At 67.7% G+C, this 56023-nt stretch carries 54 protein-coding genes (1 of these 54 cut by a window edge); 20 read left to right on the forward strand and 34 right to left on the reverse strand.

The window, feature by feature from the left end; all coding sequences use genetic code 11:
- Positions 1-433: 433 nt before the first annotated feature.
- The 3 genes from ACIA49_RS26370 to ACIA49_RS26380 all read right to left on the reverse strand — a co-directional run bounded on the left by ACIA49_RS26370 (position 434) and on the right by ACIA49_RS26380 (position 2460).
- Positions 434-1753, reverse strand: a complete 1320-nt coding sequence (locus ACIA49_RS26370) for a serine hydrolase domain-containing protein (protein WP_396380005.1) — start codon at positions 1751-1753, stop codon at positions 434-436.
- A gap of 49 nt (positions 1754-1802) precedes the next feature.
- Positions 1803-2030 carry a hypothetical protein gene (locus ACIA49_RS26375; protein WP_396380006.1) on the reverse strand — a complete coding sequence of 76 codons (228 nt, stop codon included), beginning with the start codon at positions 2028-2030 and terminating at the stop codon, positions 1803-1805.
- Positions 2031-2106: 76 nt separating this feature from the next.
- Positions 2107-2460 (reverse strand): XRE family transcriptional regulator, encoded by a 354-nt coding sequence (locus ACIA49_RS26380; protein ID WP_396380007.1) that lies wholly within the window; start codon positions 2458-2460, stop codon positions 2107-2109.
- Between the two features lie 141 nt (positions 2461-2601).
- On the opposite strand from ACIA49_RS26380, the gene ACIA49_RS26385 reads away from it, so the two are divergent.
- Entirely contained in the window at positions 2602-2898 is a 297-nt protein-coding gene (locus tag ACIA49_RS26385; RefSeq protein WP_391546342.1) for a hypothetical protein, read from the forward strand.
- 56 nt (positions 2899-2954) lie between these two features.
- On the opposite strand, the gene ACIA49_RS26390 is transcribed toward ACIA49_RS26385, so the two are convergent.
- The 6 genes from ACIA49_RS26390 to ACIA49_RS26415 all read right to left on the reverse strand — a co-directional run bounded on the left by ACIA49_RS26390 (position 2955) and on the right by ACIA49_RS26415 (position 9477).
- Entirely contained in the window at positions 2955-3941 is a 987-nt protein-coding gene (locus ACIA49_RS26390; protein WP_396380008.1) for a hypothetical protein, read from the reverse strand.
- Positions 3942-4217: 276 nt separating this feature from the next.
- A complete protein-coding gene (locus tag ACIA49_RS26395) occupies positions 4218-5159 on the reverse strand; it encodes a hypothetical protein (RefSeq protein ID WP_396380009.1) in 942 nt (313 codons plus the stop codon).
- The gene (locus ACIA49_RS26400) at positions 5156-7183 is read right to left on the reverse strand and encodes a hypothetical protein (RefSeq protein WP_396380010.1); all 2028 of its coding nucleotides are present in this window, start codon (positions 7181-7183) and stop codon (positions 5156-5158) included. The genes ACIA49_RS26395 and ACIA49_RS26400 overlap by 4 nt, the downstream gene beginning before the upstream one ends.
- Complete coding sequence (locus ACIA49_RS26405; RefSeq protein ID WP_396380011.1) at positions 7180-8013, reverse strand: hypothetical protein; 834 nt, start codon at positions 8011-8013, stop codon at positions 7180-7182. The genes ACIA49_RS26400 and ACIA49_RS26405 overlap by 4 nt, the downstream gene beginning before the upstream one ends.
- A 95-nt stretch (positions 8014-8108) precedes the next feature.
- Positions 8109-8771, reverse strand: coding sequence for a Crp/Fnr family transcriptional regulator (locus ACIA49_RS26410; protein WP_396380012.1), 663 nt, complete (start codon positions 8769-8771; stop codon positions 8109-8111).
- A 76-nt stretch (positions 8772-8847) separates the two neighbouring features.
- Positions 8848-9477: a hypothetical protein gene (locus tag ACIA49_RS26415; protein WP_132406442.1), complete on the reverse strand. Its 630-nt coding sequence runs from the start codon at positions 9475-9477 to the stop codon at positions 8848-8850.
- Between the two features lie 199 nt (positions 9478-9676).
- On the opposite strand from ACIA49_RS26415, the gene ACIA49_RS26420 reads away from it, so the two are divergent.
- Both ACIA49_RS26420 and ACIA49_RS26425 read left to right on the forward strand, forming a co-directional pair.
- The gene (locus ACIA49_RS26420; protein ID WP_396380013.1) at positions 9677-10501 is read left to right on the forward strand and encodes an aldo/keto reductase; all 825 of its coding nucleotides are present in this window, start codon (positions 9677-9679) and stop codon (positions 10499-10501) included.
- A gap of 73 nt (positions 10502-10574) precedes the next feature.
- Complete coding sequence (locus tag ACIA49_RS26425; RefSeq protein WP_396380014.1) at positions 10575-10997, forward strand: hypothetical protein; 423 nt, start codon at positions 10575-10577, stop codon at positions 10995-10997.
- Here the strand turns inward: ACIA49_RS26425 and ACIA49_RS26430 are convergent.
- On the reverse strand, positions 10987-11769 hold the full coding sequence (locus tag ACIA49_RS26430; protein WP_396380015.1) for an amidohydrolase family protein: 783 nt from the start codon (positions 11767-11769) through the stop codon (positions 10987-10989). The genes ACIA49_RS26425 and ACIA49_RS26430 overlap by 11 nt on opposite strands.
- A 91-nt stretch (positions 11770-11860) precedes the next feature.
- Here ACIA49_RS26430 and ACIA49_RS26435 point away from each other — a divergent pair, with 91 nt between their 5' ends.
- Positions 11861-12211 carry a MerR family transcriptional regulator gene (locus tag ACIA49_RS26435; RefSeq protein WP_396380016.1) on the forward strand — a complete coding sequence of 117 codons (351 nt, stop codon included), beginning with the start codon at positions 11861-11863 and terminating at the stop codon, positions 12209-12211.
- Positions 12212-12274: 63 nt separating this feature from the next.
- On the opposite strand, the gene ACIA49_RS26440 is transcribed toward ACIA49_RS26435, so the two are convergent.
- Positions 12275-15187: a vitamin B12-dependent ribonucleotide reductase gene (locus ACIA49_RS26440; RefSeq protein WP_396380017.1), complete on the reverse strand. Its 2913-nt coding sequence runs from the start codon at positions 15185-15187 to the stop codon at positions 12275-12277.
- A gap of 113 nt (positions 15188-15300) precedes the next feature.
- Entirely contained in the window at positions 15301-15795 is a 495-nt protein-coding gene (gene nrdR / locus ACIA49_RS26445) for a transcriptional regulator NrdR (protein ID WP_396380018.1), read from the reverse strand.
- Between the two features lie 350 nt (positions 15796-16145).
- Here nrdR and ACIA49_RS26450 point away from each other — a divergent pair, with 350 nt between their 5' ends.
- Positions 16146-17099, forward strand: a complete 954-nt coding sequence (locus ACIA49_RS26450; RefSeq protein WP_396380019.1) for a nucleoside hydrolase — start codon at positions 16146-16148, stop codon at positions 17097-17099.
- On the opposite strand, the gene ACIA49_RS26455 is transcribed toward ACIA49_RS26450, so the two are convergent.
- On the reverse strand, positions 17041-17661 hold the full coding sequence (locus ACIA49_RS26455; RefSeq protein ID WP_396380020.1) for a TetR family transcriptional regulator: 621 nt from the start codon (positions 17659-17661) through the stop codon (positions 17041-17043). The two genes, ACIA49_RS26450 and ACIA49_RS26455, sit on opposite strands and share 59 nt — an antisense overlap.
- Before the next feature lie 77 nt (positions 17662-17738).
- Between ACIA49_RS26455 and ACIA49_RS26460 the strand changes: the two genes are divergently transcribed.
- Positions 17739-18332: a GNAT family N-acetyltransferase gene (locus ACIA49_RS26460; protein ID WP_396380021.1), complete on the forward strand. Its 594-nt coding sequence runs from the start codon at positions 17739-17741 to the stop codon at positions 18330-18332.
- Here ACIA49_RS26460 and ACIA49_RS26465 read toward each other — a convergent pair.
- Positions 18292-18837 (reverse strand): LysM peptidoglycan-binding domain-containing protein, encoded by a 546-nt coding sequence (locus tag ACIA49_RS26465; RefSeq protein ID WP_396380022.1) that lies wholly within the window; start codon positions 18835-18837, stop codon positions 18292-18294. The two genes, ACIA49_RS26460 and ACIA49_RS26465, sit on opposite strands and share 41 nt — an antisense overlap.
- 362 nt (positions 18838-19199) lie before the next feature.
- Here ACIA49_RS26465 and lexA point away from each other — a divergent pair, with 362 nt between their 5' ends.
- The 3 genes from lexA to ACIA49_RS26480 all read left to right on the forward strand — a co-directional run bounded on the left by lexA (position 19200) and on the right by ACIA49_RS26480 (position 21703).
- Positions 19200-19979, forward strand: a complete 780-nt coding sequence (gene lexA, locus ACIA49_RS26470; protein WP_396380023.1) for a transcriptional repressor LexA — start codon at positions 19200-19202, stop codon at positions 19977-19979.
- Between the two features lie 49 nt (positions 19980-20028).
- Positions 20029-20538: a glutathione peroxidase gene (locus ACIA49_RS26475; protein WP_396380024.1), complete on the forward strand. Its 510-nt coding sequence runs from the start codon at positions 20029-20031 to the stop codon at positions 20536-20538.
- 214 nt (positions 20539-20752) lie between these two features.
- Positions 20753-21703 (forward strand): hypothetical protein, encoded by a 951-nt coding sequence (locus ACIA49_RS26480; protein WP_396380025.1) that lies wholly within the window; start codon positions 20753-20755, stop codon positions 21701-21703.
- Here ACIA49_RS26480 and ligD read toward each other — a convergent pair.
- The 4 genes from ligD to secD form a co-directional block, all read right to left on the reverse strand.
- A complete protein-coding gene (gene ligD, locus ACIA49_RS26485) occupies positions 21689-22666 on the reverse strand; it encodes a non-homologous end-joining DNA ligase (RefSeq protein ID WP_396380026.1) in 978 nt (325 codons plus the stop codon). The two genes, ACIA49_RS26480 and ligD, sit on opposite strands and share 15 nt — an antisense overlap.
- Positions 22663-24660, reverse strand: coding sequence for an ATP-dependent DNA helicase (locus ACIA49_RS26490; RefSeq protein ID WP_396380027.1), 1998 nt, complete (start codon positions 24658-24660; stop codon positions 22663-22665). The genes ligD and ACIA49_RS26490 overlap by 4 nt, the downstream gene beginning before the upstream one ends.
- 557 nt (positions 24661-25217) lie before the next feature.
- The gene (locus ACIA49_RS26495; protein ID WP_396380028.1) at positions 25218-26000 is read right to left on the reverse strand and encodes an EamA family transporter; all 783 of its coding nucleotides are present in this window, start codon (positions 25998-26000) and stop codon (positions 25218-25220) included.
- Positions 26001-26046: 46 nt separating this feature from the next.
- Positions 26047-28344 carry a protein translocase subunit SecD gene (secD, locus tag ACIA49_RS26500; RefSeq protein WP_396380029.1) on the reverse strand — a complete coding sequence of 766 codons (2298 nt, stop codon included), beginning with the start codon at positions 28342-28344 and terminating at the stop codon, positions 26047-26049.
- A 341-nt stretch (positions 28345-28685) separates the two neighbouring features.
- Here secD and ACIA49_RS26505 point away from each other — a divergent pair, with 341 nt between their 5' ends.
- Positions 28686-29861, forward strand: coding sequence for a S8 family peptidase (locus tag ACIA49_RS26505; RefSeq protein WP_396380030.1), 1176 nt, complete (start codon positions 28686-28688; stop codon positions 29859-29861).
- A gap of 24 nt (positions 29862-29885) precedes the next feature.
- Here the strand turns inward: ACIA49_RS26505 and ACIA49_RS26510 are convergent, their stop codons facing one another.
- Both ACIA49_RS26510 and macS read right to left on the reverse strand, forming a co-directional pair.
- Positions 29886-30521: a response regulator gene (locus tag ACIA49_RS26510; protein WP_391546362.1), complete on the reverse strand. Its 636-nt coding sequence runs from the start codon at positions 30519-30521 to the stop codon at positions 29886-29888.
- Positions 30518-31642 carry a MacS family sensor histidine kinase gene (gene macS / locus ACIA49_RS26515; RefSeq protein WP_396380031.1) on the reverse strand — a complete coding sequence of 375 codons (1125 nt, stop codon included), beginning with the start codon at positions 31640-31642 and terminating at the stop codon, positions 30518-30520. The genes ACIA49_RS26510 and macS overlap by 4 nt, the downstream gene beginning before the upstream one ends.
- Positions 31643-31868: 226 nt before the next feature.
- On the opposite strand from macS, the gene ACIA49_RS26520 reads away from it, so the two are divergent.
- Entirely contained in the window at positions 31869-34241 is a 2373-nt protein-coding gene (locus ACIA49_RS26520) for an immune inhibitor A domain-containing protein (RefSeq protein ID WP_396380032.1), read from the forward strand.
- Positions 34242-34301: 60 nt separating this feature from the next.
- Here ACIA49_RS26520 and hflX read toward each other — a convergent pair whose 3' ends face one another.
- Positions 34302-35795 carry a GTPase HflX gene (gene hflX / locus ACIA49_RS26525; protein ID WP_396380033.1) on the reverse strand — a complete coding sequence of 498 codons (1494 nt, stop codon included), beginning with the start codon at positions 35793-35795 and terminating at the stop codon, positions 34302-34304.
- Positions 35796-35855: 60 nt separating this feature from the next.
- Positions 35856-36719, reverse strand: a complete 864-nt coding sequence (gene dapF / locus ACIA49_RS26530) for a diaminopimelate epimerase (RefSeq protein ID WP_396380034.1) — start codon at positions 36717-36719, stop codon at positions 35856-35858.
- Between the two features lie 24 nt (positions 36720-36743).
- Between dapF and ACIA49_RS26535 the strand changes: the two genes are divergently transcribed.
- Positions 36744-37010, forward strand: coding sequence for a hypothetical protein (locus ACIA49_RS26535; protein WP_396380035.1), 267 nt, complete (start codon positions 36744-36746; stop codon positions 37008-37010).
- Here ACIA49_RS26535 and ACIA49_RS26540 read toward each other — a convergent pair.
- From ACIA49_RS26540 to ACIA49_RS26555, 4 genes are read right to left on the reverse strand one after another with little or no spacing between them, the layout of a single operon-like run.
- Entirely contained in the window at positions 36997-38547 is a 1551-nt protein-coding gene (locus tag ACIA49_RS26540; RefSeq protein ID WP_396380036.1) for an amidohydrolase family protein, read from the reverse strand. The genes ACIA49_RS26535 and ACIA49_RS26540 overlap by 14 nt on opposite strands.
- The gene (gene menC, locus ACIA49_RS26545) at positions 38544-39653 is read right to left on the reverse strand and encodes an o-succinylbenzoate synthase (protein ID WP_396380037.1); all 1110 of its coding nucleotides are present in this window, start codon (positions 39651-39653) and stop codon (positions 38544-38546) included. The genes ACIA49_RS26540 and menC overlap by 4 nt, the downstream gene beginning before the upstream one ends.
- Before the next feature lie 12 nt (positions 39654-39665).
- Positions 39666-40307 carry a MurR/RpiR family transcriptional regulator gene (locus ACIA49_RS26550; RefSeq protein WP_396380038.1) on the reverse strand — a complete coding sequence of 214 codons (642 nt, stop codon included), beginning with the start codon at positions 40305-40307 and terminating at the stop codon, positions 39666-39668.
- Entirely contained in the window at positions 40304-40972 is a 669-nt protein-coding gene (locus tag ACIA49_RS26555; protein ID WP_396380039.1) for a hypothetical protein, read from the reverse strand. The genes ACIA49_RS26550 and ACIA49_RS26555 overlap by 4 nt, the downstream gene beginning before the upstream one ends.
- 108 nt (positions 40973-41080) lie before the next feature.
- Here ACIA49_RS26555 and ACIA49_RS26560 point away from each other — a divergent pair, with 108 nt between their 5' ends.
- Positions 41081-42187: a M20/M25/M40 family metallo-hydrolase gene (locus ACIA49_RS26560; protein ID WP_396380040.1), complete on the forward strand. Its 1107-nt coding sequence runs from the start codon at positions 41081-41083 to the stop codon at positions 42185-42187.
- A 78-nt stretch (positions 42188-42265) separates the two neighbouring features.
- Here ACIA49_RS26560 and ggt read toward each other — a convergent pair whose 3' ends face one another.
- The 4 genes from ggt to miaA all read right to left on the reverse strand — a co-directional run bounded on the left by ggt (position 42266) and on the right by miaA (position 46431).
- A complete protein-coding gene (ggt, locus tag ACIA49_RS26565) occupies positions 42266-44125 on the reverse strand; it encodes a gamma-glutamyltransferase (protein WP_396380041.1) in 1860 nt (619 codons plus the stop codon).
- A gap of 91 nt (positions 44126-44216) precedes the next feature.
- A complete protein-coding gene (locus tag ACIA49_RS26570; RefSeq protein ID WP_396380042.1) occupies positions 44217-44903 on the reverse strand; it encodes a hypothetical protein in 687 nt (228 codons plus the stop codon).
- A 39-nt stretch (positions 44904-44942) separates the two neighbouring features.
- Entirely contained in the window at positions 44943-45461 is a 519-nt protein-coding gene (locus tag ACIA49_RS26575; RefSeq protein WP_396380043.1) for a sigma-70 family RNA polymerase sigma factor, read from the reverse strand.
- Positions 45448-46431, reverse strand: coding sequence for a tRNA (adenosine(37)-N6)-dimethylallyltransferase MiaA (miaA, locus tag ACIA49_RS26580; protein WP_396380044.1), 984 nt, complete (start codon positions 46429-46431; stop codon positions 45448-45450). Before miaA ends, ACIA49_RS26575 begins: the two co-directional genes overlap by 14 nt.
- Positions 46432-46601: 170 nt before the next feature.
- Here miaA and ACIA49_RS26585 point away from each other — a divergent pair, with 170 nt between their 5' ends.
- Together ACIA49_RS26585 and ACIA49_RS26590 are read left to right on the forward strand one after the other, a co-directional pair.
- The gene (locus ACIA49_RS26585) at positions 46602-46829 is read left to right on the forward strand and encodes a hypothetical protein (RefSeq protein WP_391546382.1); all 228 of its coding nucleotides are present in this window, start codon (positions 46602-46604) and stop codon (positions 46827-46829) included.
- A gap of 106 nt (positions 46830-46935) precedes the next feature.
- Positions 46936-47193: an antitoxin gene (locus tag ACIA49_RS26590; protein WP_391546383.1), complete on the forward strand. Its 258-nt coding sequence runs from the start codon at positions 46936-46938 to the stop codon at positions 47191-47193.
- Between the two features lie 27 nt (positions 47194-47220).
- On the opposite strand, the gene ACIA49_RS26595 is transcribed toward ACIA49_RS26590, so the two are convergent.
- Positions 47221-47697 (reverse strand): NUDIX hydrolase, encoded by a 477-nt coding sequence (locus ACIA49_RS26595; protein ID WP_396380045.1) that lies wholly within the window; start codon positions 47695-47697, stop codon positions 47221-47223.
- Between the two features lie 22 nt (positions 47698-47719).
- Positions 47720-48133, reverse strand: a complete 414-nt coding sequence (locus tag ACIA49_RS26600; RefSeq protein ID WP_396380046.1) for a DUF6069 family protein — start codon at positions 48131-48133, stop codon at positions 47720-47722.
- Positions 48134-48255: 122 nt separating this feature from the next.
- On the opposite strand from ACIA49_RS26600, the gene ACIA49_RS26605 reads away from it, so the two are divergent.
- Positions 48256-48705 (forward strand): NUDIX domain-containing protein, encoded by a 450-nt coding sequence (locus ACIA49_RS26605; protein ID WP_396380047.1) that lies wholly within the window; start codon positions 48256-48258, stop codon positions 48703-48705.
- A gap of 105 nt (positions 48706-48810) precedes the next feature.
- On the forward strand, positions 48811-50619 hold the full coding sequence (locus ACIA49_RS26610; protein WP_396380048.1) for a LamG-like jellyroll fold domain-containing protein: 1809 nt from the start codon (positions 48811-48813) through the stop codon (positions 50617-50619).
- Positions 50620-50730: 111 nt separating this feature from the next.
- Here ACIA49_RS26610 and ACIA49_RS26615 read toward each other — a convergent pair whose 3' ends face one another.
- Both ACIA49_RS26615 and miaB read right to left on the reverse strand, forming a co-directional pair.
- Complete coding sequence (locus ACIA49_RS26615; protein WP_396380049.1) at positions 50731-51429, reverse strand: phosphotransferase; 699 nt, start codon at positions 51427-51429, stop codon at positions 50731-50733.
- Positions 51426-52901 carry a tRNA (N6-isopentenyl adenosine(37)-C2)-methylthiotransferase MiaB gene (miaB, locus tag ACIA49_RS26620; RefSeq protein WP_396380050.1) on the reverse strand — a complete coding sequence of 492 codons (1476 nt, stop codon included), beginning with the start codon at positions 52899-52901 and terminating at the stop codon, positions 51426-51428. Before miaB ends, ACIA49_RS26615 begins: the two co-directional genes overlap by 4 nt.
- Positions 52902-53002: 101 nt before the next feature.
- Between miaB and ACIA49_RS26625 the strand changes: the two genes are divergently transcribed.
- From ACIA49_RS26625 to ACIA49_RS26635, 3 genes are all read left to right on the forward strand, one after another.
- Positions 53003-54538 (forward strand): amidohydrolase family protein, encoded by a 1536-nt coding sequence (locus tag ACIA49_RS26625; protein ID WP_396380051.1) that lies wholly within the window; start codon positions 53003-53005, stop codon positions 54536-54538.
- Between the two features lie 166 nt (positions 54539-54704).
- Complete coding sequence (locus ACIA49_RS26630) at positions 54705-55433, forward strand: amino acid ABC transporter ATP-binding protein (protein WP_396380302.1); 729 nt, start codon at positions 54705-54707, stop codon at positions 55431-55433.
- A gap of 52 nt (positions 55434-55485) precedes the next feature.
- Positions 55486-56023 carry the 5' portion of a glutamate ABC transporter substrate-binding protein gene (locus ACIA49_RS26635; RefSeq protein WP_396380052.1) on the forward strand. The gene runs 293 nt beyond the window's last position, so 538 of the gene's 831 nt are visible here — the first part of the coding sequence; its start codon is at positions 55486-55488; its stop codon lies beyond the right edge, outside the window.

A 56023-nucleotide genomic window follows, 5' to 3' on the forward strand; every position in this document is an offset into this window, starting at 1 on the left:
TCGGCACGCTGTTGAGTTCTCAAGAATCGGACGCACACCGCGCTTCAAACTCTCATTCGAAGCTCCGGGGCAACCCGCCAAACATTACTGTTTCGTTCGCAGCCGGTCAAATCGGCTACTTTCGTCCCAGTCTCCTCGTGTTTCAGCGGCCGACCCGAGTCCGAAGACCACGATCCGGCTGCGAAAGCCTTAGAGGAGGGTCAGGAGGTCCGGCCGCTTCCGCGTCCTGCACTCGCTCCCAACAAGAAGAACAATACTGATGTTCACCGTCCAGATGCAAATCGGGGTCTTGCGGCTTGCCGGACCCCTTACAGCGAGCTTACTGAGCCGCCCGGCAGACGCCTCTCGGCGAGTGGCCGCTCGTAGCGGCGATGGTTGAGGCCCGGGGGTCTTGTACCGGGCGGCATCAGGTGTAACCGGGCCGGTCTGCCGGCTATTCCCGCACGCAGTCGAGCTCCAAACCAGCCTGCTCGAAGACCAGCCGGCCGTCCCGCAGCTCGAGCTGGGCCTGGGTACTCGAGGCCATGAGGCGCGTCGGTGAGAGCGCAATGAAGCGCAGCGGCGGCTGCCCCGCGAACGTCACCAACAGGCCACTCCCCCACGGCTGCACCGCGAGACGAATCCGGTCCCCCAGCCGATAGTCACCGGCGAGCTCCGCCAGCACCTCTGCGGACGGGAGCTCGAACAGCTCATCCGTGGGTCGATAGTTCTCCCACCCGTACGCCGATGCCGCGGTGGCGAACGCTCGCAGGGAGAGCCGGTTGCCGGCATCGGAGTTCGTCATCACCGCGGCGCCGTACCCGCTCATCCGATCGACGAGCAGGTTGCAGCGGAAGCCCAGGTTCCCGCCGCTGTGCCCGAACAACTGACCGGATGCACTGAGGAACGGGCCGATGCCGACGTGAGTCAGCCCAGCAATCGGTGGATCTATCTGGATCACCGGCGTCAGCATCTGCCGCGCGAGCTCCGGTGACAGGAGCGCACCGTGGGCGCCGGCGTACGACTGCTGAACTCCAATACCGAACCTGGCCAGATCAGTCGGTGTGGTCCACAACCCTGCCGCGGCCAACTCTGGGTACAGGTGCCAACCGCCGTCGACCGGGTCGCCCTTCTCCCCGTGGCCGGTAGCCGCTCTTCCCGCAAGTTCCGACGGGAGTGGTTGAGCGTAGGCACTGTCGGACATCCCCAAAGGATCGAGAACCAACTCACGCATCAGATCAGGGAACGGCGTATCGGTGACGTCTTCGAGCAGTTGCTGCATGACCGTCGTACCGCCGCCTGAGTACGCGAACTGCACACCCGGGATCCGCTCGACGCGTGGTCCAGCCGTGTTGCTCGGCTCGGTGCCGTTCAGGATCTCGACAGTTGTCGGCAGCGGCGCATCCCGGTGGTAGCCCGGGAACCCCGGAGTTGTGAGACCAGCGCTGTGGCTCGCCAACTGCCGCAACGTCACGACAGGCTTCCAACCTCGGGTCGACGGCACCTGCCACGACTTGAGCCGCCCGTTCACGTCTTCGTCCAGCTCGAGCAACCCGCGATCCACGAGCCGTAGCATCGCGAACGCCGCAACCGGTTTGCTGATCGAAGCGGCCTGAAACAGGCTGCCCGGCTCGACCGCCGCCGACTTGCCTGTTTCGAGGACGCCGACGGTGCCGGTGGAGGTGATCTCCCCGTTCTCGATCACCGCCCAGCTGACACCGGGAACCCCCAGTCCCTCACGATCCGCTTCGATCCCGTCCCGCAGTACGTCCACGTTCCCCCTCCTCGGCGCCTCACCGAAGACGCTACGTCGGATCGGGGGCCTACTTCGACGGCTGCGGCGCGGTGCAGTCGATCTTCGGGTTGGCACCGATGTAGTTCAGCGGGCCGGCGACGACGGTCAGGAGCGTCGTCCCGACCTTCGCGCAGGTCGCGTCGGAGCCGGAGAAGTAGCTCCGCTGCGCTGCGGCGGCCAGGCCGATCAGCAACCACACGACCACGATGATGGCGACCGTCCGTGAACCTGTCCTCGATGCGCTGCGAGTACGCATGTCCCCTCCTGGGTTTGGGCGAACCCCCGTACCGAATGCCTTTCCAGTGCCCGCTCGCATGCGCCTGAAAACGTTGTCAGTGCGACGGCGACTGCTGTGGGTCGGCCGGCTGCAGGCGGGCCAGGACGCGGGCGAGGTCGCCGATGGCGGTGTTGAGCTGCGTCAGCGCCGCCGGGTCGATCGGGAGCGGCTGCTGATCGAGGCCGAGGTTGGCGGTGAACCTCAGTCTCGCGTCGGGCGCCGCGTCCCGCAGCGAGGTGTCGAGCGCCTCCTGGAGTTGCGGGCTCGGCACCATGTCCGGTCTCTCGCGCCATTTCGTGACCGTGCGTGGTGCGATGCCGAGGTGCTCGGCGAAGGCCTCGTTGGTCAGCCGCAACGCCGCGCGCAAGGCATTCGCATGCCGGCCGGTCCATTCGTCGATGACTGTCATCGGTCTCACTCTCCTGGGGCGTTGATCACTCCTTGCAATCAGACTACGGCGATCGGGTGACCGTCGGAGTGCCTAATTTGTGCCCTGTGGATACCGGTTGAGTTCCTGGTGAGGTCAACGCCCGGAGCGTTGACTTGGGGCATGGACGAGATCAGCGGTAGGACCGCGACGCTGCCGCGGAGATCTTCGCGGCGGCGTCATCTGAAGGTGGCCAGCCAGGCAGGACCGCGCTGTTTCCAGCTCGTGCGCCACGTCGATGTGTCCGGTATCAGCGGGACGGGCGTCGTCGCCGAGGGAGTCGAGTGGACCGACGGCTCGGTGGCTCTGCACTGGGGCGGCCGCTTCCCGACCACCACGGTCTGGGCGGACGGCATCGACGCGCTCCTGACGATCCACGGCCACAACGGCTCCACCACGATCCGCTGGCTGGACGAATGAGCCACCACCGACCCCGGTGCGGCGGGTTCCCCTGGCAGACGGCCCGCCGCGCCGGCCTACTCCGAGTAGAACTCCTCGCGATACTCGTCGCGAGGCTCTTCGGAAGGCTTCGTTCCATTGCGGCTGGCCCGCCCCTCGACCGCTCGAGGTGCCGTCCCGTTCACTCTTGCCGGCCGCCCGGCAGCGTCTGCGTCGGGTGCGAGCAGGTCGTCGACGGCCGCGGTGAACTCCAGTTCGGCGCGGGTCGGTTTCGGCTGTTTGATCGCCTCGACCGAGGTCCGGCGTACCGGCAGGTCGTTGGCTGCCGCGGACAGATCGGCGAGGGTGTCGAGCAGGCCGAGCGCGTTCTCGACGTCGCCGGGGTGATTGGCGAGCCACCAGACCGCGGCCGAGCCAGGCGTCGCGAAGACGTCGTCCTTGAGGTAGGCGCGCTTGTCCTGCTCCATCCGGCGCTCGATCAAGGTCGTCTGCTCGAGGCGATGCAGCGCCGCCAGGTGTTGAAGATGCTTGTGATCCGCATCAGGCAGCCGCAACCGCACCTCGGTCGCCCAGCAACGCACCTGTCCCTTGTCATCCAGCGCCGGCTCACCAAGGATCGCCGCGAGGTGCTGCTGGTTCAGCGCCTCTTCCGTCACCTGCAATCCAACGGCCAGCGCCCGAGCCCGCTTCAGCAACGCATCTACAGCCACCGCCCCGAGGTCCGCGTGCCGCGACCCCGACAGCACAGTCGACCACTGCACGATCGCCGAGAAGCTGAACTGGAAATCAGCCGAAGCAGACGGCATCCGCACATCGACAACGGTCCGCGTCGGCGGCCCGGTAAACACCGGATCCGGCAGTACGACGGGCGCCGGTGCCGCCTGTTTCACCTGTACGACGGCCTTGGGCGGCTCGGGTTGCTTCCACACCACGGCAAGCAACACCAGCAGCACCACGCTGAGCACAACACCCGCCCACGTCGGCAAGCCCACGATCAGCGAGACGACGTACAGCACCACAACAATCGCGGCGGCCGTCAGAAGAGAGTTCCGATGGAGCTTCATGGTGGCGTTCCTTCACCGCGTCGGGCGGAAGACAGCAGGCCGACCAATACGCACCGAACGGCTCCCCGTCGTCACGCCGCCCGGGCCACCGGCAACCCAGACCACGGGCCCCGTCTCACGACCAGCCCTCCAAAAGTCTCACACGCATCACCGACCGTAGCCGCCCGCAGCGTGTCGCCCACCCCCTCCGTACCCCGACCGAACTCAAGGCTTGAACCCGTCGGCCGGGGTCCTTCGCTCGGAGCAGCCGGAGGCGAGTCCGGCTGCTCCGAGGCACTATCCGGCGGAGCGACTCGATCTGGGGCCAGGCTCCGCCTCGGCGACGGAAACCGACGTGGCGTCGACGATCGGTCGCAGAGTCGGCAGGTTGTATTTCTCCCGGAGCGCCTGGGCAAAGCCGGGTACGTCGGCCTGTTCGAAGGCGTCGGCAAGGTCGTGGGCCGCCGGTCTGCGAGCGGACGGTTCGAGCGCCTCGAGCGCGTCGATCAGCTGCCGGCTCCCGCCCGATCCATCCAGGTCGCTTGCACCGTTCGCGAGCTGGGACAACTTGGTCAGGACGTCCGCGAGTTCGACCGCCCGTTCGACCGAGCCTTCGTGATGCGCGAGCCACCAGACGACCGCCGAAGCCGGAGTGCGCAGGGCATCGTCGCGGAGGTACGTGCGAATCCGGTCCTTGTTGGCGGCACTCACCTCCCACAACAGGCCGTCGCGATGCGCCTCGTCCATCTTGGCGAGATGCTGCTCGACCGCCTCGGGAAGCTCCAGCCGCAGATCGGTGGCCCAGACCTCCAGCTCGCCGGTCTCCACGGCCGCGGGGCGGCCGACACGGGCGGCGAGCTCGTGTTGCGCCAGCGAATGCTGCGCCGGACGCCATCTCGCGGTCACCTCCCGAGCCTGCTGGAGGATGAACTCGCGCGCCAAGTCAGCGTGGTAGCTCGCGGCCTTTGCCGCCTGCCAATGCACCGTCGCGGACACGGCGAGGAAGACGGTCTCATCCGCGGTCGGCAGACCCGTCGTCGACAACGTCGAGGACGAAGCCGCCGAACTGTCGGCGAACCACAGTCCGCCTGTCTTCCAGTAGCCGGCGAGGCACCCGACCACCAGTACCGCGGACAAAACGACTCCGAGCCAGCCCAGTTCGGCGATCAGCCAGACAAGCGCTACTGCCAACGGCACCAGGAGTACTGCGCTGTGGAGGGATTTGCGATGGATGGTCATGGCCTGGCCTCCGACAGAATGGTTCCGCCTGCTCGCCGGCCACGCCGGACGAGCTGTTTGATGGTCTGTGCGGTCTGTAGCCGAAGCGGGTCCTCGTTGCGCGCCGCGAGCCAATCGAGCATCGAGTTGACCAGGCCGTCGAGCAGTTGACGGTGGTGTGCACAGACCATCGCGAGCAACTGCTGCACCCCCTGCGCATCGTCGGCCCGGCCCTCCCCCAGGGCCTCTGCGTATGCATTGAGCCAACGCCGAAACAGTTCGTCGCGCCACGTCGGATCGGTCTCCAGGAACGCGCGTCGCCATCCGGCGACGAGCCGTTCGAGAGCTCCGGTTCCCAGGAACATGGGCAGTCCGGCCGGCTCAGCGACCGCGGCGAAGTTGGCAGGATCGAACCGCCATCGCTCCAGAACGAGGTCGATCACCTCGAGCCGGCGATCCGGTTCCTGTACCAGCTCTCCCAGCCCATCACGCGCGGCTCGACGTACGCCGTACCCCGCGTGCTCGGCGAGCCAGGACAACCGCACCACAGCTTGGTCGAGGTGGCGATCGGCCAGAATGTTGACGCAGGCCGCCACCACCATGGCAACCCTGCCGTCCGGAAGGTGGGTGTCGCGCGTCCAGCTGTACAGCTTCTGCCGAGCCGCCGACGCCGTCCCGTCGTCATCGAGGAGTTCCTCGAGCAGTGTGTACGCCGCTGAGCGCTGCGACTGGTACCGGTCGCCGGACCACTCCTCCACCAGACGCAGTGCCAGCTCGGTGTCTCGCGTCCGGCGGCATTGCGCCCCGAAGCGGCGAGCCAGAGTGGCCATGTCGAATCGGTCCAGCGAGCTGGTGCCCGTTCCCACCAGTTCCGCGACCCAGTCGGTCAATCGGGACCGTAGCCACGGCATGTCGTCCCAGAAGCGCCGGAGTACCTCAGCAGCCATCTCCTGGTCCGCGAAATGCAGTCGTTGTCCGGGCTCAGGAGTGACCGACAGGTCCAGACCCAGCGACGCCAGCGCCTCCTCGACCCCGGCCACTTCAAGGACATGTTCGGCGTCCTCGTCCGGCACCCGGAGCAACTCGAGCAGCCGCTCCTGCGCACGAAAGACGGTGTGGGTCGACAATCCATGCAGCAGCGCCGCAGCAATCAGCAGCGCCCGGGGCCGCGCTCCACCGGCCGATCCCACGACCTTGGCGACCTTCTGCTCGCGTTTGTCGGCGGAGTTCAGAATCTCGGCAAGCAAGGCATCGACCGCAGCATCTGGACGCTCCAGCCAGGCTTCACGCACCTGATAGACCACCCGGACCAGGCCATCCATGCTCGACGCCGCAAAGCTCTCGCGGTACGCGGACAGGTCCGTGGCTGGGAGACCCTCGGCAGCAAGTCGGCGCTGCAGGACCTGGAAGCTGTCCGGACGACGAATCTCGACCATGAACGACAGCAGATCGACCTTCAGCCGCTCACCATGCAGATGCGGCAGGATCGCGACCATTTTGGCCTGGCGCTCCCGCAGGGCGGGCTGCAGCGCATGCAGGTAGTCCTGGAGCTCACCGAACGCGTCCCCATCGGCCTCGGACAGATCGAGGACCAGACGATCGTTCTCGCGAACGTCCGCACCCTCGAAGATTCGTCGCTCGGCCTCAACGGCCGACTTCTCCAGATCAGGCGCAACGAACCGAACCACCGTGTCCGGTGCGATGTCAGCGAGCAGCAGCATGAGCCCCGCCGTACTGCGGCCGGTGCCGACCGCGCCGCTCAGGATCACCAGTCCCTCCGGCGCAGCCAGAACACGGGCAGCGCGTTCAAATCCCGCCGGTAGTACGAAGCTTCGCCAGAGCTCCCGAAGCCTATCCTGAGTGATGTCTCTGGTCCGTGGTTTGCGGGGCCGGTCGAGGTAGTAGCGGATGTCGTTGAGTTGATCACCGGTGCCGGTGTGCACCGGTCCGCTGCTGTCGTTGACCTCCGTCCGGGGTGGCTCCGACGAGGCGGGATCTAGCGGGGGTACGGCCTCAGGTTGAGCAACCTCGATCGCCGCCGTCATCGTTCGCGTCCTTGATGAAGAGTGTTGTTCTGCGTACCGCTGCCGGTGTATACGGGCCCGCTGGCGCCATTGATCTGGACGCCGAAGCCGGCCGACGGCTGACTCGGCGGTGGCGGGGTCGCCCCCTTGGCCGCCGGGCCTGGTTCGAGACCGCTCTCAAGCTTCAGGAATCCCTCGCTCAGCAACCGCCCGGACGGTTTGGGGACGCGGAGATACGCCTGGCCCTGGTAGGTCTTCACCTCGGCACCGGCAGCGACGTACAGAGTCTGTGGGTCGTCGGCGAAGCGAGCTACTACCGCGTCCTCATAGACGCGGCGCGAGACGATGGCCGCGACCTGAGTGACCTCGGGGTCGGAGCCGGCGAGCAGGTGGCGAACCGGTCCGCTGTCGAGCAGACGGTGCAGGACCACACGTTCAGCGCCGCTGCCGTCGCCCAACTGGTTGTCGCCGGAGTCGGAGATCGGGCCGACGTTGACACTGACCCGGAAGCGGATCGGACCGTTCCAGGTGTGCGGGCGATGGCGGTTCCGCTGTTCGAGCTCTTCCTGTAGGGCGGTCAGGTAGGGGTTCAGCAGGTGCGGGAGCAGCTCGGGCGGCAGGACGATGGCGTAGCCGTCGCCGGTTCCATTGTGGGCGGTCTTGCGATCCCAGATCCATCCCAGGGCGACGCGCTCGAAGGCCGCTTGCATGATCTCGGGGATCAGTTTGGTCAGCTCGGTCTGGTAGCGGCCGGCGTTGCCGCTGTAGTCCTTCATGTCGACGACCAGCAGGGCGCGGTACGGCGGGAGCTCGGAAACGCCGGTGTAGCGCGGGTCCATCGGTGTACTCATCGTGGCCTCCTCGGGGACGGGTCGGTCCACTGAGAGTCGGCGAGATCGCCCACGGGCTTTGTCCGGAATCGGACAGCCGGAAGGTGATCCGGAACTCAGACCCGAAAGGCCGCGGCCAGCTTCTCCAGATCGGCGACGACCAGATGCGGGCCGCGGGTCAGCGCGCCCGAGGCCCGAAGGGTCGTCAGTTGGTCGGCGACCGTGCTGCGGGCCAGACCGAGCGATCCAGCCAGCTCCTCCTGGGTGAACGGCACCCGCTGTGGATTGGCGGCAGTGGTCGGTGCGAGGACGACTGTGTCGTGCAGCAGGCGCGCGATCCGGCGGAGTGCGGATCGGTGCGCAAGATCGACCTGTCGGGAGACGGCTTGATCGAACTTCCCGGTGACATAGCGGTGGAACTCTTGCGTGAGACCGTGTTTGGCGAGGAACCGCTCGAACCGCGCGATCGACAGGTAGTGCGCCGTACAGCGGTCCAGCGCTTCGACAGTCGCCGTCCGGTGGCCTTCAGCACCGGCGAGTTCGCCGAGCAGCTGGCCGGCGCCGCGGACGGTGAGCAGGAGTTGAGCTCCGTCCTCGGCGGTGGCCAGGAGTTTGACCCGGCCGTGGTCGAGCGCAAACAGGAAACCACCAGGATCGGCCTGGCGCAGGATCGTCTGGCCGGGGCGGTAGCTGCGCAAAGTTCCTTCGGCCAGCAGGAGTTGCCAGGCGGACGGACCGATCAGGTCCTGGAACGTCTGCAGTACCACCAAACCGATCACGCTCCGTGCCTCGTCACCAAGGGACACGGCAAGTTTCACACTGGCTACGCGTGGTGGCGATCGCGCTGCGTGTCGGTCAGCCGGTGAGGGAGCGGAGGGCTCGGCGGGAGGGGGTGAGGAGGACGGGTTTGTAGGGACAGCGGGCGTCGGTGAGGGTTTCGTAGGCGCTGATGGCGCGGTTGGCGGCGTCCCAGCCTTGTTCGGCGGGGGTGCGGCCGAGGCCGCGGTTGCGGACGAGGGCGCCGTAGAAGGCGGAGCAGAAGACGGTGGCTTCGTACCAGCCGACGACGGTGCTGGTGCCGATGTAGGTGATGTCGTCCTGGAGGCAGTCGCGGATGGCGCGCTGCCATTTGCCGATGCCGGTCTTGCAGCCGTCGGCGATGACGACTCCGCTGGAGATGCCCCATTGGCGGTCGAGGAACCAGTCGGCCAGGGAGCGCAGGGAGACCTGGGTGCGGCCGTCGGTGGACAGGAAGGACGGCTCCTCGCTGTGGTCACCGTGTGCCATCACGTGCAGGACCGTGGAGGGGGTGGTGAGGGCGGAGAAGGCGGTCTCGTGGTCGCGGGTGCGGACGAAGTTCACATCGATGACGGGCTCGTCCCAGCCGGCGTTGATGTTGCCGGTGATGCCCTGGACGAAGGTCATCGAGGCGTCGAACGAGCTGTCGAGTCCGAGGTCCACCAGAGTGATCAGCCGATTGCGCATTCGCCCACCCTCCAACGCGTTTCGTTCCCCACGGATGCCCATCATGCACCTCGGCTCCGACAATTCGCGCCCCGGATACGGGTGCTGAGACACCGGCCCGGCCGTACGGCGTACGGCCGGATCCGGGCGGGGTGCGGCGGTGGGAGCGGAGGGTGTTCGGCGTACCGTGGCCGGAGACTCGCTGCCGAGGAGGAGATCGATGACGAACGTCCCGACGGTCACATTGAGTAACGGAACGGCGATGCCGCGGATCGGGCTCGGCACCTCGCCGATGAACGACGCGGACGCCGAACAAGCAGTGAATCAGGCGCTTGAACTCGGCTACCGGCTGATCGACACGGCCGAGAACTACCGCAACGAGACCGGTGTCGGCCGGGCCCTGCGGCAGGCATCGCGCGACGAACTGTTCGTGACGTCGAAGTTCAACAAGGCCTGGCACAGTGTCGACGGAGTGCGGACGGCGTTCGAGGCGAGCGCGGAGAAGCTCGGCGTCGACTACCTCGACCTGTTCCTGATCCACTGGCCGAATCCGGACCAGGATCAGTACGTCGACGCGTGGCGGGGACTGATCGCGCTGCGTGAGGCCGGGCTCGTCAAAGCCATCGGTACGTCGAACTTCAAGCCGACGCATCTGCAACGGCTGATCGACGAAACCGGTGTCGCCCCCGAGGTCAACCAGATCCAGCTGAGCCCGGTCTGGGCGAAGGAGGCCGAGCGCGAGTTCCACGCCCAGCACGGCATCGTTACCGAGGCGTGGAGCCCGCTGGGCAAAGGCACTGACCTCCTGGACAACCCGGTCCTCCAGGACATCGCGAAGGCACACGGCCGCACCCCGGGCCAGGTCGTCCTCCGGTGGGAGTCACAACAGGACGTCGTACCGATCCCGAAGTCAGCAGATCCCGGCCGGCTCGCAGAGAACCTGGCGATCTTCGACTTCGAGCTGACCGCCGATCAGCTCGCTGCCCTGAGCGCGCTGGACGGAACGGCGAAGGCAGCGGCGGACTCGGATCGGTTCGGCCACTAGAGCTGTCGGGAGCGCTCCCGGTCGGACGTCCTATGATCTGCGTTCCGATCTCACGACGACTGGGAGCCGCCCCATGTCCTTCTCCGTCAGACGCGCCGCCGCCGGCCTTGCCGCCGGGCTGCTGGCCACCACAGTGCTTACGGGCATACCGGCGTACGCGAACACTCCGGCGAACTGCTATCACAATCCGTCGAAGGAGCTGACCAACTCCCGACTCAGCGCTGCCCTTTACTGCACCGATGGTGAATGGCTGGGAGTCCACGACGACCAGGCCGACGGGTACAGCGCCCGGGCCGCCATCCAGCTCTACCAGAGCCAGGTCGGCTTCTGGTACGACGCGCACGAGTGCTTCGACGACACCACTGTCGCCGACTACCAGGGCTGGTCCTTCTGCAACTTCTCGGTGACCGACGGCACGCTGGTCCGCATTCGCCTGTGGTCGTCGCGCGATGGGGTCGAGTCGGCCTCGGTCGTGACCGGCTCCTTCACAACCTGAGGAGTTGGGCGAGATTCTCGCCCAGGATGTGGTCGCGGAGCTGCCCCGATTCAGTGACGCGTTCGATGGTGGCGCGCGCCAGGCAGGGATCGCCGTACGGCGCGTCCGAGCCGAACAGCACGCGGTCGGGGAGTTCGGCGACGGCCAGGCGGATGGCGAAGATGATGTTGGCCGTGGACGTCTCCAGGTAGAGGTTGGGGACGTCGCGGGCGAGCTCGATCGCCGGTAGCCAATTGAGGCCACCAAGCTGGCTGATGACGAGCGGTACGGACGGATGGCGGCGGGCCAGCGCCGCCAGCGTCTCGAGGTCGGCGACGGTTGGACCGTGGCCGTGGACCAGCACGGGCAGACCGCCGTGGTCCGCGGCCGCGGCGAGTGCCGGCTCGACGCGGGCTGCCTGGCCTGGTGGTGGGGTCAGCTCGCCGATGCCGCGGTACCCGCGCCGTACGAACTCTGTCTCGACCACCGTGGCGATCTGCTCGGGTGGGAGCTCGAGGTCGACCTTGCCGAAGCCGATGAAGCGGTCCGGGAAGGCCGCGATCGCAGCATCCACCTCGTCCCACGCAAGCCGGTACGACGCCGCACCTGTCGACCGGCCGCTCACGGTGTCAGCCAGCACACTCAGCTCACGCCGGAGGCTCGCAACGTCAGTGGCCCGCTCGGGATGCGGACGCGTACCGAACACGATCGTGCGATCCACACCGGCCTCGTCGAGGAGAGCGACGTGGCTGTCGACGGGATCGTGGACATGACTGTGGGCATCGAGAATCACAACAACACTCCTGGTTCGCAGCGGAATGGACCGGTACCGAACCAGGGTTGAACGTTGGCATGGTGTCAGGGTCAAGCCGAGCGGAGCAGACATGTTGATCGGCCAGCTGGCCAGACGCACCGAGACGAGCGAGCGGCTGCTCCGGTACTACGAGCGAGTCGGCCTGCTCACGTCAGAACGGCAGGCCAACGGCTACCGCGAGTACGACGACTCCGCCGTACAGACTGTTCGTCAGATTCGTGCCCTGCTCGCCTCTGGTCTGCCGACCGCGCTGATCAAGCAGGTGCTCCCCTGTGCTGCGAACGACGGTTCGCTGCGCCCGTGCCCCGGCGTACTGGAGAAGCTGCGCAGCAGGCTGCAGCAGTTGGACGAGAGAGCGAGCGAGCTCGCCCTGGCCCGCCAGACCCTGCAACACGCGATCGCCACCACCGAACGGACCTAGACGCACCGCGGCCCCCAGGGGAAGTGGGAAGTTCCCGGGGGCCGGAGTGCGTTCACTCGTGGGTCAGCTGCAGCCGGAGGTGCTGCCGCAGCCTTCGCAGACGTAGCAGGAACCGCTGGGGCGCATCTTGGTGCCGCAGGTGAAGCAGAGCGGGGCATCGACCGAGGTGCCGGTGATGAGCTCGAACATCTCGGCGGTGGTGCGGACCTCGGTGGTGACCGGCTTGGCCGCGGCCGCGTCGGCCGGCTTCTCGGCGACGTCGGCGACCTCGGTGACGTCGGCGATCGGCTCGACGGCCTTCAGGGACTCGGCCTCGGAGATCTCTACCGGGGCCGGCTCGTAGGAACCGGTGTCGAGCTGACGGGAGCGCTCCTCGGCGGAGTAGATGCCGAGGGCCGCGCGCTCGTCGAAGGGCAGGTAGTCCAGAGCAAGCCGACGAAAGATGTAGTCCATGATCGACTGCGCCATCCGGACGTCCGGGTCGTCGGTCAGACCGGCGGGCTCGAACTTCAGGTTGGTGAACTTCTGCACGTAGGTCTCCAGCGGTACGCCGTGCTGGAGGGCGATCGAGATCGCGATCGAGAAGGCGTCCATCACGCCGGCCAGGGTCGAGCCCTGCTTGCCCATCTTGAGGAAGACCTCGCCGAGGCCGTCGTCGGGGTAGGAGCCGGCCGTCATGTAGCCCTCGGCGCCACCGACCGCGAACGACGTGGTCCGCGACGGCCGCGACTTCGGCAGGCGCTTGCGGGTCGGCCGGTACTCGATGACCTTCTCGACGATCTTCTCCGCGACGGCGGCCTCGGCCGCGACCGCGTCGGAGCTCTTCTTCGCCGACTTGCCGTCGGCCAGCGGCTGACCGACCTTGCAGTTGTCGCGGTAGACGGCCAGCGCCTTCAGGCCGAGCTTCCAGCCCTGGAAGTAGACGTCGGCGATCTCCTCGACCGTCGCGGTCTCCGGCAGGTTCACCGTCTTCGAGATCGCGCCGGACAGGAACGGCTGGGCCGCCGCCATCATCCGCACGTGGCCCATCGGCTTGATCGCGCGCTCACCCATCGCGGTGTCGAAGATCTCGTAGTGCTCGGTCTTCAGACCCGGTGCGTCGACGACGTGACCGTTCTCCGAGATGTACTCGACGATCGCCTCGATCGTCTCCTCGGTGTAGCCGTACTGCCGCAGCGCCCGCGGGACCGTCTGGTTGACGATCTGCATCGAGCCGCCGCCGACCAGCTTCTTGAACTTGACCAGCGAGAAGTCCGGCTCGATGCCGGTGGTGTCGCAGTCCATCATGAAGCCGATGGTGCCGGTCGGGGCCAGCACCGAGGCCTGCGCGTTGCGCCAGCCGTTCTTCGCACCGATCTTCAGCACGCCCTCCCACGCCTCGGTGGCGTGCTTGTGGACGTCCTTGTCGATCTCGTGCACCGAGCGGATCGCGTCGTTGGCCGCGGCGTGCTTGCGCATCACCCGGGTGTGGGCCTCCTTGTTCCGCTCGAAGCCGTCGTACGCACCGACGACCCCGGCCAGCTCGGCCGACCGCCGGTACGACGTGCCCGTCATCAGCGACGTGATAGCGCCCGCCAGTGCGCGACCCCCGTCGGAGTCGTAGGCGTGGCCCGTTGCCATCAGCAACGCACCGAGGTTCGCGTACCCGATACCCAGCTGCCGGTAGGCGCGGGTGGTCTCACCGATCGGCTCGGTCGGGAAGTCGGCGAAGCAGATCGAGATGTCCATCGCGGTGATGATCAGCTCGACGGCCTTGACGAACTTCTCCGAGTCGAACAGGTCGTCGTCGCGGAGGAACTTCATCAGGTTCAGCGACGCGAGGTTGCAGGAGGAGTTGTCCAGGTGCATGTACTCCGAGCACGGGTTGGACGCGGTGATCCGGCCCGTCTCCGGGGTGGTGTGCCAGTCGTTGATGGTGTCGTCGTACTGCAGGCCCGGGTCGGCGCAGGCCCACGCGGCGTGCGAGATCTTGTCGAACAGCTCGCGGGCGTCGACGGACTCGATGATCGAGTTGTCCAGCCGCGCCCGCAGCCCGAACTCGCCCTTCTCCTCGACCGCGCGCATGAACTCGTCGGTGACCCGGACGGAGTTGTTCGCGTTCTGGTACTGCACCGAGGTGATGTCACGGCCGCCGAGGTCCATGTCGAACCCGGCGTCGCGCAGGACGCGGATCTTGTCCTCCTCGCGCATCTTGGTCTCGACGAACTCCTCGATGTCGGGGTGGTCGACGTCCAGCACGACCATCTTGGCCGCCCGCCGGGTGGCGCCACCGGACTTGATCGTCCCGGCGCTCGCGTCGGCACCGCGCATGAAGGAGACCGGGCCGGACGCCGTCCCGCCGGACGACTGCAGCAGCTCCTTGGAGGACCGGATCCGGGACAGGTTCAGGCCGGCGCCGGAGCCGCCCTTGAAGATCAGCCCCTCTTCCTTGTACCAGTTCAGGATCGAGTCCATCGAGTCGTCGACGGCCAGGATGAAGCAGGCCGAGACCTGCTGCGGCGACGAGGTGCCGACGTTGAACCAGACCGGCGAGTTGAAGCTGAAGTACTGGTGCAGGAGCATCCAGGTGAGCTCGTGCTCGAAGACCTCGGCGTCGGCCGGGGTGCTGAAGTACCCGTGGTCCTCACCGGCCTTGCGGTAGGTCTTGACCACGCGGTCGAGCAACTGGCGCAGGCTCCACTCGCGGTTGTCGTGACCGACCGCACCCCGGAAGTACTTGGTGGTGACGATGGTGGACGCGTTCACGCTCCAGTAGTCGGGGAACTCCACCCCGCGCTGCTCGAAGACGGTCTCGCCGGTCTTCCAGTTCTGCTGTACGACGTCGCGGCGCTCCCACGTCACCTCGTCGTACGGGTGTACGCCTTCGGTGGTGAAAATGCGCTCGATGGTGAGCCCCGCCGGTGCGTTCTTGCGCCCGCGGAACCCGGCCGGCGACCTCTTGGTCGACCCCGAGTGGCCGGTCACCGTCTCTGTCATTTGTGCTCCTCGCAATTTCGCTCGCCCTGCCGCGGCCTGCCCGGGACCGCCCCGTTTGGTACTGCGTCAACGCCGTACAGCACGTTGCGTTACTGCTACTGCGAATCCCCGATTTATGTCTGCTGGGTCGGTGTCAGCGGCGGCGGCTCGGTGCCCTCGGGCTCCTTCTCCGCGCGCAGCAGGGCGATCTCGGTCTCGAAATCGTCCGCCGACTCGAACTGCCGGTACACACTGGCGAACCGCAGGTAAGCCACCTCGTCGAGCTCCCGCAGCGGCCCGAGGATGGCCAGGCCGACCTCGTGCGCGGGAACCTCCGGCGAACCGCTCGCCTTCAGGGCGTCCTCGACCTTCTGGCCCAGCCGGGACAGCGCGTCCACGCCGACGGGCCGGCCCTTGCAGGCCTTGCTCACGCCGTTGACGACCTTCTCCCGGCTGAACGGCTCGGTCGCGCCGGAGCGCTTCACGACGGTCAGCTGCATCTGCTCGACGGTGGTGAACCGCTTCTCGCAGACCGGGCACTGGCGCCGGCGGCGGATCGCTCCGCCGTCCTCGGCCACCCGGCTGTCGACCACGCGGGAATCGGTGTGCCGGCAATACGGACAGTGCACGGCGAATCACTCCTCCCGTAGGCCGCCTGCTGGGCGGGTCTGTGGATCGATCTGGGGACAACCTGTGTATGGCCTGTGGGTAACCAACCACTACCTGTGGAAAATTACACCCGTGTAACCACTACATCTAGGGATGCTAGTCCTCGCCTCCGACAGTTTGCAAGAACGGCCGGATCTCGCGCGCGTCGCTTCGGGATCGGTCTCACACCTCACTGATTCCAACACCCGCGCAGGCCCGTGTAGTCCCGCGTGGCGTCACCGAAAGCACCCCGAACGGGTGCACACTGCGACGCCTCCGAAGCCCCTCCCCCGCCGGTCGGGTGGCCCGGGCGATGGGTGAGGATGGGGGCATGAAACCGGTGATCCTGGACGTCGACACCGGACTGGACGACGCTTGTGCGCTGCTCCTCGCCGCCCGTCATCCCGATCTCGACCTGCGGGCCGTCACTTGTGTCGGCGGGAACGTCGGTCTGGACGACGTCGTGATCAACACGCTGACCGTGCTCGAGGCGGCCGGGCGGACCGACGTACCGGTCGGGCGTGGTGCCGCGCTGCCGTTGCTGCAGCCGATGCGGACTGCGCCACACGTGCATGGGGTGGACGGGCTCGGGGATCTGGATTGGCCGCGGTCGACCCGTTCACCGAGTGGGACGCCGGCAGTGGAGCTTCTGCGCGAGGTCTTGCTGGACGGAGCGGCCAAGGGCGAGCCGGTGACGCTGATCCCGTTGGCGCCGATGACGAACATCGCTCTGCTGCTGCGGACGTATCCCGAAGCCGCGGCCGGGTTGCGCGAGATCGTCTTCATGGGCGGCTCGGCCGGGATCGGGAATGCGACGGCTTCGGCGGAGTTCAACATCTGGACCGACCCGGAAGCGGCGGCGATCGTGCTCGCGGCGGCCGGGGAGCTCGACGTACCGGTGACGATGTACGGGCTGGATGTCTTCTACGACGTGGTTGTGACGCTGGAGCAGTCTCGGGCGTTGGGCGGGTCGCCCTCGGCTGATCTGGCCCGCAAGTTGATCGAACGACGCGGCGAGCTGTACGGCGCTGAGGGGGCGAGCATCGGGGACGGCGGAGCGGTGTGCGCGGTGATCGACCCGGACGGGCTCACTACGCAGCGTTTCCCGCTCCGGGTCGAGCTCAGCGGAGACTGGTCGCGCGGCCGGACGATCGTTGACACGCGGGATTGGTCGACGGATCGGAGCTCGGATCCGCATGGCCTGTCGCCGACCGTGGTTGATGTGGCTACCGCCGTGGACGGCTCGCGGTATGCCCAGCTCTGGCTGAAGTCAGTCGGGCACTGAGGCCGGCGAGGAACACGTCGAGTCCATCGGCGAACAACTCGTCACTCAGGTCGGCGACCACTGCGGCGAGGGACCAGCGGGCGCTGACCTCGAACAGGTGACGCGCCTCAGCCTCCGGTACGCCGAGCCGGACGAGCGACCCGATCTGTGCACGGATCAGGGCTGCTCGCGAACCGTCCCCTTGATCGCGATCCGGGGCCGCTTTGGTTTGGATGAGGCCGGCGAGCCCGGGATGGGCTGCGTAGAAGGCGCGGAATTCGAGTGAACCGGTCCTGGTGAGCTCGAGCCATTCGTCGATGGTGGCGAGATTCTCGTACGTCGTTTCGTCGGCCGCGAACTCGTCGAAGGCGTTGCGGGCGACGAGGTCGAGGAGATCGGCTTTGTTGTGCACGTGGTGATAGAGGGTCGGGGCACGCACGCCCAGCCGCTCGGCCACCCCACGCATTGTCAGTCCGTCGACGCCCACGGCCCGGATGATCGCCAACGCGGCATCGGCGATCGCCGCGACGGTAATGCCGACCGCGGCATGCGAGGAGACCGTTCGAGCGGATTTCTTGGGCACGAGAACCTCGTTGTGGGGTTCGGGAGGACGAGTTAGTGTCTAACGATGTTAGACAGACTACTCGTGAGGACGGCACTGTGAGCGGATTGCACCCGGCTTATCCCCTGCGGACCGAGCGGCTGGAGCTGCGGCCGCACCGGAGGGAGGATCTCGACGATCTGCTGGCGTTCCACTCGGATCCGGAGATCGTGCGGTATGTGCCGTGGCCGGTGCGGGACCGCGAGCAGACTCGGGTGGCTCTGGAGGCGAAGCTCAAGCAGGACCGACTGACCGAAGAGGGTCAGTGGCTGGTGCTGGCGATCGAGTTGCGCGAGACGGGCACCGTGATCGGCGAGGTGTTGCTGAAATGGGCCAGCGAGGCGGATCAGCAGGGCGAACTCGGCTATGCGCTGCACGGCGGCTATCACGGCAAGGGATTGGCCGCGGAGGCCGCGCGGGAAATGCTGCGACTGGGGTTCGAGGAGCTCGGACTCCATCGGATCGTCGCCATCCTGGACGATCGGAATACCGCGTCCGCGCAACTACTCGAACGGCTCGGGATGCGCCGCGAGGCTCATCATCTGCAGGCGTTGTGGTTCAAGGACGAGTGGTGCAACGAATTCGTCTACGCACTCTTGAAGGACGAGTGGCTCAGCGCGCGATCGGGATCTGCAGCGTCTGACCGGGGGTGATGTCGGCGGGGCCGGAGAGTTTGTTGAGGTCGGCAATCTTCTCGACGACGGTCGCCGTGTCGAGACCAGGGTTGGTGTCCTGAGCGATCGACCACAGGCTCTGCCCCGGCTGCACCTGGACCGGGACCGTGCTGCTGAAGTCCGGGCCGGAATCGAGCACACCGGCGATCCGCAGACCGAGCACGGCGATGGCGGAGCCGAAGACCAGCACCGACACGAACGAGACCAGCATCCGGCCGCGCCTGGTCAGTCGCAGCGACGGCGCCTCGAGCTCGTGCGCACGGCGCAACTGCTGAGTGCGGCCGATCTGGCGGAGGGCCGGCGGCTCGGCGACATGGCGACCGAGCACCTCGCCTGCGCAGCCCCGGACCGGGAGCGGCTCGGTGGTGCTGCCGGGGATCCGGCGGCGGCGCGGTGCCCCCTGGGGAGCGGGCGCAACCTCGGGTGCCAACTCGGGTGCCAGGCGACCGGCCACTGCATCCGCCGCGAGTGCCGCTGTGCTCATCAGATCCTCCAGACCACGTTGTTCGCTGTGATTCCTTGTCTACCGGTGGCCTCCGACAGTTTCTGCGGGGACCATCAGACGAACACCTGTTCGATCGAACGTCTGTACGAATGATTAACCCATCGCCCCTGCGGACGCAACTACTTCCAACGCCGACACGCCAGGGGAATTCCCGCCCTATAACCCGACACACGAACAAACGTGCGAACCGACACGCCTTCGAACAGATGTTTGAAGAATCTCAGGATTCGGTCTACGGTCATGTCAGTCGAGCCTGATCGCGGCGGTGCGGTGGGGCTCGGACCGAACACAGCCTGGCCGGCGTCTTTGCGCGTCGGCCCGACCAGAGGAGCGGATCACCGATGGCCAGGACGCCGAGCGGTTCCAGCAAGAACGAGGACCGCGCCGCGGATGCCGCCGGCGCGGCGAACCGGGTGAGCGAGCTGCCCGACGGGCCGGCCGACGCGACCGGGCTGACGCCGCGGCAGCGCCGGGTGCTGGACGTCATCCGCGACTCGGTGGACAGCCGCGGCTACCCGCCCTCGATGCGGGAGATCGGCGAGAAGGTCGGGCTGACCAGCTCATCGTCGGTGTCGCACCAACTGCGGGTGCTCGAGCAGAAGGGCCTGCTGCGGCGCGACCCGAACCGGCCGCGCGCGATCGAGGTCCGCTACCCCGGCGAGGTCGACGCCGCCGCGCGCCGCAGTGCGCTCGGCTCGGTGCGCCAGACGGCGTACGACGAGACCGGGGCCGGCGACGCGCACCCGGACGCGGTCTACGTGCCGGTGGTCGGCCAGATCGCCGCCGGTAACCCGATCCTGGCCGAACAGGAGGTCGAAGAGGTCTTCCCGTTGCCCAAGGCAATGGTCGGCGAGGGCACGCTGTTCATGCTGAAGGTCAAGGGTGAGTCGATGATCGACATCGCCATCTGCGACGGCGACTGGGTGGTCGTCCGGCAGGAGCAGACCGCGGAGAACGGGGACATCGTCGCCGCCATGATCGACGGCGAGGCGACCGTGAAGACGTTCAAGAAGACCAAGTCCGAGATCTGGCTGCTGCCGCACAACCCGGCGTTCGAACCGATCGACGGCAAGGACGCGGTGATCCTCGGAAAGGTCGTAACAGTTCTGCGCCGAGTCTGACATCTCAGACGGCGAGCGAAGTCGGGCGGGTCGTGTCAGCATTGTTCTCATGACGACTGTCTACGACTTCAGCGCGCGCCGGATCGAAGGCAATGAACAGTCTCTTGCCGATTTCCGCGACCAGGTGCTCCTGGTGGTGAACACGGCCTCGCAGTGTTCCCAGACCCCGCAGTACGCGGGACTGCAGAAGCTCTACAAGACCTACCGTCGGCAGGGCTTCTCGGTGCTGGGCTTCCCGTGCGACCAGTTCAACCACCAGGAGCCCGGTGACGAGAACGAGATCGCGAACTTCTGCTCGACGATCTACCACGTGACGTTCCCGATGTTCGCCAAGATCGACGTGAACGGTTCGCGGACAATCCCCTTGTACAACTGGCTGAAACGCGAGGCGGGCGGCCTGCTCGGCGGCCGGATCAAGTGGAACTTCACCAAGTTCCTGATCGGTCGCGACGGTGCGGTGATCGCGCGCTACGCGCCCACCAACACCCCGGAGAAGCTGTCCGACAAGATCGAGGCGGCACTGGCGATGCCGGCCACCTCCCGGGAATCGAACGACTGACCCCGGCCCCACCGCGCTCGGCAATCGATGCCGAGCGCAACCATTTCGCCGCCGTTCGCTGCAACACCTGAACAACTGGCGTCACAGCGCAGCGCAAATCCGTCCGTATACCGGGCAGTTTTCTCACGCCTCGGCGAGCCGGTCGTGTCAGCGCCTTCGGCAGTCAGGCCGTCACCGTTGACTAAACCGGTATAGTTCGACATCTTGACTGCCCATGAGGACAGTCATCAGGACAGCCTGCGTTGCCATCGCCGCCGCTGCCGTGGCGATGGCACCGATCGCCCCGGCCACCGCAACCGTCGCCACTGGCGCCCAGAACTGCGGAACTCCCATCACCTACGGCTACTACCGGCAGTGGCGCGACGTCGCCACCACGAAGCCCGAGGACCGGGAGCCGAACGTCCAGCGGCTGAGCGAGGTCCCGCCGGAGATCGACATCGTGTCGGTGTTCGCGACCAAGCCCGCCGACGACCCCGACTTCTGGGTCGCCCTTCGCGATACCTACCTGCCCGCGTTGCACGCCCAGGGCACGAAGGCGGTCTTCACACTCTGGATCGACGACTTCGCCAAGGCACCGGTCGCCGACACAGCGGCGGCGTACGACGCCTATGCGCAGCAGCTGTACGACGAGTACATCGTCAAATGGGGTGTCGCCGGCCTCGATGTCGACGTCGAGAGCACCCCAAGCGGCACTGCGCTGACTCGCGCGGCCGGCATCCTCAACGCGCTCGGCAAGCGGATCGGGCCCAAGGCGGGCTCCGGGAAGATCTTCATCTACGACACCAACCTGACCGGCAGCCACCCGGTCTTCACCCGCACCTCGGCGAGCTACAACTACGTGATGTTGCAGGCCTACGGCCGTGGTACGCAGACGCTCCAGTCAACCTGGCAGACCTTCTCGAGCCGGATCTCGTCATGCCAGTTCCTGCCCGGAGTCTCCTTCTACGAAGAGCGCGGCGCCCACTGGGATGACACGCTCGATCCCTTCGAGACCAGCCGGGCAGCGTCGTACGCGCGCTGGCAGCCGACAGGAGGCGAGAAGGGTGGCGTGTTCGCCTACGCGATCGACCGGGACGGCAAACAGCCTGGTGACGACACCATCTCGACGACTGACTACAGCTGGATGAAACGGCTCGACGCGCTGGCCAGATCAGTCGACCACTAGGACGTTGCCGGGGTCGATGTCGAGGCGCAGCCCGCGCCAGACCGGATGCCGGAGGCGTCCATCGGCGGCCCAGCCGGAGAAGGTGACCTCGGCGACGAGCACCGGGTCCAGCCAGTGCGCCCGGCGGCGGTCGGTACCCGGGATGGTCGCAGGGTCGAAGGCTGGTCGGTCGATCTCCAGACCGGCCAGCTCGGTCCCCAGCATGTCGAGGGTTGCGAAGTCGAGGCCCGAACCCACCTTGCCGATCAGCAACAGCTCGCCGTCGGGTTCGTCGTACGCGGCGATGTAGAACGAACCGATCTTGCCTGCCCGGTTCCCCTCCCCCGGATGCCAGCCACAGAGGATGACATCGCGCGTCAGCACCGGCTTGACCTTGATCCAGTCGGCACTGCGCCGGCCGGGCAGGTAGCGGGATCGACGGCGTTTCGCCACCACCCCTTCGAGTCCGGTCGTCATCGCCAGCTCGAGCGCTTCCGCACCATCGTCGAAGGCGGCCGGCGTCTCGTAGAACGGGTCACCGAGCTCCAGCGATTCGAGCAGACCGCGGCGATCGTCGTACGTTGCCTCAAGCAACCACTTGCCGTCGAAGCGCAGGACGTCGAACAACCGGACCGACACCGGAACCTCGGTGATCAGATGCCGCAGCTGCCGTGGATCCCGCACGTGCATCCGCCGTTGCAGCAGCCCGAACGACGGCGCACCGTGCTCGTCGAGAGTGACGATCTCCCCATCCAGTACGGCGGGCAGCCGCAGCCCGGGTGATTCCGCCAGACCGATCAGCTCGGGGTAACCGCCGGAGACGTCGCGACTGTTGCGGGACCACAGCCGGCAGACGCCCTCGTCGACCTCGACGACGACCCGGATGCCGTCCCACTTCAGCTCGTAGGACCAGTCGGATCCGGACGGCATCTCCCCCAGGGCGGCCATCATCGGCAGCACCGGCGGACCGCCCGACGGGCTCATGTCGTCTGGAGTCTCTTCAAGGCGCCGAGCACCTTCTCACGATCCGCCGTCGGCCACATCGGAGGCAAGGAGGCGCGCAGGAAACCGCCGTACCGCTGGGTGACGATGCGGGGGTCGAGGATCGCGACCACACCGCGGTCAGTGCTGCGGCGGATCAGCCGGCCGGTGCCCTGCGCGAGCAGGAGCGCGGCATGGGTTGCAGCGACGGCCATGAACCCGTTGCCACCGGCTTCGTCGACTGCGCGCTGGCGAGCCGCCATCAGCGGCTCGTCGGGGCGCGGGAACGGGACGCGGTCGATGATGACCAGGTTGCAGGTCGAGCCCGGTACGTCGATGCCCTGCCAGAGCGAGAGTGTCCCGAACAGGGACGTCTCCGGGTTGTCGACGAACTCGCGGGCCAGCTCGCCCAGCTGCGCATCGCCCTGGCAGAGGATGGTCAGGTCGGTCGCCTCGCGGACCGCGGCCGTCGCGGCCTCGGCGGCCCGGCGCGACGAGAACAGGCCGAGCGTGCGACCGCCTGCCGCGGTGATCAGGTCGATGATCTCGTCGAACTGTTTCGGCCCGAGACCGTCGCGATGCGGCGGCGGGAGGTGCTTGGCGACGTACAGAATGCCTTGTTTCTCGTACTCGAAGGGAGAACCGACGTCGAGCCCGCGCCACGGCAGCGGCCCGGTCTCGTTGCTGTCGTCGAGCTCGGGCATCTCGTCGTCGTCGCTGAGTTTGTCGGCCGGTCGCAGGCCGACCTGGCGCGCGATCGAGTCGAAGTCACCGCCGATCGTCAGGGTCGCGGAGGTGAGGATCGCGGTCCGGTCCTTGAGGACGAGCTCGCGCAGCAGGCCCGCGACGGTGAGCGGCGCGATGCGGAGCTCGCGGCCGAAGCGCTCCCGGTCGACCATCCAGACGACGTCCAGGTCGTTGAGCGCGGCGACGCGTTCGGCGACGTCGAACATCTCCTTGACCGCACCCTTGGCCTGCCGTTTGGCCCCGTCCGGGTCGTCGTCCTTGTCGTCGGACTTCTTGTTCAGGTCGGAGTACAGCCCGCGGGCCGCGTCGCGGACCAGGCCGGCCGCTTCGAGGACTGGCGTGTTGGACGGCTCGATCCGGCCCTCGCGAGTGCCCTCGAGCGCCGCGCGCAGCGCGTCGGAGGCGTCGATCAGGTCGTCGGCCTTGTCGTCGTCGACGAACCGCCGCGCCCGTTTGGCGGTGCGCTCGACCATCTGCGGCGAGAGCTCGTCACCGGCTGCTCCCGTGACGCGAGCGGGGAGCTCATGGGCCTCGTCGACGATGACGACGTCGTGCTCGGGCAGGACGATCCGGTTCTCGAAGGCGTCGATCGACAGCAGCGCGTGGTTGGTGATGACGATGTCGGCCTTGCGGGCCTGCTCCTTCGCCTTCTCCGCGAAGCACTCGTCGCCGTACGGGCATTTCTGCGCACCGAGGCACTCGCGGGCGGCGATCGCCACCTGCTGCCAGGCCTGGTACTGATGCGAGGGCGCGTGATCGCGGTCACCGGCCTCACCATCGAGCAACTGCTGCTCGGCCCAGTCCCGCAACTCCAGCACCTGCTGCCCGATCACGCCCGCCGGCGGGACGTCGATCAGCATGCCGTCCTCGTCCGGCGCACCCTCGCGGATCCGATGCAGGCACGCGTAGTTGTTGCGACCCTTCTGAATCGCGTACGACGGTCTGCGCGGCAGCAGCTTCTCGGTCGCGTCAAGCAGTGCGGGGACATCGCGGTCCACCAGCTGCGACTGCAGTGCGAGAGTCGCGGTGGAGACGACCACGCGCCGGTCCTCGATCGCGTGCAGCAGCGCGGGCACCAGGTAACCAAGCGACTTGCCGGTGCCGGTGCCGGCTTGGACGAGCAGGTGCGAGCCGTCATGCATGGAGGTGTTGACGGCCTCGGCCATCTCCACCTGACCAGGTCTGGTCGTCCCGGCGATCCCGGACACAGCGGCTTCGAGCAATTCGCGTACGTCTACACCCACCGCCACACCCTAGCCCGCCCCACGGACAGAATCCGCCTCGCCGATCCCCCCTGTGGATAACCACCGCAAGGCCCTGGGCGGAGGGGTGTGGACCCGTCACCTTGAGCACCGGCCAACCGCGCGAACCCCCTCGAATCGGTTGACCCGTGCTCAAGGTCGGGGTGCAAGTCCATCTTGGGCACCGCTCAACCACTCTCTGGCCGGACAAATGGTTGACCCGTGCCCAACGTCGTACCGCGGAGATGGTGTTCACCAGACCCGGTGCAGCTGATGGGTGAACCCATCAGGTGGTGGGTTCTGGACTCTCATGCGGGTGCAAAACCCGCAAGCTCATGGGTCGACCCAGCAGATGCCGGGAGACGAGAAGGTGGTGGGGGCCGGCCCGGGAGGCGAGGGGTTGTGGCGCGATGGGTGAGGCCCAAGGCATAGGTACGGGCGGCGTTCGGCGCCCGCATGGCCGAGGAGGGTTGGGGTCTGGACTCGGTAGCCGAGTTCAGCCAGGGGTGGGGTGAGGCGTTCGTGATGCGGCGTGCAGGAGGACGAGGTCTCTCATGGGAATCCCTTCAGATGCTCACGAGTACGACGCCCGCCACGACCGCGCCTAGTCCGGCCAGGCGGGTGCAGGTGACGCGTTCGTGGAGGACGACGAAGCCGAGGAGTGCGCCGATGACGACGTTCAGGGTGCGGCCGACGGCGACCGTGCTGACCGAGGCGTAAGACAGGGCGAGCAGGACCGGGCCGTAGCTGGCCGGGGTGAGGATCGCGATCGGGATCGCTCGCCGCCACTCCCCCAGCGCTGCGCGGTGACCGCGGACCAGCAGTGAGAGCACAACGACCTGGGCAAGGTTGCCGACAGCCAGATAGCTGAGCAGGTCGGCGTGGAGCGTGGTGATCGCGTAGGCGTCCCACAGCGTGTACGCCGCCGTACAGGTCGCGACGAGTAGTCCGAGCGCGATGCCACGGGTGTGCGGTTGGACGCGGTCCATCAACAGAATCCCGGCGAACACGAGAGCCGCGCCCGCGTACACGTGCCAAGACGGAGCGAGGGCTACGAGCGTGACGAGGACGGGTGCCGAGCCGCGACTGACCGGATAGACGGTGGCGAAGTCGGCTGCGGCGTACGCCTTCTGGAGCGTGACGGCGTACAGGGTGTGCAGGGCCATGCTGACGAGCGCGGGCCACCAGGTGATGGAGGACGCGCGCAGGAGCAGGACGACGGAGAGCGGAAGCGTGACGAGCCCGCAGAGCCAGACGAAGGCAGGGCCCTTGGTGCTGACGGACTTCATCAGCAGGTTCCACGTCGCGTGGCAGCACGCGGAGGCCGTCAGCAGGGCAAGAGCGATCACGTAGACAGTGTCTACACCCTCGGCGTAGACACTGTCTATTCAGTGATCAGACGACAGCGCCTCGGTCCGGGGCGGCGTCGCGGTCGACCTGAGCGCGCCTCGGGCGCGGCGGCGGCGCGGGGTAGCGCCGTTCGAGCTCGAGCAGCAGCGGCGCAGCGGTCAGGTTGGACGAGTAGGTGCCGACCAGGATGCCGAGCAGCAGCGCCAGCGAGAAGTCGCCCAGCGAGTCACCACCCAGCACCAGCAGCGCGGACAGGATGAACAGCGTCGAGATCCCGGTGTTGATCGTTCGCGGCAGCACGTTGACGATCGCGGTGTCGATCACGGGTCCGAGGTTGTCGGTGGCTCGGGAGCTGCGGGTCTCCCGGATCCGGTCGAAGACGACGACCGAGTCGTTCACCGTGTAGCCGATGATCGTGAGGATCGCGGCCAGGAAGATGCCGTCGATCGGCTTGCCGGTCCAGGCGAAGACTCCGACCACGACGGCGACGTTCTGGAGCAGCGCAAGCACCGCGCCCGCGCCGAAGGTCCAGCGGAACCGTGCGGCCAGATAAGCCAGCTGCGCCAGCAGGGCGATCCCAAGCGCGATCAGGCCCTTGTTGCGCAGCTCCTGGCCGAGCGACGGACCGATGCTCTCGTTGCGCACAACCTCCGCGCCACCACCCATCCGCCCGATGGATTCGCGGATCTTCTCCGCCTCGTCGTTGGAGATCGTCCCCGTCCGCACGGTGATGTCATCAACCCCGGACGCCTGCACGATGGCCGTCGGATACCCGGCCTCGCTCACCGCCGCGCGCGCCTGGTCCGGCGTGATCCGCTGCGCCGTACTCACCTCGAGCAGCCGGCCGCCGGTGAACTCGATCCCGAGATTGAGACCCCGTACGACGACGCCCGCGACGCCGACCGCGATCACGACCGCGCTGATCAGCAACCATCGCCGGCTGTGGCTCATCAACGCAGGACGCTTGTCCTCCAGCCAGATGCGTACTCGGCCGTGCCCCGCGATGCCGCTCAGGCCGGGGCGCTTCAGGACGAACTTGCGCGACACGAAGAACTCGGCCAGCACCCGGGTGACCACCAATGCGGACAGCAGCGAGGCCAGCACACCGATGCTCAGCGTGACGCCGAATCCGCGCACAGGACCGGCCGCCAGGAAGAACAGCAGACCGGCCGCGAGCAGCGTGGTGATGTTGGAGTCCGCGATCGCGGAGAACGCGTTCTGGAAGCCGCTGCGCAGTGATCGGCGCAGGCCGTCGGTCCGCCCGCTGATGTGGTCTTCCCGGGCTCTCTCGAAGACCAGGACATTGGCGTCGACCGCCATCCCGATGGCGAGCACGAAACCGGCCAGGCCCGGCAGGGTCAGGGTGGCGCCGAGCGCCGTGAGGGCGGCGTACGACATCCCGGCGTACCCGATGAGGCCGAGCACGGCCATCAGACCGACCAGCCGGTAGACGAAGATGATGAAGATCGCGGTCAGCGCCAGTCCGATGATCGCCGCGGTCGCGCTCGCCTCGATGGCGTCGGCGCCGAGCGACGGGCCGACCGAGCGCTGGTCGATGATCTCGACCGGGACCGGCAGCGAGCCGCCCTCGATCAGCGCGGCGAGGTCCTTCGCCTCCTGCTCGGTGAAGGTGCCGCTGATCGTGCTGGTGCCGCCGGCGATGCCGGTGTTGCAGAGCTGGTTGCCGCCGTTCGGGTCCACCTGCGGAGCGCTGATCACCTCGTTGTCGAGGACGATCGCGATCTGCCGCTTCGGGGTGTTCACCGGCTCGCAGGCGGCCTTGCCGGTGATGTTCGCCCAGATCTTGCCGCCGTCGCCCTGGAACTTCATCTGGACGAACCAGCCCTGGCCCGGCTGCTGCGGGTCGATCATTCCGTCGGCGCCGCTGACGAGCTCGCCGGTCATCGCCGGCTGCGAAAGCTGAAGCACGCCTCCCGTGTCACTGGGCAGCCAGATCTCACCCTTGGCCGTCTTGGCCGGCTTCTCGGCGACCTGGTTCAGCACCTCGTGGAAGGTCAGCTGAGCGGTCTTGCCGACCACCTTCGCGGCTTCGCGCGGATCCTGGACACCAGGGAGCTCGACGATGATCCGGTTCTCGCCCTGGCGGGTCACGTTCGGCTCGGCGACACCCAGGGCGTCGACGCGCCGGTGCAGCACCTGCGTCACCTTGTCGGTGATGTCGCTGGTGACGTTGACCCCCGGCGCATCCTTCGCCTCCAGCACAATCTGCGTACCGCCGCGCAGATCGAGGCCCAACTCGGGCTTCGCAGTCAGTACGACGTACGTCGAGGCGGCCAGGACGAAGAACGCCAGGAGCGCGCGGATGAGCGACGACCGGTTCACTACAGCCTCCGGGGATGGGCACCCGTAGTACGGGTGTCGTGACGCAGAGCAGTCACGGCAAGCGTGGAACGCACAGTGTACGAACCCGATTCAAGCGGTCGTCGAACACATTCACAAGCGATCGGGTCGCGGCTAGGAGGCCGATTTCACGCTCAGCGGGGGTGAACAAACGAACACCCCACGGCAGCGCAGTGCCATGACATCAGTGCGCATCGGAATTGATTGACGCGTCAGGTGAGCCCGACCTAACTTCATCCTCCACCCCGTTCCGTAGCTGTCCACGGACCGTGGGTGATCACCCCTCCGCCCCGGTGGGTGATGAGTTCCTTGAGGAGGAACCCGTGCGTCGTACCGTCTCGCTGATTCTCGCCGTGGGCCTGGCCCCGGCTCTCGCGCTCGCCACCGCCGGTGCCGCCGGCGCAACCGCTCCCGGCCCGGACCGGATCATCGTCCAGGTCGCCAAGGCCGAGCCCGGCGTCTCTGTCATCAAGGACACCTACATCGTCGAACTGAAGAAGGGCCTGAAGCTCAAGAGCAGCCTGGGCATCACCCCGCAGAAGCAGTTCAGCACCGCGGTCAACGGCTTCAGCGCGAAGCTCACCGCCGCCCAGCTGAGCGCCCTGCAGAAGAGCCCGGACGTGATCGCGATCTCGCAGGACGTGCGGATCGAGAACGCCCTCGACGCGACCCAGACCAACCCGCCGTCGTGGGGCATTGACCGGATCGACCAGCGCAACCTGCCGCTGTCGAACTCCTACACCTACACGCGCACCGGCCAGGGTGTGAACGCCTACATCATCGACACCGGCATCACGCCGTCGCACCCGGACTTCGGCGGCCGCGCCACCTTCGACTTCAACGGCATCGACACCAACAACACCGACTGCATGGGCCACGGCACCCATGTCGCCGGGACGATCGGATCCGCGACGTACGGCGTGGCCAAGGGCGCCCGGCTGCACGGCGTGAAGTGGCTGGACTGCAACGGCGGCGGTACGGCGTCCTCCGCGATCGCGGCCGTGGACTGGGTGACCCGGAACGCGGTCAAGCCCGCCGTGGCCAACGCTTCGTGGAACTTCGACGCGAACACCACGCTGGAGACGTCGCTGCGCGCCATGATCAACTCCGGTGTCTTCCTGGCCGCTTCGGCCGGCAACACCGGCGGCGACTCCTGTGCGCGGCTGCCGCGCAAGATCGAGACCGCACTCGTCGTCGCGGCCTCGGAGAAGAACGACGCGCGGGCGTCGTACTCGAGCACTGGTGCATGTGTTGACGTGTACGCGCCGGGCTCGGCGATCATCTCCACGCTGCGCACGGGCGGCAGTGGTGCGATGAGCGGCACCTCGATGGCGACGCCGCACGTGGCAGGTGTCGCGGCGCTCTACCTGCAGACCAACACGACGGCCACGCCGGCGGCGGTCAAGTCCTACATCGAGACCAACGCGACGCCGAACGTCGTCAGCGGTGGCAGCACCGGCGGCACGGTCAACCGCCTGCTCTTCACGAACGGCCTGTAAAACAAGGGCAGACGCCCCCGGGGACTACTCGGGGGCGTCGATCCCATGCTCGATCGCGTAGCGGACCAGCTCAGCGCGGTTGTGCAACTGCAGCTTCCGCAGGGTGTTCTGCACGTGGTTCTCCACGGTGCGGTGTGACAGCACCAGCCGGGTGGCAATCTGGCGAGCAGTCAGCCCCCGTGCAACCAGCCGGAGCACTTCGGTCTCCCGCTCGGTCAGATGCGGTACTTCGGGACCAGCTCCGAGCCGCCGGTACTCCCCCAGCAGCAGTCCGGCCAGTCCAGCACTGAAGACCGCGTCCCCGTCGGCAGTACGCCGTACTGCGTCGTCGAACTCGTCCAGGGACGCCGACTTCACCAGATAGCCCGACGCACCGTTCTTCACAGCAGCCAGTACGTCGTTCTGTTCCGCGCTGGCCGACAGGACGAGCACCCGGGTGTCGGGGAGCGCCGCGGTGATCTCGCGGGTCGCATCGACCCCGGAACCGTCGCCCAGCTGCAGGTCCATCACCACGACATCCGGTCGCGTGGCCAGGGCGATCTTCACCGCACTCCCGACATCCTGCGCGGTCGCACAGACGTCGTACCCACGACTGCCCAGGTCTCGGGCCACCCCTTCGCGCCACATCGGGTGGTCGTCGACGATCATCACTCTGGTCATGGTCGGTTTACCTTCAACTCCCACTCGGTTCCTTCGCCTGGTGCGGTGCGGACGGTGGCGGTACCGCCCAAGTCGGTGATCCGGCCGCGGATCGACTGGCTGACACCGAGGTGGCCGTCGGTCCGGGCCCGCTCCAGCAGGGCGGGCGTCGTACCGATGCCATCGTCGCGGATCGACACCAGTACGGCGTCGTCGAGGTCCTCGACCACGACCCACGTCCGCGCCTCGGCACCTGCATGCTTGTGCACGTTGCTGAGCGCCTCCTTGACTGCGGCAACCAGTTCGTCGGCAGCCGTGGGTGGAAGGAGGACTGGTACGGCCGGCACCACCACGTCGATCTTGGTGGTGGCCAACGGCAACAACTGGGCGCACAGGTCGATCCGGCCGCCTCCGACGGCGGCCGGGCGGCTGGACATCAGCGTCCGTAGAGCGACCTCCTGCTCAGCGGCCAGCTCAGCCAGCTCAACGGCCTCACCACCGATGGCGTGACCGCGGCGCTGCACCTGTGCGAGCACCTGCAGGACACCGTCATGGATCGACCGGCTCAACCGCAGTCGCTCAGCGGTCGCGCTCTCTGCCGCGATCGCCTCCCGGAGCCGCTCACCAGCACGCCGCAGGGTGGAGGCGGCGTACCCGACGACCAGTCCGGCGACCAGCAACAGCTGCACGTTGCCGAGTACCTTGCCCAGCTGATCGACGCCACGCAGCGACAGCAGCGCCATACTGACCGTCACTGCGCCCAGCAGCCCGCCGTCACGACCACGCGAGATCGCCAGCGCCAGCACCGGCCCGGCGACCCAGATCGAGGTCAGAACCGACGCACCGCCGCGGATGTGGATCAGCGGCTGTGCGAGCAGCGTGGCGTACATGCAACCGACAGTGATGATCAGGTCGGCGAAAGCGAGCCGGGTGTTGCGGCGGCCCCAGCGCCGGCTGTAGCCGATCGACGAGACGACCGTCCACACCCCCATGACGACCAGCTGCAGGACGGCGCCGTACGGGTGGACGATCGCGTCCCAGCGGGTCCAGACGCCGAAACAGGCGAAGCCGAAGGTGATCAGCCGGAACACGACCAGGGCACGCCACAAGGGCTGCAGGAGGTCGACCGGATCGCGTTCCACCGGCACAGTCTGTCAACGACCCGGCCCGCCGCAGGGGAGGCGTCGTACTCGGTCGGCTGAGTAAGACCACTCATGGTGCAGGTTTCCCCGCTGCTTTCCCGGTTTTTTCCGCCATCCGCTTCCGAAGCCGCCGGATTTCCCCGTACTCTCGCGCAAAACACGCTCGGGGGAGCTTTGAATACGCCGCGTCACCACCGCGGTGGTCAACAATGCATGGAGGGGAATCGTGCGCAAGCTACCCGCTGGGCTGTTCAGCCTGGCCTTAGCGGCGACCGCCGGGCTCGGGTGGGCCCAGGCCGGAAACGCCGTCACACTGCCCACTAGCGCGACCACGCCGACCGCCAGCGAGTCCGCGCCGGCACCGGACGAGCTGCCCAACCCGCTCGAGGACAAGCGCCGTGAGCTCCGCCAGGAGGCGCTCACCGACGTCCTGGCCGGCAAGGCCAAGCCTGAGGTCCGCAACGGCAGCACCGTCGTCAAGGTCGGTACCAAGGCCGCCGGGTCCAAGGGACTCAAGGCCGGCAAGACCGGCAAGGTCGACCAGTACGTCGAGCTGGCGCGGGAGAAGAGCGACAAGATCTTCGTCGTGCTCGCCGAGTTCGGCAACGAGCGGCACCCGAGCTACCCCGACCAGGACACCGCGCCGGCCATCCAGGGCCCCGCGACCTTCGAGGGACCGCTGCGCAACCAGATCCCCCAGCCCGACCGCTCGGTGGACAACAGCACCGTCTGGCAGGCCGACTACAGCCAGAAGCACTTCCAGGACCTGTACTTCGGCAAGGGCAACTCGGTCAAGAAGTACTACGAGAAGCAGTCGTCCGGCCGGTACAGCGTCGACGGCACCGTCACCGACTGGGTGAAGGTCAAGTACAACGAGGCCCGCTACGGCCGGTCCAACGGCACTCCGTGCGCCGGCAACGTCTGCAACAACACCTGGGCGCTGGTCCAGGACGCGGTGAACCAGTGGGTCGTCGACCAGAAGGCCAAGGGCCGCACGGCTGCCCAGATCACGGCCGATCTGAAGTCGTTCGACCAGTGGGACCGCTACGACTTCGACGGTGACGGCAACTTCAACGAGCCCGACGGCTACATCGACCACTTCCAGATCGTGCACGCCGGTGGCGACCAGGCCGACGGCGACCCGCAGCAGGGTGAGGACGCCATCTGGTCGCACCGCTGGTCGGTGCAGTACCCGGGTGGCCCCGCGACCAACCCGCGTGGTGGTGCCCAGATCGGTGACACCGGCCTGTGGGTCGGCGACTACACGATCCAGCCGGAGAACGGCGGCATCAGCGTCTTCGCGCACGAGTACGGCCACGACCTCGGTCTGCCGGACCACTACGACACCTCCGGCGCACCGGTCGAGAACAGCGTCAACTGGTGGACGATCATGGCGCAGAGCCGCGTCAGCAAGGCCACCGACGGTGGTCTGGGCGAGCAGGCCGCCGACATGGGCGCCTGGGACAAGCTGCAGCTGGGCTGGCTGGACTACGAGATCGTGGCGGCCGGTCAGAACCGCACCCTCGAGCTCGGACCGCACGAGTACAACTCCAAGAAGGCCCAGGGCCTCGTGGTGACCCTGCCGAAGAAGCAGGTGTCGCACGACCTGGTCGCTCCGGCGGCCGGCACCAAGTCGTGGTGGAGTGGTCAGGGCAACGCCTTCACGCACACCATGAACCGTCAGGTCACGCTGCCTGCCGGCGCCGCGGCGAGCCTCAACTTCCAGGCGAACTGGGACATCGAGGACTGCGGTCCGGACCCGTGTGACTACGCCTACGTCGAGGTGAACGACGGCACCGGCTACAAGCCGATCCCGGGCAACATCACCAAGGCGGCCGAGGGCAACGGCATCGACGGCACCAGCACCGGCTGGGTCCCGGCGACGTTCGACCTGTCCGCGTACGCCGGTAAGACGATCGGCCTGCAGTTCCGCTACACCACCGACCCGGCGGCCGGCGGCAAGGGCTTCTTCGCCGACGAGATCAAGGTGACCTCGGGAGCGACCGCGGTCGTCACCTCGGGCGCCGAGACCTCACCCGATGGCTGGACGCTCAACGGCTTCAGCGCGATCGGTGCGACGTACACGAGCCTGCACGACAACTACTACCTCGCGTCGCACATCAACTACGTCGACCAGGACCAGTACCTGAAGACCGGTCCGTACAACTTCGGCTTCGCGAACACGGCGCCGGACAAGGTCGAGCACTTCCCCTACCAGGACGGCCTGCTGGTCTGGTACTGGGACACCTCGCAGGAGGACAACAACACCAACGTGCACCCCGGTGAGGGTCTGGTGCTGCCGGTCGACAGCCACCCGGTCCCGATCAACCGTCTCGACGGCCAGCTCTGGCGGCCGCGGGTCGGCGGGTACGACGCTCCGTTCGGTACCGAGAAGGCGGACTCGCTGAGCCTGCACATCAACGGCCAGACCAGCTACATCCGCGGTCAGGACGGCGTACCGACCTTCAACGACTCCAAGGCGTACTGGTTCGCCGAGCAGCCGATGGCCGGCGTCAAGGTCCCGAACAACGGCGTCAACATCAAGGTGCTCTCCCGCACCGGCACGACGATCAAGGTCCAGGTCTCCAAGCGCAAGTAGTGACCTGACCTGACAAAGAACGACCCCCGCCTCGGCGGGGGTCGTTTTCTTGTGTCCTGCTTAGGCCGAAGCCACCTCGTACGGCGTGAGCTCGTCGGCCAGAGCGGGGTGGACCCGGGCGGTGACCCGGGTGCCGTCGCCTGTGTGCTCCAACTGCTCGACCGCGCCTTCGGAGTGGATGCGGGACACGAGGTCGCCGCGCTCGTAGGGCAGCAGCAGGTCGAGCGAGATGTGCGGTTGCGGGAGGGCGCCCTCGAGGTACGCGCGGAGCTTGTCGATGCCCTCGCCGGTGCGGGCCGAGACGACGATCGCGCGCGGCTCACGGGCCAGGATCGGCGCGAGAGCGAGTGCGTCGGCGGCGTCGGCCTTGTTGATCACGATGATCTCGGGAACGTCGAGGGCGTTGATCTCGCCCAGGACCTCACGGACCGCCTGGATCTGCGACAGCGGGTCAGGGTGCGAACCGTCGACCACGTGCAGCAGCAGGTCCGCGTCCGCGACCTCCTCCAGCGTGGAGCGGAAGGCCTCGACGATGTCGTGCGGCAGGTGCCGGACGAAACCAACCGTGTCGGTCAGCGTGTAGACGCGACCGTCGGACGTCGTGGTCCGGCGGGTGGTCGGGTCCAGGGTCGCGAACAGTGCGTCCTCGACCAGGACGCCGGCGCCCGTGATCCGGTTGAGCAGCGAGGACTTGCCCGCGTTGGTGTAGCCCGCGATCGCGACCGAGGGGACCAGGTTGCGGCGACGCTCCTGACGCATGGTCGAGCGGGTGCTCTTCATGTCCTTGAGCATCCGGCGCAGCTTGGAGATCTTGGTGTTGATCCGGCGCCGGTCGGTCTCGATCTTGGTTTCACCAGGACCACGGCCACCGATACCGCCACCGGCCGCACCGACCCGGCCACCGGCCTGGCGGGACAGGTTTCCACCCCAACCACGCAGGCGCTGCTTCATGTACTGCAGCTGCGCCAGCTCGACCTGGGCCTTGCCTTCCTTGCTCTTCGCGTGCTGCGCGAAGATGTCCAGGATCAGCGCGGTCCGGTCGACCACCTTGACCTTGAGCTTGTCCTCCAGGTTGCGCAGCTGCGCAGGAGCCAGCTCACCGTCGGCGATCACCGTGTCCGCGCCCGAGGCCGCGACCAGGTTGCGCAAGTCGGTCACCTTGCCGGAACCGATGAAGGTCGCCGGGTCGGGCTTCTTGCGGCGCTGGATGACACCGTCCAGCACCTCGGAGCCGGCCGTCTCGGCGAGCAGCTTCAGCTCGGCCAGCGAGTTCTCGGCGTCCTCGGCGCTGCCTTCGGTCCAGACGCCGACCAGCAGCACCCGCTCCAGCAGCAGCTTGCGGTACTCGACCTCGCTGATGTCGGTCAGCTCGGTCGACATGCCGACGACGCGGCGAAGCGCGTTGCGCTCCTCGAGCTCTAGGCCTTCGGTGTTGCCTTCGCGGTCGTCGTCGTAGTCGTCGTGACCCGTCAACGAAGCGCCGGAGTCATCGCCCTGAAGCAGGTCAATTTCGACGTCGGAGGTCTCTTCGTATGCGTTCGATTGGGTCGTCATATACCTTCCATGTTGGCACGGGCCACCAGTACAGGCGACCCGATTAACCACGTCAACGCCTCAGCGCGTGCCTGAATTCCCGTTCAGCCAGGCGCGGTCGAAGTCCCCGCGGGCGTGCAGGACGGCCGGACCGGTGAGCTCCAGGTGGTTGTCTGCCCGCCACGTCACGCTCACTTCACCACCCGGTACGCCGACGCGGTACGTGACCGGTAGCTCCTGGTTGGCCTTCAGAGCGGCCGCCACGGTCACAGCGCACGTTCCCGTGCCACAGGACCGGGTCTCCCCCGAACCACGCTCGTGGACGCGCATGTCCACGTCGTACGGACCACGCCGTACGACGAACTCCAGGTTGACGCCGTGCGGGAACGCCTCGGTCGGGGACCAGCTGGGCTGGTCGCACAGGTTGCCCGGCTCGGACAGGTCCTCGATGAACGCCACTGCGTGTGGATTGCCCATGTCGACGTGCAGAGCGGGCCACTGGTGGCCATTGGCGGTGACGACGATTCCGGCGGGGCCGGGCAGGGTGGGTTCGCCCATGTCGACGGTGAGGGTACCGTCGTCGTTCTGGACGACCTCTTTGACCCCTGCCCGCGTGCCGACGCGGACCGGCTTGTCGTCGATCAGTCCGGCGTCTGCGAGGTACCGCACGAACACGCGGACGCCGTTGCCGCACATCTCCGCGATCGAACCGTCGGCGTTGCGGTAGTCCATGAACCAGTCGCCGCCGTCCTCGACGTACGACTGGCTGGTGCCCTGGAGGACCCGCAGTACGCCGTCCGCGCCGAGGCCGGCGTGGCGGTCACACAGGAACTGCACCAGCTCCGCGTCCAGCTCCCCGTGGACCGTGCCATCGGGGTCAGGAAGGATCACAAAGTCGTTCTCCGTGCCATGGCCCTTCAGCCAGGGGAACGTGGTGCTCGTCATGCCTAGATCGTACGGTGTGGGGTTATGGAGCTGATCGCCTACTTCTGGGAGCAGGAGGACGCCTCGTCGGTGGCTGCGCAGCTGGACGGCGCCGTACGGCGGGGGCGGTTCCACGGCGAGGACGACGACGAGGACCACCCGTGGGTCGTCGTACTGCCTGCTGGTGTGAGCCGTCCTGAGCTGGATGCGTTGCTGGCCGAGTACGACGGGTGGCTGGAGACTGCGGACGACGAGCCGGCAGTGGCCCCGCCGCCGCTGCCCAGTGAGCCCAAGCGCTTCAAGACTCGGTGAGGACGCGGCCAGGCCGCGCGCCAGTCGGTACGCCGTTCGCCAGCACCGGCTCGCCTGCCACGAGTACGTGCACGACTCCGACCGATAGCTGCCAAGGATCCGCGTACGTCGACCTGTCTGCGATCTGATCCGGGTTGAACACGACGAGGTCGGCTACTGCACCGGGCGTGAGCACGCCGCGGTCGGTCAGACCGAGACGGGCGGCCGGAAGGCTCGTCATCCGACGGACTGCCTCGGGGAGCGTCAGCACCTGCTGCTCTCGGGTGTAGTGGCCGAGGACCCGCGGGAATGTGCCGAAGTTGCGTGGATGCGGGTGTCCGGGGCCAGTGGCGTCCAGAATCCAGCCGTCGCTCGCGATGCTGGTGCAAGGATGCCGCAGAACGGTCTCTACGTCCTCGGGGCTCATCGCGTGATTGACCACACCGACCGCGGCGTGGTGGTGCTCCAGCACTCGGCAGACGGCCTCTGCCGCATCCACGTTGTCTGCTTGGGCGATGTCGGCCAGCGAGTGGCCGCGAGCGTCGGAGTAGCGGCCTGGTGGGAGGGACGCGATGACTACCGCACTTGGATCGAACAGGCCGGAGGTGCGGAGCGCGTGGGCGATACGCTCGCGCTCTCCGGGGTCTTTGAGTCTCGCGAGGAGTGCTTGCGTACCGCCGTCGAGGGCCCAGATCGGCAGCCGGGTAGTGAGCGTCGTACTGGTGGCTGTGTACGGGTAGGCGTCCCAGGTGACGTCAACGCCGTCCGCGCGGGCCTGGTCGAGCTGGTCAAGGGCGGCAGCGACCAGGCCGTGGTTCGGTGCGCCAACCGCTTTGAGATGCGAGACCTCAAGGCGCGCTCCCCCTGCTCGTGCAGCAGTCACAGCCTCGTCCAGGGCCTGGAGGAGGTCTGCGCCCTCGTTGCGGATGTGCGTCGAGTACAGCAGGCCGCACTCCGCGGCTGTGGCGACCAGCACCGCCACTTCGGCCGGATCCGCGTACGCACCCGGCGCGTAGATGAGTCCGGTGGAGAAGCCGACCGTTCCCTGGTCTGCAGCCTCCCGGAGCAGGTCTTGCATGCGGCGGAGTTCTTCGGGTGACGGTGGGCGTTCGGCGCTGCCCATCGCTGCTATCCGGAGTGTGCAGTGGCCGACCTGCAATGCGACGTTGACGGCGGCGGTGACGCCTTCGGCGAAGCCTGCTCCGTCTCGCCAGGACCAGTCGTGTTGCGCACCCAGGAAGGCTGCGCCGGCGCGCAGTTCGTCGAGGTCGGTGATCGGGAACGGTGACCAGCCACAGTTGCCGGTGAGGAGGGTCGTGACGCCCTGGTGCAGTTGAGTCTCTGCAGACGGCGACGTACGGACGGTGAAGTCCGCGTGGGAGTGCAGGTCGATGAAGCCTGGCGCGACGATGCCGCCCTGCGCATCGATCAGCTCGGCGTCCACGGTCGCGCCGGGCGGCAGCAGGTCGACGATGCGCTCGCCGTCGATGAGCACAGAGAGCGCTTTCTCCTCGGCACCGGTACCGTCGAGGACGCGTCCGTTGACGATCAATCTCATGCGGAGAACTCGATCGAGGTCACCGCGTTCTGGGCGATGAAGGCTGTGTCGACGTCATGGCCCAGGCCTGGCGCGGTTGGCACCTGTACGACGCCCTGGGTCGCGACGACGGGTGGGGTGATGACGTCCTGGGCGTAGTACTTGGCGGAGGCCGAGACGTCGGACGGGAGTGAGAAGCCGGGCAGGCTGGAGAGCGCTACATTCGCCGCTCGGCCGATGCCGAACTCGTGCATGCCACCACACCAGACCGGGATGCCCGCTTCGTGCGCGCGGTCGTGGGCGGCGCGGGCCGGGGTGAGGCCGCCCATCCGGGAGACCTTGATGTTGAGAACGCGGATCGCTTGCACAAAGAGCGCTGTCTCGAGATCTTTCAAGGTCTCGACGCTCTCGTCCAGGCAGACCGGAGTGGCGATCTGCCGCTGCAGGTTCGCGTGGGCGAGCAGGTCGCGGGGCGCGAAGGGCTGCTCGATCATCGTCAGGCCGAACTCGTCGAGCGCCTTCAGGTGATCCGACTGCTCCGCGGTATAGATGCCGTTGGCATCGACATGGAGATCCAGGTCGGGGTGCGCGGAACGGACGGCGCGGACGGGCTCGACATCCCAGCCGGGGGCGATCTTCAGCTTCACGCGCGGGTATCCGGCGGCCAGGTGCCGCTCGACCTCCGCGAGCAGGGCGTCGATCGTCGGCTCGATGCCGAGGGAGACGCCGGCCACCACCTCGGTCCGGGTACCGCCTAGAGCTTCGGCGAGCGGGACGCCGTTGGTAGTTGCCCAGAGCACCCATCCGGCCGTGTCCAGGCCGGACTTGGCGAACTGGTTGCCGCGGACCTTTGCCCACAGTTGCGACAACTGCTCGGGGCGCTCCCACTCCTTGCCGAGGATCGCAGGCACGAGATAGCGCTCTCCGAGGTGCCAGCAGGATTCGACCGTCTCGGGTGCGTAGAACGGGTCCGACGGCGAGGCGACCTCGCCCCAGCCCACCGCGCCCGAGTCGTCGGTCAGCTCGACCAGGATGTGGTCGAGCATGCTCTTGCCGTGCGAGCTGGTCCGGAACTCGTGCACCAGCGGCAGCCGGACCCGGTGCAGCTTGGCCGCGACGATCTTCATGGACGGTTCCTCTCAGGAGATGTACAGGCCGAGCTCGGTGTTCAGGCGATCGCGCTCTCCCAGCCGGCGCCGGGCCCCCTTGGCGCTGGCCGTGGTCAGGGTCGCGAGCACGTGCAGGACGGAGACGATCACGGTCGGCGAATCGACGTACGACGCACTCCCGGTCGCGACGTAGATGCACTGGTCGGCGACCGCTGCCAGCGGCGCGTCCTCGAAGTCGGTGACGACGACAAGCTCGCCGCCGGCCGCCTTGAAGGCGTTGGCGATCTCGACGGTGTCGCGGCGATAGCGGCGCAGGGAGAACGCGACCATCAGGTCGTTCGCGCGGACGTCGGAGAGTACGTCGACCGCGCGGACGACAGTGCCGTCGACGAGCGTCACCTGGGACAAGCCGGCACTCAGGTCGAAGGCGAGCAGCGACGCGTAGGAGAACGATTTCGCCGACCCGACCACGAAGCGTCGGCGGGCGGCGACGATCCGGGCCGCCGCCTGCGCGACCGCGTCGTCGGCGAGGATCTTGTCGAGCGCCTCCTCGATCGAGGCCCGCTCCTGTTCGACCACGCGCCGCTGGAGCAGGGTCGACGACCGTCGCTGCAGACGTGCGTCGTACCGGTCTTGGGGGCTGGTGAGTTCGCGGTTCTGCTTCTCGTTCATTCAGCTGCTCCGAACACGTATGACGCGGTGTGGTCGTCGTCGCGGTGGATCCCGGTCGCGATCAGGCCCATGGCGAGCAGCTCGGCGAACTCCTCGCGGACCCGGGCGACCACATCATCGGTGACGGATGCGCGATCGGTCGGCACGGGGATCTCGGCGACGGGAGCGCGGCCGGAGGACGGCGCTCGAGTGAGGTCCCACTCGACGACCAATCGGTCGGTGCCGGGACCGTAGAGATCCGGGGTGTACCAACGGGCGCGGGCGCCGAGGACGTTCAGGTTGAAGTGGGCGTTGCGAACCTGGAAGGGGTCGTAGGTCCAGCGCATCCGGGTCATGCCGTTGGCGAGAGCGACGTCGCGCTGGGCGTACTTGAGCATCCGGCCGAGGCCGCGGCCCTGGAGGCCGGCAACGACGACGGCTGATTGGGAGTAGTGGTAGAGAGCGCTCTCCGACGTTCCCGGGAAGCCGTAGGCGAAGGCGACCAGGCGGTCGGTCGCGTCCAGGACGCCGACCACCGACCCGCCGTTCCGGGCGAGCGCGGCGAGCAGACGGGGGTTCACGCCGTGGTCCGGCTGCCGGTAGCCGAACACCTCGCGGTACAGCGCGGCAGCGGCGGCGTACTGCGCGGGGGTGCTCAGCGAGACCGCCCGGAAGTCATCGGACACCGCATGCTCCTCTCAAAGATACGGAACGGATCATGTCCGTCGCCTGAATAGAACTCCTTCCGAACGGAGGAGTCAATCCTCGACCAGATGGTGATACGTTCCGTATTTATGAACCTGCCGCTCATGATCGATCGCCTCCGCAGCTATGTCACCGACGAGACGCCGACCGGTGACGCCGGCGCGCTGAACGCGTTCGCCGACCGCCTCGTCCAGCGGTACGCCGACCTCGGGGGTACCACCCGCCGGGTCGCGGCCGCCACCGGGGATCACGTGGTCGCCGATTTCCCGGGCCGGGGAGCGCTCTCTGATGCCGCTCCGGTGCTCTTCCTGGCGCACCACGACACGGTCTGGCCGGTCGGGCAGTTGGCCGGCGCGATGCCGTGGCGGGTCGAGGACGGGGTGATCCACGGGCCGGGCGTCTTCGACATGAAGGGCGGGCTGGTGATCCTGGAGAGCGCTCTCGAACAGGTTTCCGACGCGGATCATCGGCCGGTGCGGGTGATCGTGGTCGCCGACGAGGAGGTCGGTTCGCCGACCGCGCGGGAGCTGGTGACGGCGGAGTCAGCCGGAGTGATCGCGGCCTTCGGGCTCGAACCGCCGCACCCGAACGGCGATCTGAAGACGTCACGCTGGGGAAGCACGAGGGTCCGGATCACGGTCACGGGACGCGAAGCGCATGCCGCGCTCGACCCGGAGAGCGGTATCTCGGCGATCGACGAACTCGTCGACCAGCTGATCGCGGTGCGCTCGATTGTTGCCCAGAACAACCAAGTGCTCTGCAACGTCGGCACGATCGAGGGCGGTGGGCGGACCAACGTGGTCGCCGGTTCGGCCTGGGCGGATGTCGGGTTCCGGTTCGTCGATCCCGAGACCGAGACCGCCGTACTGGATGCTGTGACGGCACTAGCCCCGGTACGACGTGAGGCCGTGGTCGAGGCGAAGGTGATGTCGAACCGGCCCGCGTGGCAGCCGTCGGCGGCGACGGATGAGCTGCTGGCGAAGGTGATCGCGGCCGGCGCGGAGGTCGGTCAGCAGGTAGGCGGCGCGGCCGCCTCAGGTGCCGCCGACACCAACCTGACCGGCTGGCTCGGCATCCCCACCCTCGACGGCCTCGGCCCGGTCGGCAAGGGCGCCCATGCAGTCCACGAACAAGCCGTCGCCACAACCCTCACCGAACGAGCCACCCTCGTGGCCGCCATCATCCGCACTGTCTAGCCACGCATTGGGGCCACGCGGTGGCCGTGAACAAGTTATGCATTGTTCAAGGCCACCGGTTCCTGTCTAAGCCCCCGGCTAGCGGGTGGCGGGCCAGAGCTGGTGGACGGTGCCGGCGGAGCCACCGCCCCGGCGGACGGGTTCGGCGGCGGCCAGGTAGGCGCCGTCGGGAAGGAACTCAAGGGCGGCCACAGCGCCGATCTCGGCCGCTGAGGTGAGCGCATCACCGCTCGGGACCAGCGTGTGACCGTAGGGCTTCAGCGCAGTGCCGTAGGCGTCGATGAAGGGCGGCTCAGCGCTGACAGCAGGAGTGTTGCGCTGGGACGCACGCGGCGCTGCCACGGCTTCGGGCAGCGTCATGTTGCGATCCAGGCGGTTGGTCAGTGTCTGCAGGACGGTGGTGATGATCGTCGAGCCACCGGGCGAACCGAGCGCCAGGAACGGCTTGCCGTTGCGGAGCACGATCGTCGGCGACATCGAGGAGCGCGGACGCTTGCCCGGCTGGATGCGGTTCGGGTCGGCGGCGTTGTACACGGCGGAGAAGTCGGTGAGCTCGTTGTTCAGCAGGAAGCCACGGCCCGGGACGGTGATGCCGCTGCCGCCGGTCTGCTCGATCGTCAGCGTGTACGAGACCACGTTGCCCCACTTGTCCGCGGCCACCAGGTGCGTGGTGGACAGGCCCTCGGTGTCCGGGCCCTCCTTGGTCGTGGCGGTCGCACCACAGGAGCCGTAGGAACCGTCCGGCACACCAGGCGCGAGCGGCTTCGCCGACGCCTTGGCCGGGTCGATCAGGCAGGAGCGCTCGGCACCGAAGCCGCGCGACAACAGTTCCTGCTGCGGTACGTCGACGTACGCCGGATCACCGACGTACGCACCGCGGTCCGCGAAGGCGAGTGCGGACGCCTCGAGGTAGCTGTGCAGCGCCTGCGGCGTCGACTGCTTGCTCAGGTGCAGCGGAGCGAGGATGTTCAGCGCCTCCCCGACCGTGGTGCCACCCGATGAGGACGGTGCCATGCCGTAGACGTCCACACCGTCGTACCGGACCTTGGTCGGCGCACGGTCGATCACCTTGTACTTCGCGAGGTCCGCAGTGGTCAGGTAGCCCGGCATCAGCGGCAGCGTCGCGCCCGGCGCCTTGGGCGGGTTCTTCACCACCGAAGCGATCTCACCGGCCAGTGCGCCGCCATAGAACGCCGGAAGGCCCTTAGCGCCGAGCATCCGGTACGTGTCGGCCAGCTCGGGGTTCTTGAACAGCGTCCCGACCTGTGGTGCGTCTCCGCCCGGCAGGAACAGCTTGGCGGTCGGTACGACGGCCGAGAACCGCGCCTTGTTGTCCAGCGTCTGACTGCGGAACGTCGTGTCGACCACGAACCCGCGGTCGGCCAGGTCGGCGGCCGGCTTGAGCGCCTTGCCCAGCGGCAGCGAACCCCACTGGCGCAGTGCGCGGTCCCACGTCGCCAGCGTCCCTGGAATGCCGACGGACACCCCAGACGTGACCAGGTCCGGGAAGAACGTGTACGGCGTTCCCGTGGCCGGGTTGATGAACGCGTTCGACGGCATGGTGGCCGGTGCGGTCTCCCGGCCGTCGATCGTCATGACCTTGTGCTGCTTGGCGTTGTAGTAGACGAAGTACCCGCCACCACCGACACCTGCGGAGTACGGCTCGGTGACACCGAGCGCCGCCGCAGTGGCGACCGCGGCGTCCACCGCATTACCCCCACGACGCAGTACGTCGAGACCGATGCTCGTCGCGTCGGGGTCGACCGAGGCGACAGCACCGCCGTGCCCGATGGCTGTCGGGTACTTGGTCCGGGCCGGGGTCGTGTCGTGGCTCTGCTCCGGTACCGACGGTTTCGGTGGACTCGCGGACGCACCACTCAGACCGAAACCGGACAGGACGAGCGCACTCGCGGACAGGGTCGCGACCAGCTTCTTCACCGGGGACTCCAAGAGCTCAGGCGGCAGGGACTGTCCCTGCCTACCCCGAACTCGCCCCCGCACGCCAGTCAACGGGCGCATTCGGCCCAGATCAGTTGAACGTGCAGGACCCCAGGAAGCGGCGCAGCGTGTCGTCGTTCCAGGCCTGGTTGCCCGCCGGAGCCTCCACGAGGAGCCACTGGTCGGCCAGCTTCACCTGACCGGTCAGCCGGCCCGATTGGGTGCCGATGTGGAACGTCTTGCCGTCCGAATCGGTCACCCGGACCGCATCCAGCGTCACTGCGGTCGCCCGACGCTCGAGCACCACCTTGGTGGCGACCTCGGCGGTCCGCATCTCCGGCTGCGCCAGTACGACGCGGTTGGCAGCGATCGGCTTCTCCGGGGCCCAGCCCATTGGCGTCAGTGTGCAGCCGATCGTGTTCCAGCTCTGCTTGTTGGCCACCAGCTCGACACCACTGGAGAACAGCGACATCTCGCCTTCACTCGCCTTGGCGCTCGGTGCAGCCGGAGTCCCCGACGCTGGGGCCGACGACTCGGTCTCCCCGCCGGACGCGACCGGCGAACTGCCCGCACTCCCCCACCACTTCACCTGGTTGCCGAACGCGAGCACAGCAGCCGATACGGCGGCCACACAGAGCACTCCGGTCACCCGGCGGCGTCGCTTGATCCGGCGCAGCGCTCGTCGCCCTCGCGCGATGTCCGCGTCGATATCCGCCGCGGGCAGCCCCACGGCGGCCTCCTCGGCGAACCCCTCCAGCAACTTCTTGACCTCGTCCACTACTCCGTCCCTCTCCCGGTCCCACTGTCGGCCGGGATGTCAGCCACTCCCCGTTGCCTGATCCGACTGCTCATCGGTCATCAGGTCCTTCAAACGCTTGAGAGCCTTGGCGGTTTGGCTCTTCACCGTTCCCTCGGTGCACTCCAGGATGCGCGCGCAGCTCGCGACGTCGAGATCCTGGAAGTACCGCAGTACCAGGACCGCGCGCTGCCGCGGCGCCAGCTCCAGCAGCGCCCGCCGGACCGCGATCGTGTCCACCGGATCCGTCTCGTCGGCCAGCCTCGGCTCGAGCGTGTCGGCGGTCACCACCTCAGGGTGGCGGCCGGCCCGGCGGCGCTCGTCGAGGAACGCGTTCACCAGAATGCGGTGCGCGTACGGCCCGGCGCCTTCGTGCCGGATCCGGTGCCAGTGCACGTAGACCCGAGTACAGGCGGTCTGGACCAGATCCTCCGCGGTGTGCGAATCCCCCGCGGTCAGCAACAGCGCCGTTCTCATCAGTCGGGTGCGATCCGCGAGCAAGTACTCGCGGAACTCCGCCTCACGGTCACCCCCTCGCATCGACGGCCCCAGCATCAGGGGCGATTTCTACCTCGACTACGTCACCGGCGCCCGTTCGGTTGCCTGCGGCCAGGACATCGATCGCCTTGTCCAGCAAGGCGGAGTCGTCGTACCGCAGCCAGGTGATGCGTGGGTCCTTACGGAACCAGGAGTCCTGCCGCCGCGCGAACCTGCGGGTCGACTGCGCGGTCCGCTCCCGGGCCTCGGCCTCGTCGATCTCGCCGTTCAGCAACGCGATCACCTGCGAGTAGCCGAGGGCACGGTTGGCCGTCCGGCCTTCGAGCAGACCGTGCTTGAGGAGTTTGCGAACCTCATCGACGAAACCGGAGTCGAACATCCGGTCCACCCGTCGCCCGATTCGCTCGTCGAGCTCGGGCCGTGGCACGTCGAGACCGATCTGTACGGCGCCTGGGTAGACGTAACGATGGTCCGGCAACGTCGCGCTGTACGGCGCCCCGGTGATCTCGACGACCTCGAGCGCCCGGACGATCCGCCGTCCGTTGCTGGGCAGGATCTGGGCAGCAGCCTTGGGGTCAACCGACGCGAGCCGCTGATGCAAAGCACCGGACCCGACGTCTTCCAGCTCGGCCTCAAGACGCTCCCGTACGGCGGGATCGGTGCCGGGGAAGGTGAAGTCGTCGAGGATCGCGCGGACGTAGAGCGCGGACCCTCCGGCCAGGACCGGAACGACCTGTCGCGTCGTGCAGTCGTCGATCGCGGCCCGGGCCAACTGCTGGAACTCGGCCACGGTCGCGGTCTCGGTCACATCGAGGATGTCGAGCAGATGATGCGGTACGCCGGACCGCTCGGGGGCGGTGATCTTCGCCGTACCGATGTCCATGCCGCGGTACACCTGCATGGCGTCGGCATTGACGACCTCGCCACCCAGGCGCTTGCACAGGGCAACGGACAGGTCGGACTTGCCGGCCGCTGTGGGGCCGACGACCGCGACGACGAGTGGTTCGGCCATCGCTCCAGTGTGACAGTTTCCGGCCGGACCCCGCTGCACCGGCCCGGCCGACGTCGTACCGGCCCGGTCAAGTCTGCACCAAGAGGCTCGGGGTCTCCTTGTGGATGACCCCCTGCGACCGGTAGACACGACGGCAGTTCGCAACACCGGATTACGGGAGGAATGAAGCTGTGACGAATCCGTTCGAGGGAGAGTCCGACGCGGCCAAGGACGCGCTGGACCTGGGGGACGACGAGCTGGCCGCTGCCAAGCGCAGCGGTGGTGACGTCGAGCTGAAGAAGAGCGGCGGTGACGTCGAGTTCAGCGGTGGCGACGTCGAGTCCGGCGGTGATGTGGAGTCGGGCGGCGACGTCGAGTCGGGTGGCGGAAGTCAGGACTCCGGCGGCGACGTCGAGTAACACCCGCTGAATTCCTGTCCGACAGTTCGCGGCGGTCCTAGGTGTTCGGGGCCGGTTGGTGTAATCATCTACCGCTAGCTGTCAGTAAGCAGTTCACTACGCAGGAATGGGAGCCCCTGAGATGGGCATCTTCGACAAGTTCAAGGACAAGGCCGAGGACCTGAAGGACAAGGCCGGCGACCTCGTCGATCAGCACGGCGACAAGGTCGGCGCGGGTCTGGACAAGGCCGGTGACTTCGTCGACGAGAAGACCGGCGGCAAGTACGGCGACAAGATCGACCAGGGTGTCGACAAGGCCAAGGACGGCCTGGACGGCCTCGACGGCCAGAACGACGACATCCCGGACGCCGACAAGCCCGCCTGAACACTCCTCAGCAAAGGGCCGCGAGCACTAGCTCGCGGCCCTTTGTCGTTCCTGCAGGTGACCTTCCGCCGCTAGGTGGGTGAAGAGGGCTTGGTTGTAGGGGTTCATGGCGGGGAGCGCTTCAGGGGTGAAGAAGTCGAGGGCGAGGGTTTCGTCGTTGGCGGGGTCGAGGGTGCCGGTCCAGGAGTCGGCTCGGTAGGTGAGGGAGATGACTTGGACCTGGTCGCCGTTGGGGTAGGTGATGAAGCAGTCCGGGCCGGAGCGGGCTGAGAGCAGTGTGAGCCCGCCGATGCTCAGGCCGGTCTCCTCGTGGAGCTCGCGGCGGGCCGCGTCCTCGAGCTGCTCCCCCGGCTCGACGCCGCCGCCGGGGATGCACCAGGTGTGGTCGTCCGAACGCTGCTGGAGGAGCACCTGCTGTTGGTCGTTCCACACCAGTACGCCGACGCCCGCGCCCACGAGTGGTTCGTGCCCGACCAGCCGCCGCATGCGCTCGATGTAGCTCATCTCAGCAGGGTAGGGCTTGTGGTCAGCGGAGGCGGCGGGCTACTGCGGGGATGACGAGGGCGGCGGCGATCAGGTGGGTTGTCATCAGGAGGGCCTTGGTGGCGGGGGCGGCGTCGGCGAGGAGGTCGGGGGTGAAGGAGAGGGCGGTCAGGACGACGGTGATGCGGATCCAGGCGGTGCGCGGGCGGGCGGCGTACCGGCGGAGAGCGACCGCGATGAGGAGGCCGAGGGCCGCGAAGACGAGAGTCATGACGGCGAAACCGGCCAGCGGGATGGGGGCGCCGGCGACGTCGAGGCTGATGCCGGCGGCTTGACCTGCGGCGGCGACGGCTGCGGTGGCAACGGCTGCGAGGACGGCGGCGATGGCGCCGTCGCGGAGCAGGCGTCCGGCCGACGGGGCGGCAACGGTCGTGGCGGTGGGGAGGGTGGCAGTCATGGTGATCTCCGGGGCAGTGGACCGGCTCGGTGCCGATCGCTTACCTACCCGTCGAAGTCGACCCCTCGGTTTTGACATGGATGGCGAAAAAAGTTGGGGGCGGGGGTGGTTAGGGTCGGGGGATGGATCGGTTTCGGGTGGTGCCGGCGGCTTATGTGGTGTTGCGGCGAGGGGACGAGGTGTTGATGTTGTTGCGGGCCAATACCGGTTACATGGATGGGTATTGGGCGGTGCCGGCCGGCCATGTGGAGGCTGGTGAGTCAGCGATCCAGGCCGCAGTCCGGGAGGTCCGCGAGGAGGTGGGCGTCGAGATCGATCCGCGGGATCTGGTGGCGGTGACGGCGATGCATCGGACCGGGGGCAACGGGGATCCGATCGACGAGCGGGTGGACTTCTTCTTCACGACGTCGCGGTGGTCGGGTGAGCCGCGGTTGATGGAGCCGGGGAAGGCGGACCGGCTGGAATGGTTCGCGCTCGACAAGTTGCCGGATCCCACGGTGCCGCACGAGACGCGCGTGCTGGCCGGCCTCGACAGCGGGCTTCCTGCGGTGATCGCGCAAGGCTTCAGCTGAGTCACACGGTGTGCGTTGGTCCAGGGTTCTGGAGGCGTTCACTGATGTTTGGTTGGTGCGCTCTAATGTTCGCTGCGGTGTCAGGCAGCGATCTGGAGGCGCGAGATGGATCAGCAGTACGACGGGACCAGCCGGCGGCGGCTTTTGCAGGCGGGAGCGTTGAGCGCGGGGGCGGTGGTCGCGGGTGGCGTGCTGGATGGTGGTGCTGCCGCGGCGACGACCTCGTCGTACGGCGGGCGGATCGACACCGAGCACCCGCGGTTCACGGTGGCCGTCGTACCGGACACGCAGTATCAGTTCGACCAGGACCGGGGTGACCCGGCGCCGTTGACGGCGACCTTCGAGTATCTGGTCGAGCAGCGGTCCGCGGAGAACTTGGTGTTCGTGGCGCACCTCGGTGATGTGGTCGAGAACGCGCTGGCGAGCGAGTTCGCGCAGGCGGATCCGGTGTTCAAGGTGCTGGACCGCGCGCGGATGCCGTACTCGGTGCTGGCCGGGAACCACGACATCGACGGGTCCAAGGACGATACCCGCGGCGACTCGCCGTACCTGCGAACGTTCGGGCCGCAGCGGTTCCGGCGGATGCCGACGTACGGCGGATCGACGGCGAACGGGTACAACTCGTACCACGTGTTCCGGGCGGCCGGGCGGCAGTGGTTGCTGTTGGCAATGGACTGGCGGCCGTCGGACGCGAGCTTCGCGTGGGCCCGGGCGGTGATCGCGGCGCATCCGAAGATGCCGGTGATCCTGACGATCCACGAGCTCGTGTACGCCGACACCGGCGTCGCGGAGCTGAGCGACCACGGGGTGCGGGTCTGGGACCAGCTGGTGAAGGACAACGACCAGATCTTCCTCACCCTGAACGGGCACTTCTGGCCGCCGGGACGGCTCACCAAGCAGAACGCCGCCGGGCACGACGTGCAGCTGCACCTGGCCAACTTCCAGGACCGGTACTACGGCGGTTCCGGGATGGTCCGGTTGTACCACTTCGACCTGGCCCGGAACACGATCGACGTCGAGACGATCGCACCATGGATCTTCGCGCAGGACCCGGCCCGGCGGAGCGAACTGGCCGAGGGCGAGATCGAGCTGACCGACGACGTCAATCGGTTCAGCATTCCGATCGACTTCGCGCAGCGGTTCGCGGGATTCGCTCCGGTAGCTGTGCGGCCGGCGCGACCGGCGAAGCAGTTGGTCATTCCGGGGACAGCGGCGTACTGGCGCTTCGACGACCCGGTCGGCGGGCAGGTCGTCGATCAGTCCGGACAGGGCAACCACCTGACGCGCGTACAGCTGGGCGGCGATGCGCCGAGCGTGTCGAGTGAGTTCCACCCGGAGCAGCCGGGGCATGCGAGCTGGGTGTTCCCGGGTGGGAAGAATCCGGCACGCGGTGGGTATCTGAAGACGGCCGACGATGCGCCGATCAACAAGGCGACGTTCCGCGGCGGGTACACGATCGAGGCATTCGTGAAGCTCGCCGACGATGGTCAGGACCACTCGTGGGAAGGGCTGATCTCACGGCTCGGCACCGGGCGGGACGCGGGCAAGACGGGCAGCGACCCGGACGAGCCGGTGGTGAAGCTCGGATTCTCCGGTGGGCGACAGGTGCAGTGGGCGGTCTATCCGTTCAACAAGAACGACACGTTCACCAACTGGGGTCACGAGCAGGTGGCCGGGCGCTGGTTCCACCTCGCGATCGTGAACGACGGACGGCACAGCACCGTGTACGTCGACTCGTCCGAGCTGCTGCGTAATCCGGCGACCCCGTCGAGCGGCCTGGCGACGGTCGGCAAGCCGTGGCTCGTCGGCGCCGGTCACTATGCGAATGAGGTCGACCAAGGCTTCGCCGGACACATCGGCGAGGTGCGGATCGTCAGTCGCGCGCTGAAGCCGTCCCAGTTCCTGAACGCGTAGGCGGACGCCCATCACCCACTAACGTCACCCGGGCAGGCGTGGTCGCGCTCAGCTGAGCGTGGTCCGGTGGCTTGGGGCGGTGTTAGTGGGTGGTGCAGGTCCGCTTGTCGGTCAGAGCAAGCTGCGGATCAGAGCTTCCTGCGCTGGGAGGAGCTCCTTCTCGGCCGGCGTCAGGGTCACGTTGTTGCCGCGGGCATCCAATGCGGCGGGGAGGCCGGGGGTCGGGTCGATCGAGTTGGCCAGGTAGGTGGCGAGGGCTTCGCGGAGGAGCGGCGAGAGCTCGGCCCACTCCGGGTCGAGCGCGACCTGGGCGAAGATGACCGCGGTCATCGCGATGTCGAACTCCGCGGTGCCCTCTTCGGCGTTGCGCCAGTCGATCACGACGGGGCCGGCGTCGGTCGCGATCACGTTGTACGGGTGCAGGTCGCCGTGGACGACGACGAGCCCCGGCCTACCGCTGGGTGCGGGGATCGCGTGCAGGCGACGATGCAGGTCGGCATGCAACTCCCCCAGCCGCACCGCGTCGAGGTCACCCGCGACGGCGGCGTCCGCGAGCGTCGGTCCGGTCAGCCGCTCGATCACCATGTCCGCGCCGTCGATCTCCCGTACGGCGGGCACCGGGTAACCGAACGTCGCCACGTGCCGCATGAAGTCGGCCTCGTCCCGCACGGGATGACCGTTGCGGTAGCGCCGAACCACCCACTGGTCGTCGAGCGCGTAGACATCCGCGTCCCGCCCCGCCGCGAACGGCTCCGCGTCCGAAGGAAGAAGTGGAGCGGCACCCTCCGGGACCGGATCGGGCGCGGTCATGCGATCTGGCAACCGCCGGCCACGGGCTCCATCGGCTGCGCGCCGAGGGTCGGCATCCCGAGCATGACGCCGGGGGCCGACGACGGCGGCGCGTCCTGTGTGCGCTCCCAGGCGTCACCGGCGCGCGTGCGGCGGATGGAACCGAAGACGTCCGCGACCAGGTGATGCGGGGCGGCGTAGGTGACCTCGACCGTGGCCAGGTCGCCCGGACGCGGAGCCTCGACACCCTCGGGGAGAGCGAAGTGGACCAGGCGGTTGTCGCGGGCGCGACCGCTCAGCCGGTGGGTCGCGGCGTCCTTGCGGCCTTCGCCTTCGGCGACGAGAACCTCGAGGGAGCGGCCAACGGTCAGCTTGTTCTCGGCCCACGCCATGTCGTCCTGCAGAGCGACCAAACGCTCGTAGCGCTCCTGGACGACCGCGCGCGGAACCTGGTCCTCCATCGACTCCGCCGGCGTCCCGGGACGCTTGGAGTACTGGAAGGTGAAGGCACCGGCGAACCGCGCCTGGCGGACGACGTCGAGCGTGCCCTCGAAGTCCTCCTCGGTCTCACCGGGGAAGCCGACGATGATGTCGGTGGTGATCGCCGCATCCGGCATCGCCGCGCGCACGTCCTCGATGATCTTGAGGTAGCGATCGCGCCGGTACGAGCGCCGCATCGCCTTCAGCACGCGGTCCGAGCCGGACTGCAGCGGCATGTGCAGCGAGGGCATCACGTTCGGCGTCTCGGCCATCGCCTCGATCACGTCCGCGGTGAAGTCGCGCGGGTGCGGCGAGGTGAAGCGCACGCGCTCCAGCCCGTCGATCTCGCCGCAGGCCCGGAGCAGCTTCGAGAACGCATACCGGTCGCCGAACTCCACGCCGTACGAGTTCACGTTCTGGCCGAGCAGCGTCACCTCGAGCACGCCCTCGGCGACGAGTGCCTCGACCTCGGCGAGCACGTCGCCGGGGCGACGGTCCTTCTCGCGGCCGCGCAGCGCCGGGACGATGCAGAACGTGCAGGTGTTGTTGCACCCGACGCTGACCGAGACCCAGGCCGAGTACGCCGACTCGCGGCGCGTCGGCAGCGTGGACGGGAAGACGTCGAGCGACTCGAGGATCTCGACCTGCGACTCCTCGGCGACCCGGGCCCGCTCCAGCAGCACCGGCAGCGAGCCGATGTTGTGGGTCCCGAAGACGACGTCCACCCAGGGCGCCTTCTTGGTGATGGTCGCCTTGTCCTTTTGGGCCAGGCAGCCGCCGACGGCGATCTGCATCCCGGGCCGCTTGGCCTTCACCGGCGCCAGGTGGCCGAGGTTGCCGTACAGCTTGTTGTCGGCGTTCTCCCGGACCGCGCACGTGTTGAAGACGACGACATCGGCCTGGTCGCCCTCCGGCGCGCGGACGTAGCCCGCGTCCTCCATCAGGCCGCGCAGCCGCTCGGAGTCGTGGACGTTCATCTGGCACCCGTAGGTGCGGACCTCGTAAGTACGCATAACAGCCACCAAGAGTACGTGCCGGGGTAGGTATTTCCCTACCTGGCTCCGGCGGCCTGCTACCCCTGACGGCGACCCCGGCGCAGACAATAGTGAGGGGTATGAACAGTTCTCGCCGTGAATTCCTCGCCCGGACCGCCGCCGGAGCCGCCGTGATCGCCGGCGGCTCGTTCGCCGCCGCCACCCCCGCACTCGCCGGATCGTTGCGGGCGAACAGCCCACTGACCGCCCTCGTCGACGCGACCGTCATCGATGTCGAGACCGGTCAGCGGCATCGCCACCAGACCGTACTCATCGCCGGTGAGCGCATCGTCGGGATCGGCCGGTTGCCGGTCCCCCGCGGTGCGACGGTCGTCGACGCGACCGGGAAGTACGTCGTACCGGGCCTGGCCGACATGCACGCCCACAGTCTCGGCACCGAGCACGTCTCGCCACCGCTCTACCTGGCCAACGGGCTGACCACCATCCGCGAGATGGCCGGAAACGACCCGGTGCTCTACGACTGGCGGGACCGCATCGAGGCGGGCACGCTGCTCGGCCCGCGGATGGTTGTGGCCAGCAAGATCATCGACGGTGACCCGACCCTGTGGGATCCGACCCTGACCCCGGTCATCGTCGCCGGTGACGAACAGTCCGGTCGTGCCGCCGTACGCCGGGCGAAGGCCGAGGGAGCCGACTTCATCAAGGTGTACTCGCGGCTCAACCGGGCGACGTACGCCGGCATCCTCGACGAGGCCCGCAAGCTCGGCCTGACCGCGCACGGCCATGGTCCGGACGCGCTGACCACGAAGGAGGTCAGCAATGCCGGCCAGCGCAGCATCGAGCACATCCACTCGATCGGGCTGTCGGTCTCCAGCCGCGAGGCCGACGTACGGCGGATGGTCCGCGCGATCACCGTCCAGAAAGGTGACTACAACAGCTGGTTCCGGCAGATGCACCCGATCGAGTGGATCGCTGCGCAGACCTACAGCGAGGCGCGCGCCGCCGACGTGTTCGGCACCCTCCGGCGCAACCGGACCCGGGTGACGCCGACGCTGACCATGCACAGCGTCCTCGACCAGCCCGACTACGCCCGGATCGATCCCGCTCTGACGAAATACATGGGTGCCGAGGAGCTGGCTGTCTACGACTACGCGATCGAGAACCTGTACAAGCCCAACCGGAGCGCCGAGGAGATCGCGCACCAGCGGGACATGTGGGCCTGGCGCAAGCAGTTCGTCGGCGAACTGTTCGCGCACAACGTCCCGATCCTGGCCGGCACCGACACCGGTACGCCGTACAGCGTGCCCGGGTTCGCCCTCCACGACGAGCTCGAACACCTCGTCGCGGCCGGCGCCACCCCTCGCCAGGCCCTGTACGCCGCCACTGCCGAGCCGGCCCGGTTCCTCGGGCGCGCGGCCGAGCTCGGCACCGTCGAGGCGGGCAAGATCGCCGACCTCGTCGTCCTGGACGCCGACCCGTTGACCGACATCCGCAACACCCGCAAGATTCACTCGGTCGTCACTCGCGGACGGGTGATCGGACCGGCGGCCCGGACGAAAATGCTGGCGGATGTGGAGGCCGCCGTACAGGCTCCGCCCACGGCGGTAGCACTGTCCGCGGGCGGTTGCTGCGGCGCGGCAGGTTCCGGACACTAATTCCCCCGACCGCCGCGTAGCGTGGTGTATACATCACGCTACGCGGCGGTTCACGCTGCCACATTGCAGATCGTTACCACCACGGAACCGACCGGCGGTGCGACGGCCCCCCGGCCTCCAGTAGGTTCTGGCCATGAGCGATTCCGGCACCTTGACGCAAACGGGTCTGGTGGCCCTCACCGGCGTCAACAAACATTTCGGCGAACTGCACGTCCTGAAGGACATCAACCTGTCCATCGCCAAGGGCGAGGTCGTCGTGGTGATCGGCCCGTCCGGTTCCGGCAAGTCGACCCTGTGCCGCACGATCAACAGGCTCGAGACGATCGAAGCGGGCACCATCACCCTCGACGGCCAGACCCTCCCGAGCGAGGGGAAGTCGCTCGCGAAGCTGCGGGCCGACGTCGGCATGGTGTTCCAGTCGTTCAACCTGTTCGCGCACAAGACGATCCTGCAGAACGTCACCCTCGGCCCGATGAAGGTCCGCGGCAAGTCGAAGGCGGACGCCGAGAAAGAGGCGCGGGCGCTGCTCGACCGGGTCGGCGTCGGCGCACAGGCGGACAAGTACCCCGCTCAGCTGTCCGGTGGTCAGCAGCAGCGGGTGGCGATCGCCCGGGCGCTGGCCATGGACCCCAAGGTGATGCTGTTCGACGAGCCCACCTCGGCCCTCGACCCCGAGATGATCAAGGAAGTTCTCGACGTCATGGTCGATCTGGCGAGCCAGAGCATGACGATGATCGTGGTCACCCACGAGATGGGCTTCGCCCGGCGCGCGGCCAACCGGGTCGTGTTCATGGCCGACGGCCAGATCGTCGAGGAGGCCGAGCCCGAGAAGTTCTTCACCGACCCGCAGACGAGGCGCGCGCAGGACTTCTTGTCGAAGATCCTGACGCACTGATCCGTCCGCCCGCAGTCCCAGCGCAGTACCGAAGACACGGAGGAAAATCACCATGCGACAGCGACTCATCGCTGCGATCGGCGTCGCGGCCCTGGCCGCGACCGGACTGGCTGCCTGTGGCGGCGGGGACTCCGGTTCCGGCGGCGAAAAGGTGACCATCGGCATCAAGTTCGACCAGCCGGGCATCGGCCTGAAGGCCGGCGCCGACTACACCGGGATGGACGTCGACGTCGCCAAGTACGTCGCCAAGGAGCTCGGCTACGACGAGAAGAACATCACCTTCAAGGAGGCCCCCTCGGCCCAGCGCGAGACGCTGCTGTCGAACGGCCAGGTGAAGATGATCTTCGCGTCGTACTCGATCACCGACGCCCGCAAGGAGAAGGTCTCGTTCGCCGGCCCCTACCTGGTCGCCGGTCAGGACCTGCTGGTCAAGTCCGACAACACCGACATCACCGGCCCGGAGACGCTCGCGGGCAAGAAGCTGTGCTCGGTGGCCGGCTCCACCTCGGCGCAGAAGGTGAAGGACAAGTTCGCCGACACCGTGCAGCTGCAGAACTACGACACCTACTCCAAGTGTGTCGAGGCGCTCG

Source organism: Kribbella sp. NPDC051587 (assembly GCF_044453945.1).
Classification (GTDB): Bacteria; Actinomycetota; Actinomycetes; order Propionibacteriales; family Kribbellaceae; genus Kribbella.

What these genes read in the sequence shown, in the direction of transcription:
- ACIA49_RS26560 (WP_396380040.1), top strand. Translation starts at nt 41,081, where the DNA reads ATGAACCTGCCGCTCATGATCGATCGCCTCCGCAGCTATGTCACCGAC.
- ACIA49_RS26590 (WP_391546383.1), top strand. Translation starts at nt 46,936, where the DNA reads ATGGGAGCCCCTGAGATGGGCATCTTCGACAAGTTCAAGGACAAGGCC.
- ACIA49_RS26395 (WP_396380009.1), bottom strand. Translation starts at nt 5,159, where the DNA reads ATGACCATCCATCGCAAATCCCTCCACAGCGCAGTACTCCTGGTGCCG.
- ACIA49_RS26610 (WP_396380048.1), top strand. Translation starts at nt 48,811, where the DNA reads ATGGATCAGCAGTACGACGGGACCAGCCGGCGGCGGCTTTTGCAGGCG.
- lexA (WP_396380023.1), top strand. Translation starts at nt 19,200, where the DNA reads ATGGCCAGGACGCCGAGCGGTTCCAGCAAGAACGAGGACCGCGCCGCG.
- ACIA49_RS26400 (WP_396380010.1), bottom strand. Translation starts at nt 7,183, where the DNA reads ATGACGGCGGCGATCGAGGTTGCTCAACCTGAGGCCGTACCCCCGCTA.
- ACIA49_RS26435 (WP_396380016.1), top strand. Translation starts at nt 11,861, where the DNA reads ATGTTGATCGGCCAGCTGGCCAGACGCACCGAGACGAGCGAGCGGCTG.
- ACIA49_RS26475 (WP_396380024.1), top strand. Translation starts at nt 20,029, where the DNA reads ATGACGACTGTCTACGACTTCAGCGCGCGCCGGATCGAAGGCAATGAA.
- hflX (WP_396380033.1), bottom strand. Translation starts at nt 35,795, where the DNA reads ATGACGACCCAATCGAACGCATACGAAGAGACCTCCGACGTCGAAATT.
- ACIA49_RS26375 (WP_396380006.1), bottom strand. Translation starts at nt 2,030, where the DNA reads ATGCGTACTCGCAGCGCATCGAGGACAGGTTCACGGACGGTCGCCATC.
- menC (WP_396380037.1), bottom strand. Translation starts at nt 39,653, where the DNA reads ATGAAGATCGTCGCGGCCAAGCTGCACCGGGTCCGGCTGCCGCTGGTG.
- ACIA49_RS26415 (WP_132406442.1), bottom strand. Translation starts at nt 9,477, where the DNA reads ATGCGCAATCGGCTGATCACTCTGGTGGACCTCGGACTCGACAGCTCG.
- ACIA49_RS26605 (WP_396380047.1), top strand. Translation starts at nt 48,256, where the DNA reads ATGGATCGGTTTCGGGTGGTGCCGGCGGCTTATGTGGTGTTGCGGCGA.
- ACIA49_RS26625 (WP_396380051.1), top strand. Translation starts at nt 53,003, where the DNA reads ATGAACAGTTCTCGCCGTGAATTCCTCGCCCGGACCGCCGCCGGAGCC.
- ACIA49_RS26390 (WP_396380008.1), bottom strand. Translation starts at nt 3,941, where the DNA reads ATGAAGCTCCATCGGAACTCTCTTCTGACGGCCGCCGCGATTGTTGTG.
- ACIA49_RS26440 (WP_396380017.1), bottom strand. Translation starts at nt 15,187, where the DNA reads ATGACAGAGACGGTGACCGGCCACTCGGGGTCGACCAAGAGGTCGCCG.
- ACIA49_RS26550 (WP_396380038.1), bottom strand. Translation starts at nt 40,307, where the DNA reads ATGAACGAGAAGCAGAACCGCGAACTCACCAGCCCCCAAGACCGGTAC.
- ACIA49_RS26535 (WP_396380035.1), top strand. Translation starts at nt 36,744, where the DNA reads ATGGAGCTGATCGCCTACTTCTGGGAGCAGGAGGACGCCTCGTCGGTG.
- ACIA49_RS26450 (WP_396380019.1), top strand. Translation starts at nt 16,146, where the DNA reads ATGAAACCGGTGATCCTGGACGTCGACACCGGACTGGACGACGCTTGT.
- miaA (WP_396380044.1), bottom strand. Translation starts at nt 46,431, where the DNA reads ATGGCCGAACCACTCGTCGTCGCGGTCGTCGGCCCCACAGCGGCCGGC.
- ACIA49_RS26465 (WP_396380022.1), bottom strand. Translation starts at nt 18,837, where the DNA reads ATGAGCACAGCGGCACTCGCGGCGGATGCAGTGGCCGGTCGCCTGGCA.
- ACIA49_RS26575 (WP_396380043.1), bottom strand. Translation starts at nt 45,461, where the DNA reads ATGCGAGGGGGTGACCGTGAGGCGGAGTTCCGCGAGTACTTGCTCGCG.
- ACIA49_RS26425 (WP_396380014.1), top strand. Translation starts at nt 10,575, where the DNA reads ATGTCCTTCTCCGTCAGACGCGCCGCCGCCGGCCTTGCCGCCGGGCTG.
- ACIA49_RS26380 (WP_396380007.1), bottom strand. Translation starts at nt 2,460, where the DNA reads ATGACAGTCATCGACGAATGGACCGGCCGGCATGCGAATGCCTTGCGC.
- ACIA49_RS26510 (WP_391546362.1), bottom strand. Translation starts at nt 30,521, where the DNA reads ATGACCAGAGTGATGATCGTCGACGACCACCCGATGTGGCGCGAAGGG.
- ACIA49_RS26480 (WP_396380025.1), top strand. Translation starts at nt 20,753, where the DNA reads ATGAGGACAGTCATCAGGACAGCCTGCGTTGCCATCGCCGCCGCTGCC.
- ACIA49_RS26405 (WP_396380011.1), bottom strand. Translation starts at nt 8,013, where the DNA reads ATGAGTACACCGATGGACCCGCGCTACACCGGCGTTTCCGAGCTCCCG.
- ACIA49_RS26540 (WP_396380036.1), bottom strand. Translation starts at nt 38,547, where the DNA reads ATGAGATTGATCGTCAACGGACGCGTCCTCGACGGTACCGGTGCCGAG.
- ACIA49_RS26420 (WP_396380013.1), top strand. Translation starts at nt 9,677, where the DNA reads ATGACGAACGTCCCGACGGTCACATTGAGTAACGGAACGGCGATGCCG.
- miaB (WP_396380050.1), bottom strand. Translation starts at nt 52,901, where the DNA reads ATGCGTACTTACGAGGTCCGCACCTACGGGTGCCAGATGAACGTCCAC.
- ACIA49_RS26595 (WP_396380045.1), bottom strand. Translation starts at nt 47,697, where the DNA reads ATGAGCTACATCGAGCGCATGCGGCGGCTGGTCGGGCACGAACCACTC.
- ligD (WP_396380026.1), bottom strand. Translation starts at nt 22,666, where the DNA reads ATGAGCCCGTCGGGCGGTCCGCCGGTGCTGCCGATGATGGCCGCCCTG.
- dapF (WP_396380034.1), bottom strand. Translation starts at nt 36,719, where the DNA reads ATGACGAGCACCACGTTCCCCTGGCTGAAGGGCCATGGCACGGAGAAC.
- ACIA49_RS26385 (WP_391546342.1), top strand. Translation starts at nt 2,602, where the DNA reads ATGGACGAGATCAGCGGTAGGACCGCGACGCTGCCGCGGAGATCTTCG.
- ACIA49_RS26600 (WP_396380046.1), bottom strand. Translation starts at nt 48,133, where the DNA reads ATGACTGCCACCCTCCCCACCGCCACGACCGTTGCCGCCCCGTCGGCC.
- ACIA49_RS26615 (WP_396380049.1), bottom strand. Translation starts at nt 51,429, where the DNA reads ATGACCGCGCCCGATCCGGTCCCGGAGGGTGCCGCTCCACTTCTTCCT.